At 60.3% G+C, this 57117-nt stretch carries 54 protein-coding genes and 1 pseudogene (1 of these 55 running past the window's edge); 31 read left to right on the top strand and 24 right to left on the bottom strand.

Going from position 1 to position 57117, the window contains the following annotated elements:
* A protein-coding gene (locus HCU66_RS05060; RefSeq protein WP_205887441.1) for a hypothetical protein crosses the window boundary here: on the top strand, positions 1–172 show its 3' end. 2027 nt of this gene lie to the left of the window's left edge; only the last 172 of its 2199 coding nucleotides appear in the window; its start codon lies beyond the left edge, outside the window; the stop codon is at positions 170–172.
* A gap of 218 nt (positions 173–390) precedes the next feature.
* On the opposite strand, the gene HCU66_RS05055 is transcribed toward HCU66_RS05060, so the two are convergent.
* The gene (locus HCU66_RS05055) at positions 391–696 is read right to left on the bottom strand and encodes a DUF2288 domain-containing protein (RefSeq protein ID WP_205887440.1); all 306 of its coding nucleotides are present in this window, start codon (positions 694–696) and stop codon (positions 391–393) included.
* Positions 697–1044: 348 nt separating this feature from the next.
* On the opposite strand from HCU66_RS05055, the gene HCU66_RS05050 reads away from it, so the two are divergent.
* The 5 genes from HCU66_RS05050 (at position 1045) to HCU66_RS05030 (ending at position 6042) form a co-directional block, all read left to right on the top strand.
* Positions 1045–2172: a branched-chain amino acid ABC transporter substrate-binding protein gene (locus HCU66_RS05050; protein WP_205887439.1), complete on the top strand. Its 1128-nt coding sequence runs from the start codon at positions 1045–1047 to the stop codon at positions 2170–2172.
* Between the two features lie 227 nt (positions 2173–2399).
* Positions 2400–3323, top strand: a complete 924-nt coding sequence (livH, locus tag HCU66_RS05045) for a high-affinity branched-chain amino acid ABC transporter permease LivH (protein ID WP_205887438.1) — start codon at positions 2400–2402, stop codon at positions 3321–3323.
* Complete coding sequence (locus tag HCU66_RS05040) at positions 3320–4576, top strand: high-affinity branched-chain amino acid ABC transporter permease LivM (protein ID WP_205887437.1); 1257 nt, start codon at positions 3320–3322, stop codon at positions 4574–4576. The genes livH and HCU66_RS05040 overlap by 4 nt, the downstream gene beginning before the upstream one ends.
* Positions 4573–5340 carry a high-affinity branched-chain amino acid ABC transporter ATP-binding protein LivG gene (livG, locus tag HCU66_RS05035; RefSeq protein WP_205887436.1) on the top strand — a complete coding sequence of 256 codons (768 nt, stop codon included), beginning with the start codon at positions 4573–4575 and terminating at the stop codon, positions 5338–5340. The genes HCU66_RS05040 and livG overlap by 4 nt, the downstream gene beginning before the upstream one ends.
* Entirely contained in the window at positions 5341–6042 is a 702-nt protein-coding gene (locus HCU66_RS05030) for an ABC transporter ATP-binding protein (RefSeq protein WP_095054074.1), read from the top strand.
* A 209-nt stretch (positions 6043–6251) separates the two neighbouring features.
* Here the strand turns inward: HCU66_RS05030 and HCU66_RS05025 are convergent, their stop codons facing one another.
* From HCU66_RS05025 to HCU66_RS05000, 6 genes are all read right to left on the bottom strand, one after another.
* The gene (locus HCU66_RS05025; protein ID WP_205887435.1) at positions 6252–7307 is read right to left on the bottom strand and encodes an ABC transporter ATP-binding protein; all 1056 of its coding nucleotides are present in this window, start codon (positions 7305–7307) and stop codon (positions 6252–6254) included.
* Positions 7308–7322: 15 nt separating this feature from the next.
* The gene (locus HCU66_RS05020; RefSeq protein WP_205887434.1) at positions 7323–8171 is read right to left on the bottom strand and encodes an ABC transporter permease; all 849 of its coding nucleotides are present in this window, start codon (positions 8169–8171) and stop codon (positions 7323–7325) included.
* Positions 8168–9076 (bottom strand): ABC transporter permease, encoded by a 909-nt coding sequence (locus tag HCU66_RS05015; protein WP_205887433.1) that lies wholly within the window; start codon positions 9074–9076, stop codon positions 8168–8170. Before HCU66_RS05015 ends, HCU66_RS05020 begins: the two co-directional genes overlap by 4 nt.
* Positions 9077–9342: 266 nt before the next feature.
* On the bottom strand, positions 9343–10446 hold the full coding sequence (locus tag HCU66_RS05010; RefSeq protein ID WP_205887432.1) for an extracellular solute-binding protein: 1104 nt from the start codon (positions 10444–10446) through the stop codon (positions 9343–9345).
* A gap of 218 nt (positions 10447–10664) precedes the next feature.
* The gene (locus HCU66_RS05005; RefSeq protein ID WP_205887431.1) at positions 10665–12113 is read right to left on the bottom strand and encodes an aldehyde dehydrogenase family protein; all 1449 of its coding nucleotides are present in this window, start codon (positions 12111–12113) and stop codon (positions 10665–10667) included.
* An 8-nt stretch (positions 12114–12121) separates the two neighbouring features.
* Positions 12122–13759 carry a 5-guanidino-2-oxopentanoate decarboxylase gene (locus HCU66_RS05000; RefSeq protein WP_205887430.1) on the bottom strand — a complete coding sequence of 546 codons (1638 nt, stop codon included), beginning with the start codon at positions 13757–13759 and terminating at the stop codon, positions 12122–12124.
* A gap of 160 nt (positions 13760–13919) precedes the next feature.
* Here HCU66_RS05000 and HCU66_RS04995 point away from each other — a divergent pair, with 160 nt between their 5' ends.
* The gene (locus tag HCU66_RS04995) at positions 13920–14801 is read left to right on the top strand and encodes a LysR substrate-binding domain-containing protein (RefSeq protein ID WP_205887429.1); all 882 of its coding nucleotides are present in this window, start codon (positions 13920–13922) and stop codon (positions 14799–14801) included.
* Between the two features lie 113 nt (positions 14802–14914).
* On the opposite strand, the gene HCU66_RS04990 is transcribed toward HCU66_RS04995, so the two are convergent.
* Positions 14915–15529 (bottom strand): NAD(P)-dependent oxidoreductase, encoded by a 615-nt coding sequence (locus HCU66_RS04990; protein WP_205887428.1) that lies wholly within the window; start codon positions 15527–15529, stop codon positions 14915–14917.
* Between the two features lie 166 nt (positions 15530–15695).
* Entirely contained in the window at positions 15696–16583 is an 888-nt protein-coding gene (locus HCU66_RS04985; protein ID WP_205887427.1) for an MBL fold metallo-hydrolase, read from the bottom strand.
* Positions 16584–16697: 114 nt separating this feature from the next.
* Here HCU66_RS04985 and HCU66_RS04980 point away from each other — a divergent pair, with 114 nt between their 5' ends.
* Both HCU66_RS04980 and HCU66_RS04975 read left to right on the top strand, forming a co-directional pair.
* Positions 16698–17603, top strand: a complete 906-nt coding sequence (locus tag HCU66_RS04980; protein WP_205887426.1) for a LysR family transcriptional regulator — start codon at positions 16698–16700, stop codon at positions 17601–17603.
* 211 nt (positions 17604–17814) lie between these two features.
* Positions 17815–17991 carry a hypothetical protein gene (locus HCU66_RS04975; protein WP_205887425.1) on the top strand — a complete coding sequence of 59 codons (177 nt, stop codon included), beginning with the start codon at positions 17815–17817 and terminating at the stop codon, positions 17989–17991.
* Between the two features lie 148 nt (positions 17992–18139).
* Here the strand turns inward: HCU66_RS04975 and HCU66_RS04970 are convergent, their stop codons facing one another.
* Positions 18140–19036: a helix-turn-helix domain-containing protein gene (locus HCU66_RS04970; RefSeq protein ID WP_205887424.1), complete on the bottom strand. Its 897-nt coding sequence runs from the start codon at positions 19034–19036 to the stop codon at positions 18140–18142.
* A gap of 179 nt (positions 19037–19215) precedes the next feature.
* Here HCU66_RS04970 and pobA point away from each other — a divergent pair, with 179 nt between their 5' ends.
* Both pobA and HCU66_RS04960 read left to right on the top strand, forming a co-directional pair.
* Entirely contained in the window at positions 19216–20409 is a 1194-nt protein-coding gene (gene pobA / locus HCU66_RS04965; protein WP_205887423.1) for a 4-hydroxybenzoate 3-monooxygenase, read from the top strand.
* A gap of 77 nt (positions 20410–20486) precedes the next feature.
* Complete coding sequence (locus tag HCU66_RS04960; RefSeq protein ID WP_205887422.1) at positions 20487–22004, top strand: DHA2 family efflux MFS transporter permease subunit; 1518 nt, start codon at positions 20487–20489, stop codon at positions 22002–22004.
* Between the two features lie 148 nt (positions 22005–22152).
* Here the strand turns inward: HCU66_RS04960 and HCU66_RS04955 are convergent, their stop codons facing one another.
* The 3 genes from HCU66_RS04955 to HCU66_RS04945 all read right to left on the bottom strand — a co-directional run bounded on the left by HCU66_RS04955 (position 22153) and on the right by HCU66_RS04945 (position 25102).
* A complete protein-coding gene (locus HCU66_RS04955) occupies positions 22153–23016 on the bottom strand; it encodes a GumC domain-containing protein (RefSeq protein ID WP_205887421.1) in 864 nt (287 codons plus the stop codon).
* A gap of 117 nt (positions 23017–23133) precedes the next feature.
* Complete coding sequence (locus HCU66_RS04950; protein WP_205887420.1) at positions 23134–24126, bottom strand: NAD-dependent epimerase/dehydratase family protein; 993 nt, start codon at positions 24124–24126, stop codon at positions 23134–23136.
* Positions 24127–24208: 82 nt separating this feature from the next.
* Positions 24209–25102, bottom strand: a complete 894-nt coding sequence (locus tag HCU66_RS04945; RefSeq protein WP_205887419.1) for a LysR family transcriptional regulator ArgP — start codon at positions 25100–25102, stop codon at positions 24209–24211.
* A gap of 96 nt (positions 25103–25198) precedes the next feature.
* Here HCU66_RS04945 and HCU66_RS04940 point away from each other — a divergent pair, with 96 nt between their 5' ends.
* The 10 genes from HCU66_RS04940 to HCU66_RS04895 all read left to right on the top strand — a co-directional run bounded on the left by HCU66_RS04940 (position 25199) and on the right by HCU66_RS04895 (position 39222).
* A complete protein-coding gene (locus HCU66_RS04940; protein ID WP_205887418.1) occupies positions 25199–25600 on the top strand; it encodes an ACT domain-containing protein in 402 nt (133 codons plus the stop codon).
* Between the two features lie 7 nt (positions 25601–25607).
* On the top strand, positions 25608–26210 hold the full coding sequence (locus tag HCU66_RS04935; protein WP_205887417.1) for a LysE/ArgO family amino acid transporter: 603 nt from the start codon (positions 25608–25610) through the stop codon (positions 26208–26210).
* A 176-nt stretch (positions 26211–26386) separates the two neighbouring features.
* A complete protein-coding gene (locus HCU66_RS04930) occupies positions 26387–26983 on the top strand; it encodes a superoxide dismutase (protein WP_007938876.1) in 597 nt (198 codons plus the stop codon).
* Positions 26984–27329: 346 nt separating this feature from the next.
* Positions 27330–29381 carry a putative bifunctional diguanylate cyclase/phosphodiesterase gene (locus HCU66_RS04925; protein ID WP_205887416.1) on the top strand — a complete coding sequence of 684 codons (2052 nt, stop codon included), beginning with the start codon at positions 27330–27332 and terminating at the stop codon, positions 29379–29381.
* A 174-nt stretch (positions 29382–29555) separates the two neighbouring features.
* Complete coding sequence (locus HCU66_RS04920) at positions 29556–30899, top strand: imelysin family protein (RefSeq protein WP_205887415.1); 1344 nt, start codon at positions 29556–29558, stop codon at positions 30897–30899.
* Positions 30900–31166: 267 nt separating this feature from the next.
* Positions 31167–32594: a di-heme oxidoreductase family protein gene (locus HCU66_RS04915; RefSeq protein WP_205887414.1), complete on the top strand. Its 1428-nt coding sequence runs from the start codon at positions 31167–31169 to the stop codon at positions 32592–32594.
* Positions 32595–32621: 27 nt separating this feature from the next.
* Positions 32622–33686, top strand: coding sequence for an imelysin family protein (locus HCU66_RS04910; protein ID WP_205887413.1), 1065 nt, complete (start codon positions 32622–32624; stop codon positions 33684–33686).
* Positions 33687–33700: 14 nt separating this feature from the next.
* On the top strand, positions 33701–34801 hold the full coding sequence (locus tag HCU66_RS04905; protein ID WP_205887412.1) for a DUF1513 domain-containing protein: 1101 nt from the start codon (positions 33701–33703) through the stop codon (positions 34799–34801).
* Between the two features lie 220 nt (positions 34802–35021).
* Positions 35022–36170 carry an efflux RND transporter periplasmic adaptor subunit gene (locus HCU66_RS04900; RefSeq protein WP_205887411.1) on the top strand — a complete coding sequence of 383 codons (1149 nt, stop codon included), beginning with the start codon at positions 35022–35024 and terminating at the stop codon, positions 36168–36170.
* Positions 36171–36183: 13 nt separating this feature from the next.
* On the top strand, positions 36184–39222 hold the full coding sequence (locus HCU66_RS04895; protein WP_205887410.1) for a multidrug efflux RND transporter permease subunit: 3039 nt from the start codon (positions 36184–36186) through the stop codon (positions 39220–39222).
* Positions 39223–39445: 223 nt separating this feature from the next.
* Here HCU66_RS04895 and HCU66_RS04890 read toward each other — a convergent pair whose 3' ends face one another.
* The 5 genes from HCU66_RS04890 to colR form a co-directional block, all read right to left on the bottom strand.
* Entirely contained in the window at positions 39446–39673 is a 228-nt protein-coding gene (locus tag HCU66_RS04890) for a hypothetical protein (protein WP_026331876.1), read from the bottom strand.
* Between the two features lie 2 nt (positions 39674–39675).
* Complete coding sequence (locus tag HCU66_RS04885; protein WP_205887409.1) at positions 39676–40386, bottom strand: lipopolysaccharide kinase InaA family protein; 711 nt, start codon at positions 40384–40386, stop codon at positions 39676–39678.
* Positions 40387–40390: 4 nt separating this feature from the next.
* Complete coding sequence (locus HCU66_RS04880; RefSeq protein WP_205887408.1) at positions 40391–41059, bottom strand: class I SAM-dependent methyltransferase; 669 nt, start codon at positions 41057–41059, stop codon at positions 40391–40393.
* Positions 41060–41188: 129 nt separating this feature from the next.
* The gene (locus HCU66_RS04875; RefSeq protein WP_205887407.1) at positions 41189–42469 is read right to left on the bottom strand and encodes a sensor histidine kinase; all 1281 of its coding nucleotides are present in this window, start codon (positions 42467–42469) and stop codon (positions 41189–41191) included.
* Entirely contained in the window at positions 42459–43142 is a 684-nt protein-coding gene (gene colR, locus HCU66_RS04870; protein WP_205887406.1) for a two-component system response regulator ColR, read from the bottom strand. The genes HCU66_RS04875 and colR overlap by 11 nt, the downstream gene beginning before the upstream one ends.
* 217 nt (positions 43143–43359) lie before the next feature.
* Here colR and HCU66_RS04865 point away from each other — a divergent pair, with 217 nt between their 5' ends.
* The gene (locus tag HCU66_RS04865) at positions 43360–44103 is read left to right on the top strand and encodes a phosphatase PAP2 family protein (RefSeq protein WP_205887405.1); all 744 of its coding nucleotides are present in this window, start codon (positions 43360–43362) and stop codon (positions 44101–44103) included.
* Between the two features lie 100 nt (positions 44104–44203).
* On the opposite strand, the gene groL is transcribed toward HCU66_RS04865, so the two are convergent.
* The 4 genes from groL to HCU66_RS04845 all read right to left on the bottom strand — a co-directional run bounded on the left by groL (position 44204) and on the right by HCU66_RS04845 (position 47711).
* Positions 44204–45847: a chaperonin GroEL gene (gene groL / locus HCU66_RS04860; protein WP_105345112.1), complete on the bottom strand. Its 1644-nt coding sequence runs from the start codon at positions 45845–45847 to the stop codon at positions 44204–44206.
* Positions 45848–45896: 49 nt separating this feature from the next.
* Complete coding sequence (locus HCU66_RS04855) at positions 45897–46190, bottom strand: co-chaperone GroES (protein ID WP_007898444.1); 294 nt, start codon at positions 46188–46190, stop codon at positions 45897–45899.
* A gap of 246 nt (positions 46191–46436) precedes the next feature.
* Positions 46437–46913 carry an FxsA family protein gene (locus HCU66_RS04850; RefSeq protein ID WP_205887404.1) on the bottom strand — a complete coding sequence of 159 codons (477 nt, stop codon included), beginning with the start codon at positions 46911–46913 and terminating at the stop codon, positions 46437–46439.
* Between the two features lie 66 nt (positions 46914–46979).
* Positions 46980–47711, bottom strand: a complete 732-nt coding sequence (locus HCU66_RS04845; RefSeq protein ID WP_205887403.1) for a HugZ family pyridoxamine 5'-phosphate oxidase — start codon at positions 47709–47711, stop codon at positions 46980–46982.
* 151 nt (positions 47712–47862) lie between these two features.
* Here HCU66_RS04845 and HCU66_RS04840 point away from each other — a divergent pair, with 151 nt between their 5' ends.
* Entirely contained in the window at positions 47863–48621 is a 759-nt protein-coding gene (locus HCU66_RS04840; protein WP_205887402.1) for an SDR family oxidoreductase, read from the top strand.
* A 105-nt stretch (positions 48622–48726) separates the two neighbouring features.
* On the opposite strand, the gene apbC is transcribed toward HCU66_RS04840, so the two are convergent.
* Positions 48727–49821, bottom strand: a complete 1095-nt coding sequence (gene apbC, locus HCU66_RS04835; protein WP_205887401.1) for an iron-sulfur cluster carrier protein ApbC — start codon at positions 49819–49821, stop codon at positions 48727–48729.
* 227 nt (positions 49822–50048) lie between these two features.
* Between apbC and metG the strand changes: the two genes are divergently transcribed.
* From metG to HCU66_RS04795, 8 genes are all read left to right on the top strand, one after another.
* A complete protein-coding gene (gene metG / locus HCU66_RS04830; protein WP_205887400.1) occupies positions 50049–52103 on the top strand; it encodes a methionine--tRNA ligase in 2055 nt (684 codons plus the stop codon).
* A gap of 159 nt (positions 52104–52262) precedes the next feature.
* The gene (locus HCU66_RS04825; protein ID WP_205887399.1) at positions 52263–52832 is read left to right on the top strand and encodes an electron transport complex protein RnfA; all 570 of its coding nucleotides are present in this window, start codon (positions 52263–52265) and stop codon (positions 52830–52832) included.
* Positions 52829–53836: an electron transport complex subunit RsxB gene (gene rsxB, locus HCU66_RS04820; protein ID WP_205887398.1), complete on the top strand. Its 1008-nt coding sequence runs from the start codon at positions 52829–52831 to the stop codon at positions 53834–53836. The genes HCU66_RS04825 and rsxB overlap by 4 nt, the downstream gene beginning before the upstream one ends.
* Complete coding sequence (locus HCU66_RS04815; protein ID WP_205887397.1) at positions 53823–54815, top strand: RnfABCDGE type electron transport complex subunit D; 993 nt, start codon at positions 53823–53825, stop codon at positions 54813–54815. The genes rsxB and HCU66_RS04815 overlap by 14 nt, the downstream gene beginning before the upstream one ends.
* Positions 54812–55423 (top strand): RnfABCDGE type electron transport complex subunit G, encoded by a 612-nt coding sequence (locus HCU66_RS04810; RefSeq protein ID WP_205887396.1) that lies wholly within the window; start codon positions 54812–54814, stop codon positions 55421–55423. The genes HCU66_RS04815 and HCU66_RS04810 overlap by 4 nt, the downstream gene beginning before the upstream one ends.
* Positions 55416–56030, top strand: a complete 615-nt coding sequence (locus HCU66_RS04805) for an Rnf-Nqr domain containing protein (RefSeq protein ID WP_205887395.1) — start codon at positions 55416–55418, stop codon at positions 56028–56030. Before HCU66_RS04810 ends, HCU66_RS04805 begins: the two co-directional genes overlap by 8 nt.
* Entirely contained in the window at positions 56027–56665 is a 639-nt protein-coding gene (nth, locus tag HCU66_RS04800) for an endonuclease III (protein WP_205887394.1), read from the top strand. The genes HCU66_RS04805 and nth overlap by 4 nt, the downstream gene beginning before the upstream one ends.
* A 107-nt stretch (positions 56666–56772) precedes the next feature.
* Positions 56773–56952 (top strand): PA3496 family putative envelope integrity protein, encoded by a 180-nt coding sequence (locus HCU66_RS04795; RefSeq protein WP_205887393.1) that lies wholly within the window; start codon positions 56773–56775, stop codon positions 56950–56952.
* A 91-nt stretch (positions 56953–57043) separates the two neighbouring features.
* Here the strand turns inward: HCU66_RS04795 and HCU66_RS27050 are convergent.
* Positions 57044–57117: pseudogene (locus HCU66_RS27050) on the bottom strand (DNA-binding response regulator); the annotation flags it as partial.

Raw genomic sequence — 57117 nt, 5'->3', positions numbered from 1 at the left:
GTACCGCGAGCTGATCAATGACAAGGACAAGTTTGTCTCGATCAATGACATTCGTTTGTCGCGCGATTGCGTGAAGAAGGCGATCAAGTACCTGCGCGAGATCTACCGTCACCGGATTGGCAAGACCAAGGTTATTTCGCTGAATAACCATACGGGCAAAACGGCTTATTGAGGTCGNCCGGGCTGCGTTCCCACGCAGAGCGTGGGAACGATCACAAACATCCAGAAACAATTAAGCAGCCCGTCGGCTGCTCACTGAACTGTTCCCGTTACGTTTACGTCACCGTTATGCCGGCCATTCTGTGGCCTTTCTCCACGGCAACCTGCCATCACGCTACTCGGCTACACACTTTTGCCCGACAAAGACCAGCACCAAATCAGCGCAAAACTTCAAGCAGGCGCCCTTTCCTGGATCATTATCCATGGCGACACCACCACGGCCCAGAGCTGCGGATCGCGCTCGAAAATGTCCAGCGCCCGCGTCTCAGACAGCTTGGCGACCTTGTCGGCAGCCAGCCAGGCAGCGACTTTCTCGCCTTCATCGGTCGCTACCGCCTCTGCCGCTGCGATCAAATCCAGCCCAGGGTCGACCCACAATAGGGCACCCTTGGCAAAGAACGGCTCCAACTCTTTCCAGGTAATAGATGCGGTTTCACCAAGCAGCTTGGCATAGAGGGTGCTAGGTTCTTGAGTCATGGGGTTCTGTCCGCAAAAGAAATCGACGTGAATGATAACGTCGCGCTTGCGCCAGAAAAACCCGGATGCAATTGAGTCACCGAATGAAAAACCCAGGAAAGCCAGGGAATGCTGCTGCTTCAAGTATTAGCCAGCTAACGTCCCGCCGCGATTCTGTCTTTTTCTTTCAATAAAGCGACACCCTCAGGTTTTGCCCCCTGGCGCCAGCTTCCCAGGCCAACAATCGGCGCTCTACACTGTACCGGTACAGTTGCCGGGGGCTTTTCCGGAGGATATCGACGATATCTGACCGGTTCTGCTGCTACGGCGCCAGGACTATAAAAACTACAACAGCAAGAGTGGAGCACTATGACTAAGGCTACTAAGCAGATTTCCAAACTGTTTGCCGCTATGGTTCTGGCCGGGGTTGCCAGCCATTCGTTCGCCGCCGACACCATCAAGATCGGCATCGCCGGCCCTAAAACCGGCCCGGTCACTCAATACGGCGACATGCAGTTCATCGGCGCCAAGATGGCCATCGAGCAGATCAACGCCAAAGGCGGCGTCGACGGCAAGATGCTCGAAGCCAAGGAATACGACGACGCGTGCGACCCTAAACAAGCCGTGGCCGTCGCCAACAAAGTGGTCAACGATGGTGTGAAATACGTTGTCGGTCACCTCTGCTCCAGCTCCACCCAGCCAGCTTCGGACATCTACGAAGACGAAGGCGTGATCATGATCACCCCGGCTGCCACCAGCCCGGACATCACCACCCGTGGTTACAAAATGGTGTTCCGCACCATCGGTCTGGACAGTGCCCAGGGTCCGGCCGCCGGCAATTACATCGCCGACCACGTCAAGCCGAAAGTCGTTGCCGTGCTGCACGATAAACAGCAATACGGTGAAGGCATCGCCACCTCCGTGAAACAGACCCTTGAGAAGAAAGGCGTCAAGGTTGCCGTGTTCGAAGGCCTCAACGCCGGTGACAAGGATTTCTCCTCGATCATCCAGAAGCTCAAGCAAGCCAACGTCGACTTCGTCTACTACGGCGGCTACCACCCGGAACTGGGCCTGATCCTGCGCCAGTCCCAGGAAAAAGGCCTGAAAGCCAAGTTCATGGGGCCTGAAGGTGTCGGTAACGACTCCATCTCGCAAATTGCCCAGAACGCTTCCGAAGGCCTGTTGGTGACCTTGCCGAAGTCTTTCGACCAGGACCCGGCCAACAAGGCTCTGGTTGACGCGTTCACCGCCAAGAAACAGGACCCGAGCGGTCCGTTCGTGTTCCCGGCCTATTCGGCCGTCCAGGTAATCGCCGAAGGTATCAAGACCGCCAAGAGCGAAGACACCGCCAAGGTGGCTGAAGCTATCCACAAAGGCACCTTCAAGACCCCTACCGGCGACCTGTCGTTCGACGACAAGGGCGACCTGAAAGACTTCAAGTTCGTGGTCTATCAGTGGCATTTCGGTAAACCAAAGACTGAAGTTTCCCCTCAGTAAGATGGCTCCATGAGTAATAAAGCCCACTGCGCGAGCAGTGGGCTTTGTTTTACGAGATTAATGAGCCAGAGTCCCGTGATCCGGGAGCTGGCTTACCTGAAAATCTTAAAACCGTCACCAGCGGTTCGCTGGCAAATGCTCGAGCAAAAGTGGTTATAGACCACACCGCCCGGGCTGGAACATGACTCCACCAGTGAAATGCGTATCAGGTTTTTAGGAGCGTTGTAATGCCTGAGATCTATCACTTCTTCCAACAGCTGGTTAATGGGATGACCATTGGCAGCACCTATGCCTTGATAGCCATTGGCTACACAATGGTTTACGGCATTATTGGAATGATCAACTTCGCCCATGGCGAGGTCTACATGATCGGTTCCTACGTGGCCTTCATCGTCCTTGCCGGACTGGCCATGCTGGGTTTCGATTCACTGCCGCTGTTGATGACCGCCGCTTTCCTGGCGACCATCGTTGTTACCAGTGCCTATGGCTACAGCATCGAACGGATCGCCTACCGCCCTCTGCGGGGCAGTAACCGCCTGATCCCGTTGATCTCGGCCATCGGCATGTCGATCTTCCTGCAGAACTCCGTACTGCTCTCGCAGGATTCCAAGGACAAATCGATTCCCAACCTGATTCCGGGCAGCTTCAGCTTCGGTCCGGGCGGCGCACAGGAAGTGCTGATCTCCTACATGCAGATCCTGGTGTTCGTGGTGACCCTGGTGGTGATGCTCTGCCTCACCCTGTTCATCTCGCGTTCACGTCTGGGACGCGCCTGCCGGGCCTGTGCCGAAGACATCAAGATGGCCAACCTTTTGGGCATCAACACCAACAACATCATCGCCCTGACCTTCGTCATCGGTGCCGCATTGGCTGCCGTAGCGGCTGTACTGCTGAGCATGCAGTACGGCGTGATCAACCCCAACGCCGGTTTCCTGGTGGGCCTCAAAGCCTTTACCGCGGCGGTTCTGGGTGGCATCGGCAGCATTCCGGGCGCCATGCTCGGCGGGCTGGTGCTCGGGGTGGCAGAAGCCTTTGGCGCCGATATCTTCGGTGACCAGTACAAGGACGTCGTGGCTTTCGGTCTGCTTGTTCTGGTGTTGTTGTTCCGGCCAACCGGCCTGCTTGGCCGTCCGGAGGTTGAGAAAGTATGACTAGGAATCTTAAACAGGCGCTGTTCAGCGCCCTGCTGGTATGGGCCGTGGCCTATCCGGTACTCGGTCTGAAACTGTCCATTGCCGGTATCAGCCTCGAAGTGCAAGGTGCCAGCACCTCCACGCTGTTCATCATCGCCACCTGCTCAGTGCTGATGTTCCTGCGCGTGCTGTTCGACCGCGAATATTCGGCGGCCATGCGCTCCGTGCCCAAGGGCAAACTGATCCCGGCCAGCGCGAGCCACTTCCTGACCCTGCCGACCACCCAGCGCTGGATCATCATGGCGTTGATCGTCGTTGCACTGGTCTGGCCGTTCTTCGGTTCACGCGGTGCGGTGGACATCGCCACGCTGATCCTGATCTACGTGCTGCTCGGCCTGGGCCTGAACATCGTGGTCGGCCTGGCCGGCCTGCTCGACCTCGGTTACGTTGGCTTCTACGCCGTGGGCGCCTACAGCTATGCGCTGCTGTCGCACTACTACGGCCTGAGCTTCTGGATTTGCCTGCCAATCGCCGGGTTGATGGCGGCCACCTTCGGCTTCCTGCTCGGTTTCCCGGTGCTGCGTTTGCGCGGTGACTACCTGGCGATCGTGACCCTGGGCTTCGGTGAAATCATCCGTCTGTTCCTGCGCAACCTGACCGATCTCACCGGTGGACCGAACGGCATCAGCAACATCCCCAAGCCGACCCTGTTCGGCCTGAGCTTCGATAGAACGGCCGCCGAAGGCATGCAGACCTTTCACGAGTACTTCGGCCTGACCTACAACCCCGTCAGCAAGGTGGTTTTCCTCTACCTGGTGGCGTTGCTGCTGGCGCTGTTCGCGCTGTTCGTGATCAACCGCCTGCTGCGCATGCCGATCGGTCGTGCCTGGGAAGCCTTGCGCGAAGACGAAATCGCCTGCCGTGCCTTGGGCCTGAACCCGACCGTGATCAAGCTGTCGGCCTTCACCCTGGGTGCCTGCTTCGCCGGTTTCGCCGGTAGTTTCTTCGCCGCGCGTCAAGGGCTGGTCACGCCGGAGTCGTTCACCTTCATCGAGTCGGCCACCATCCTCGCCATCGTGGTGTTGGGCGGCATGGGGTCGCAGTTGGGCGTGGTTCTGGCGGCTGTCGTGATGATCCTGTTGCCCGAGCTGATGCGTGACTTCAGCGAATACCGCATGTTGATGTTCGGCGCCTTGATGGTGCTGATGATGATCTGGCGTCCTCAAGGTCTGCTGCCGATGCAACGCCCCCACATGGAGCTGCGCAAATGAGCCGTGAGATCCTGAAAGTAGATGGCCTGAGCATGCGCTTCGGCGGCCTGTTGGCGGTCAATGGCGTAGCCTTGAGCGTCAAAGAGAAACAAGTGGTATCGATGATCGGCCCCAACGGCGCCGGCAAGACCACCGTGTTCAACTGCCTGACCGGGTTCTACAAACCCACCGCCGGCAGCATCCTGCTCAACGATGAAGCGATCGAAGGCCTGCCCGGCCACAAGATCGCCGGCAAAGGCGTGGTGCGGACGTTCCAGAACGTGCGGCTGTTCAAGGACATGACCGCCGTGGAAAACCTGCTGATCGCCCAGCACCGCCACCTGAACACCAACTTCCTGGCCGGCCTGTTCAAGACCCCGGCGTTCCGCAGAAGCGAACGCGAGGCCATGGAATACGCCGAGTACTGGCTGGAAAAGGTCAACCTCAAGGAGTTCGCCAACCGTCCGGCCGGTACCCTGGCCTACGGTCAGCAACGTCGTCTGGAAATCGCTCGCTGCATGATGACCCGTCCGCGGATCCTCATGCTCGACGAACCGGCCGCCGGCCTCAACCCACGGGAAACCGAAGACCTCAAGGCACTGATCGGCACCCTGCGCGAAGAGCATGATGTGACCGTGCTGCTGATCGAACACGACATGAAACTGGTCATGAGCATTTCCGACCACATCTTCGTGATCAACCAGGGTACCCCCCTGGCCAACGGCACGCCGGAACAGATCCGCGACAATCCTGAAGTGATCAAAGCCTACCTGGGGGAAGCGTAAATGCTGCAATTCGAAAACGTTTCCACCTTCTACGGCAAGATCCAGGCACTGCACAGCGTCAACGTCGAAGTCCGTCAGGGCGAGATCGTGACCCTGATCGGCGCCAACGGTGCCGGCAAGTCGACCCTGCTGATGACCCTCTGCGGTTCGCCGCAAGCCCATAGCGGCAGCATCCGCTACATGGGCGAAGAGCTCGTCGGCCAGGACTCGTCGCACATCATGCGTAAAAGCATCGCCGTGGTTCCGGAAGGTCGTCGGGTGTTTGCCCGCCTGACCGTGGAAGAAAACCTCGCCATGGGCGGGTTCTTCACCGACAAGGGCGACTATCAGGAACAGATGGACAAGGTTCTGGGACTGTTCCCACGCCTCAAAGAACGTTTCGCTCAACGCGGCGGCACCATGTCCGGCGGCGAACAGCAAATGCTCGCCATCGGCCGTGCGCTGATGAGCAAGCCCAAGCTATTGCTGCTCGACGAGCCGTCGCTGGGCCTGGCACCGATCATCATCCAGCAGATCTTCGACATCATCGAACAGCTGCGCAAGGACGGTGTGACGGTGTTTCTGGTAGAGCAGAACGCCAACCAGGCACTGAAAATCGCTGACCGCGCCTACGTGCTGGAAAACGGCCGGGTGGTGATGCAAGGCACCGGTGAAGCCCTGCTGACCGACCCGAAAGTGCGCGAAGCGTACCTTGGCGGTTAAGCCTGTGCGGTAAACAAAAAAACGGCCTGCGAAGGCCGTTTTTTTGTGCCTGCCACAATCCTCATAACACTGAAGATCCCCTGTAGGAGCGAGCTTGCTCGCGAAGGGGCCGTGTCAGTCGACATCAATGTTGAATGTCACACCGCATTCGCGAGCAAGCTCGCTCCTACAGGGGATCTTCAGTGATTGCAAAATTTGTGTACAAGCCGTCAGGCGCTCAACACCCGGCACGCCTCCGCCGGCAAGGTCACCGACACCGGATGGCCAATCCCCAACCCAACCCCCTGACACGGCGTACTCAACGCAGTAAACGACACGCCGGAACACTCAACGGTGGTTTCAATGGTCGCACCGATATCCCGCACAAAGGTCACCTTCCCGAGCAAGCGATTCCCCGCCGTGGCCTGGGGTGGCGACAGTTGCAGGTCTTCGGGGCGAATCAGCATCTTGACCTTCTCCCCCACCGCAATGCTGCTGCAGATCGGCACTTGCAGCGCATCGCCGCCGGGTAAGCCAATCTTGCCGTTGCCCAACGCCGTGGCCGGGAAAATATTCCCCGAACCGATAAAGTCCGCGACGAATTCATTGGCCGGATGCCGATAGATCTCAATCGGCGTGCCCACCTGCTGCACCCGATGTTCACCCAGCACCACCACGATATCGGCCATGGTCATGGCTTCGCGCTGGTCGTGGGTAACCATGATGGTGGTGATGTTCAAACGCTGTTGCAGTTGACGGATTTCCACCTGCATCGACTCGCGCAGCTTGGCGTCCAGTGCCGACAGCGGTTCGTCGAGCAGGAGGATTTTCGGGTGGCTGGCAATCGCCCGGGCAATCGCCACTCGCTGACGCTGACCGCCAGAGAGTTTTGCCACCGGGCGATCAATCATTTCCTGCAGTTGAATCAGCTCAAGCAACTCCACCACCCGCGCCTGCTGGTCAGCCTTGCTGACCCCACGCAGTTTCAGCGGATAGGCAATGTTCTCCCCCACCGTCATGTGCGGGAACAGCGCCAGGGATTGAAACACCATGCCGAAATTGCGCTGATGCGCCGGCGTATGGCCGATGTCTTCACCGTCCAGGCGAATCTCGCCGCCGGTCAGGGTTTCGAGCCCGGCGATCATTCGCAGCAAGGTGGTTTTACCGCAGCCCGACGGGCCGAGGAAACACACCAGTTTGCCCTCGGGCAAATGCAGGTTTACATCCTTGACCGCGCAGGCCGAGCCGTAATGTTTCTCGACGTTTTCCAGAATCAGACCAGTCATGTTGCACCTCAAGAATCAGAACGAAACGCCACCTTCACCGACCAGCTTCTCCAGCGCCCAGATCAGGACGAAGTCGATCAGCACGATCAGCACGGCGAACGAGAAAACGGTAGGGTCGAGCGATGACACGGTGCGGCTGTACATCCAGATCGGCACGGTCATGACGTCGATGGTGTAAAGGAAATAGGTCACGGTGAATTCATTGAACGAGACGATGAACGCCAGCAGCATGCCCGCCAGAATCCCCGACTTCATCAACGGCACCACCACATCGACAATCGCCCGCAGCGGTGAAGCACCGAGCATTTGCGCGGCTTCTTCGACTTCGCTGCCGATGGAGAGCATCGCCGCGGTGCAGTTTTTCACCACGAACGGCAGCGCCAGAATCACGTGGGCAATCACCAGCCGCGAGGTGGTCATCTGGAACGGCAGGCTGTCGAACACCAGCAGCAAGGCCAGGCCCAATACCACCATCGGGAACACCAAAGGCAAAGACATCAGCTGCAGCGCCACGGCCTTGCCACGGAACTCGCAACGGGTCAGCGCATAAGCGGCCGGCACCGCGATAATCGTGGCGAAAATCATGGTCAGGCAGGCCACCATCAGGCTGGTGCTCATGGCTTTACCGAGACTCAGCACATCGCTTGAATCGGGCGACACAAAGGTGTTCCAGGCAGCCTCGTACCATTGCAGGCTGTAGCTGCTCGGCGGGAAGTCGAGGTTCGACGCGCCGCTGAACGACATGACGATCATGGTCAGGATCGGCAACACCGCCAGCAGCAGAATGAAGCCCGAGAGGATGCCGGCGAACTTGCCGGTATCGCCCGGCAACAGCGACTGGCGCTTCTTGATCATAGAGCTCATTGCGAAGCCTCCAGCATGCGTCGACGACGGCCAGTGATGTATTCGGACAAGGTCATGATGGCGAGCGTGGTGACGATCAGCACCACACCGGCAGCGGACGCGGCGGGCCAGTTCATCAGCGGGGCGATCTGGTCATGGACCATCACCGCCAGCATCGGCACGCGCCGACCGCCAAGCAGCAAAGGCACCACGAAGCTGCTGGCGTTGTAGGCGAACACCAGCGTCGCGCCGGTGATGATCCCCGGCAAACTCATGGGCAACACCACCTGACGGAACACCTGCAAGCGACTGGCGCCAAGGGTGGCGGCGGCCTCTTCGTAAGTGCGGGCGACACCGCGCATGGCGCTGGCAATCGGCAGCACGGCCAGCGGGAACGCGGTTTGCACCAGGCCCATCAGTACGCCGTTCTGGTTGTACAGCAGCATGATCGGCCGCTTGATCAGGCCCAGGCCCATCAACGCCTGATTGAGCATCCCGCCGGGGCCGAGAATCACCAGCCAGCCATAGCTTTGCAGCAGCAGGTTGACCAGCAATGGCAGCAGCACCGCCGCAAGGAAAATCCGCCGCACAAACGGTGAGGTCAGCCGCGACATGGTGTAGGCCACCGGGATCGCCAGCAGCACCGCGATCACCGCGCTGATCAGCGCCAGGCGCAAGGTCAGCAGCAAGGATTTGAGGTAATAGGGTTCCAGCAATTGGGCGTAACTGGCCAGGCTGAAGCCGGACCACTCCGCGCCTTTGGTGCCGACGCTCATGCGCAGCACCAGGAGGCTCGCGGCAATCAGTACGCCGAGAAACAGCATCGACGGCGAGAGGAAAAACCACGCACGCGCCGTCGGTGAGACACCCCGATCGGCGCGCGCCGGCGCGGCGCTTAGCGGATGGGTCAGAGGTTGGTGTTCCATAGCAAGGGTCTCGTCAATGGAAAGCAGCTGGCAAACACAGCCCTCAAAACCGCCGTGACTCCTGTGGGAGCGGGCTTTGTGGCGAGGGGGCTTGCCCCCGTTCGACTGCGAAGCAGTCGTAAACCATCTCATGCGGTACACCTGATGCACCGCGATGATAGGATTTAGGGCCGCTTCGCGCCCCAACGGGGGCAAGCCCCCTCGCCACAAAAACCCGCTCCCACATTTGATTTGCGGTGCTCTCAGGGCTTGTGTTCGCCACTCGATCAGGAAGAAAAGATTTCCGTGTAACGACGAATCCATTGGTCATGCACGCTGGCCAGGAAGGCGTTGTCGTGCATGATCGCCTTCTCGGCAATCTGCTCCGGCGTGAGGATGTACGGGCTCTTGCGGGCTTCGGCGGAGATGATCGCCTTGGCGTTGACCGGGCCGTTGTAGATGTCTTCGGCCATCTTGCCCTGCACCAGCGGGTCCAGAGAGTGGTTGATGAAGGCGTAGGCAAGATCGGTGTCGCCCGGACGATTTTTCGGCATCACCGACAGCATCAGATCGGTGTAGAAACCTTCCTTCATGCCGAACGTGGCCCCCAGACCGTAGGCCGGGTCGCGGATCTGTTTCGGGAAAAACGCCGGTGCGTACAAGCCGCCCATGTCCAGGGAACCAGTGCGGAACAGCTCGGCGATCTGGTTCGGGTTTTCGCCCAAGGTCACCACGCGGCTCTTGAGTTCGGCGAGTTTCTTGAAGCCCGGCTCGATGTTGTGTTCGTCACCACCGGCCAGTTTGGCGGCGATGATGATCAGGTCCATGGCCTCGGTCCAGTTCGGCGGCGGCAGGAAAATGTTTGGCGACAGCTCCGCATCCCACAGGGCGGCGTAGCTGTCCGGCACCTCTTTGATGGTGCGAGTGCTGTAGACCAGGCTGTTGCACCACAGCAAGTAACCGATGCCGTGACCGTTGGCGCCGGTGCGGTATTTCTCCGGTACATCCACCAGGTTGGGGATGCGGTTGAGGTCGGGTTTTTCCAGCAGGTTGGCGGCGGCCAGGCCTTCGGCGCCGACGCCGGCCAGGGTGATGATGTCGTATTGCGGACGATCACCACCGGCCTTGAGTTTGGCGACCATTTCCGAGGTACTGCCGGTGCGGTCAGCGATGACCTTGCAGCCGTATTTATCTTCGAAGGTCGCCGCGATGTTGCGCAGTGCCGCCAGGCCAGTGTCATCGGACCAGGTCAGCAGGCGCAGGGTCTTGCCTTGAAAGCGGGTGTCGCTGGCGTTGGCTTTGATGAACGGCATGCTCATGGCTGCCGCGGCAACCGAAGCCACGCCCACGGTTTTGATGAATTGACGTCTGTTCAGATCGTGCTCGCCCATGAAGGACTCCCTTTGTTTTTTTAAGTATGAGGTTGGTCGCAACCGTTGCATCCGCGCGGCCAGATCGGCTTGAAGTCCCCGGTTTCAAAGGACTTGAGGCGCACCGGCGGGTTCATCCTGAGGTCGTGCAAAACACCTGACTATCGATAAAAACTCATTGAAGCCATGACATAAATGCATGCCTCCTTTCGAGGCATGCGCTCACCTTTTTCGTGCTGTCAGACGGCCCGAATCACATGTTTGATTTCCTGGAACGCCTGCAAACCCCACGGCCCCAATTCGCGGCCGATGCTGCTCTGTTTGTAGCCACCCCAGGCGGTCTGCGGGAAGATCACTTGCGGCGCGTTGATCCACACAAGCCCCGCCTGCAAAGCGTTGGCGACCCGATCGGCGGCCTCGCTGTCGCGCGTGACCACACTGGCGACCAGACCAAACTGACTGTCGTTGGCCAGGGCAATCGCCTCGGCTTCGGAGGTGAAACTGCGTACACAGATCACCGGGCCGAAAATCTCTTCGCACCACAACGCACTGTCGAGGGGCGCGTCGATGAAAAGGGTCGGCTGCAAAAAATAACCGCGGGTCAGGTCCGCCGGACGATGGCCGCCGCAGATCAGCTTCGCGCCAGCGCTCAAACCGCGATCGATGTGACCCAGCACCCGCTGGTATTGCGCCTGATTGACCAGCGCGCCCATTTCCACGCTCGGGTCGAACGGGTCGGCCACGCGAATGGCTTCGGCGCGGGCCTTCAAGCGCGCGACAAATTTATCCGCCAGCTCATCGGCGACCAGCACGCGGCTGGTGGCGGAACACATCTGCCCGGCGTTGAAAAAACCACCGCCACACGCCACTTCCACGGCCAGCTCTACGTCTGCATCTTTGAGCACCAGCAGCGAGGATTTGCCGCCCAGTTCCAGGCTCACGCCTTTCACGGTTTCCGCCGCCCGCTGCATCACCTGCACGCCCACCGCATTGCTGCCGGTGAAGGAAATCTTGGCAATGCGCGGATCAGCCGATAGCGGCGCGCCGACCGCCAGCCCAGTGCCGCACACCAGGTTGAACACACCGTTCGGCAGGCCCGCTTCGGCAATGATGGTCGCCAGTTCCAGCTCCGGCAGCGGCGTCACTTCCGACGGTTTGAGTACCACGCAGCAACCGGCGGCCAGGGCCGGGGCGAGTTTCCAGGCGGTGGTGACCATCGGGAAATTCCACGGCACGATCAGCCCCACCACACCGCACGGTTCGCGGCGCAAACGGGCGCTGAAATCGTCGGTTGGCAGATCCACTTTGCTGTCTTGCCTGGCATCGAGGCCTTCGGCCAGACCGGCGTAATACTCGAAGGTGGCGATCACGTCGTCGACGTCGATGGCCGCTTCGAACAGCGGTTTGCCGTTGTTGCTCGACTGCAACTTCATCAACTGTTCGCGCCCGGCCTGCACGCCTGCGGCGATTGTGCGAAGAATCGCCCCGCGCTCGGCGCCGGTGGTTTTCGACCATTGCTTGAACGCGTGGGTCGCCGCCGTGACGGCCTGATCGACAGCGTGTGCATCGCCGCCGTTAACGGTGGTCAGCAGCGCTTCGGTCGCCGGGTTGATCACGCGCAGATGTTCGTTGCCGGCGGACCATTGGCCGTCGATGAACAGGCCATCGAGGGTCGTTGAGAAAGGCATAGGAAAACTCATTGCGACACCGCCTTCATCCACGAAGTCTGGTCGATTTCAATCAGGGTCGGGCCCTGGCGATCAGTAGCCAGGCGCAGCGCATCACGCAATTCGTCAACACTACTGACCGCCTCGGCCGCGCACCCCAGGGCCTTGGCCACACCGATGAAGTCCGGGCTGTAGATGTCCACGCCCACCGGTTCGATGTCGCGGTTGACCATGTATTTCTTGATCTCTTCGTAGCCCTGGTTATTCCACAGCAGGACGATCACCGGGGTGCGTGCTTCAACCGCACTGGCCAGTTCCGGCAGGGTGAATTGCAGGCCGCCATCGCCGATCAGGCACACCACCGGAGGGCGTACGCCGCCCTCGACGCGGCCACCGAGCCAGGCGCCAATCGCCGCCGGCAAGGCGTAACCGAGGGTGCCGTAACCGGTGGACGAGTTAAACCAGCGACGCGGACGCTCCGGGTTGAAGGTCAGGTTGCCGGTGTACACCGGTTGGGTCGAGTCGCCGACGAATACCGCGTTCGGCAATTCGTGCAGCACGATCTCCAGGAAGCGGGTCTGGGCCAGGGTCGGGGCATCCCAGGTCGCGGCCAGCTCTTCTCGCAAGCGAGCGGCACGCACCTGGCCCCAATCGTTGCGACGCTCGGCCAGCGACTGGTGGGACAGCGCGCTCAGCAGGGCCTGGGCGGCATTGCGCGAGTCGGCCACCAACGCCACCTTCGGCGGGTAATTACGCACGGTCTGGTCTGGGTCGATGTCCACGCGCAGCAGCACGCCAGGGATTTCGAAGCCGCCGGCGAAGGTCACGTCGTAATCGGTTTCGGCCAGTTCGGTGCCGATGGCCAGCACCACGTCGGCCTCGGCCACCAGCGCACGGGTGGCCACCAGGCTTTGGGTCGAACCGATCAGCAGCGGGTGGCTGGATTCGAGCATGCCTTTGGCATTGATGGTCAGGGCTACCGGCGCATCCAGCAGCTCGGCCAGTTCAGTCAGCTCGGCCGCGGCATCGATGGCGCCGCCACCGGCAAGAATCAATGGGCGCTTGGCATCGGCCAGCAGCTCGGTCATGCGGCTGATCGCGCTGGGTGAAGCACCGGCACGGTCGATGTTCACCGGCACGCTGGCGAGCAAGTCATCGGCCTCTTCGACCAGCACGTCCAACGGAATTTCGATATGCACCGGACGCGGACGCCCGGCCTGGAACAGCGCGAAGGCACGCGCCAACACGCCCGGTAATTCCGCCGCCGACATCAGGGTATGGGAGAACGCCGCCACGCCACCGACCAATGCGCCCTGGTTCGGCAGCTCATGCAGCTTGCCGCGCCCGCCGCCCAATTGGCTGCGCGATTGCACACTGGAAATCACTAGCATCGGGATCGAGTCGGCGTAGGCCTGGCCCATGGCGGTGGTGATGTTGGTCATGCCGGGGCCGGTGATGATGAAGCACACGCCCGGTTTGCCGCTGGTGCGGGCATAACCGTCGGCCATGAAACCGGCGCCCTGTTCGTGACGTGGAGTGACGTGGTTGATGCTCGAACGGGCCAGCCCGCGATACAGCTCCACGGTGTGCACCCCGGGAATGCCGAACACCTGCTCGACCCCGTAATCTTCGAGTAACTTGACCAATACTTCGCCGCACGTCGCCATGTGTTTTGCCCTTTTTGTTCGTTTGAGACGCCGGGCCTGCGCAGTGTTTATGATGGCTTGGCAGGTCCAGGGATGGCCTCATTGGAACGGGCGACACATAGCCGCAACAATGGATAAAAAATCATACTAGCCATGTCCTCACGTCATACCTTGGATCCCCATGAAACGACTGCCTCCCCTGCCGGCGCTGCACACTTTTCTGATCACCGCGCAGTGCTGCAACTTCACCCGGGCCGCCGAACAACTGCACATCACCCAAGGCGCGGTGAGCCGGCAGATCGCCGGGCTGGAAGATCATCTGGGTTATGAGCTGTTCATTCGCCAGGCGCGGGGCTTGAGCCTGACCACCGAAGGACAGGAGTGGTTGCCACGGGTGCAGCAGGTTTTCGGCCTGATCGACGAGGCGGTGGAGCAGATCGGCGAGAAGCGCCAAACCCTGCAACTCAAGGCGCCGACCTGCGTGATGCGCTGGCTGTTGCCGCGTCTGTTGCAGTGGCAAAAGGAGCGCCCGGACGTACCGGTGCAATTGACCACCACGGTGAAACACGGTGTGGATTTTCATCGCGAGCAGTTCGATGCGGCAGTCATGTACGGCGCACCGCCGGACAGCGCGCTGGCCTCTCATCATTTGTTCGATGAGCAACTGACGCCCGTGTGTTCCCGACCGATGCTCGAAGGGCCATTGGCTTTGCAGACACCGGCCGATCTGCAACAGCATTTGCTACTGCATCCGACGCGGGATGAGCGGGACTGGAAAGCCTGGTTGAAAGCGGCGGATATTCATCTGAACAATGTCGCCAAGGGGCAGCATTTCGAAACCCTGGACCTGGCCATGTCGATGGCGTCCCAAGGAACGGGCGTGGCGATCGGCGATTGGTCGTTGATCGGCGATGACCTGAGTGCCGGGCGGCTGGTCATGCCCTTTGAACTGAAGGTGAAAACTGGCTTGGCGTATTACCTGGTATTTCCCGAAAAACCGGAGCCATCGTCGAAGTTGCGCGAATTGATGGGGTGGTTGGTGGAGCAGGCGCAGAGCCGCTGAGAGATGATCGTTCCCACGCGCAGCAAAGGAATGCCTCAAGGGACGCTCCGCGTCCAGTGACGCGGAGCGTCACGGGCTGCATTCCCACGCAGAGCGTGGGAACGATCAATCACTCAATACCCAACCGTAAACCGCTGGCGGGAATGCTTCGGGGTTTGCACTTCATCGAGCAGTGCAATCGCGAAGTCGGCAAAGGTAATCCAGCTGCGACCCTGCGCACTCACCAGCAAGTCATCCTTGCCGACTCGAAACGTGCCCGTACGTTCACCTTCGACGAACTCCGCCGACGGCGACAGGAAGGTCCAGTCCAGGTCCTTTTCCTGACGCAAGGTATTGAGGAATTCGGCGCCAGCGCTGGCCTCGGCCTTGTACTCCGACGGAAAGCCCTCGCTGTCGATCACCCGGGTGCCATCCGGCAACAGCAGCGAACCGGCACCGCCCACCACCAGCAGACGCTTGACCCCGGCCTTCTTCACCGGCTCGATGACGGCACTGGCGGGGATGGTGGAGAAATGCGCTGCGCTGATCACCGCCTCATGGCCGGCGACGGCGGCTTGCAATGCAGCGGCATCGAGCACATCGACGTTTTTGCTCACGACGCCGGCACGCGGGCCGATTGTCGAGGTGTCACGGGCGATGGCGGTGACACTGTGACCGCGACGCAGGGCTTCTTCCAACAGCTGGCTACCGGCACGACCGGTGGCACCGATGATTGCGATTTTGCTCATGACGTTTCTCCAGTTGGCTTGGGTGAATCGGTACAGGTGTGACTCAGGGCTTTGATCGTTCCCACGCTCTGCGTGGGAATGCCTCAACGGACGCTCCGCGTTCGGCTTTTGGTGGGACGCGGAGCGTCCCGGGCTGCATTCCCACGCAGAGCATGGGAACGATCACTCATTCACCCCACTTCATCTCGCCCTTGGCGACTTTGGCGCTCAGCTCCAGCGAGCTTTCTTCGCCCAGGGTCGGGTAGCGTTTCTTCATCGCGCCGATCAGTTCGGCAGCGTCTTTCGCCTTGGCGGTTTCTTCGTCGAAAGCCTTGATGTAATCGGCAGTGAACTGCACGGCCGCCAGAGAACGGGCGCTCTCACCGAGGTAGTGACCCGGCACGATGGTGTTCGGCTTTAGCGCTTCAATCACGTGCAACGTGGTCAGCCAATCGGCATGGGACTGCGGGGTCTGGGTGTCGGCCATCCACACGTGAATGTTGTCGGCGACGACCACGCCACCGACCACGGCCTTGATCGACGGGATCCACACAAAGCTGCGATCCGGCTGCTTGCCATCCAGGCCAAGCACCTGCAGTTTCTGCCCTTCCAGCATCAGGCTGTCACCCTTGAGCACATGCGGCACGATGGTTTTGTTCGGCACGTCGGCGCCCATTTTCGGCCCCCAGAACGCCAGTTTGCCGTCGACGGTTTTCTTGATGTGATCAACGGTCGGTTGCGAGGCCAGCACTTTGGCGTTCGGGAACGCCTGGGTGATGGTGTCGAGGCCGAAGTAGTAATCCGGGTCACCGTGGCTGATGTAGATGGTGGTCAGTTGCTTGCCGCTGGCGCGGATTTTTTCCACCACCTGTTCGGCCTGGGATTTGCCGAATTGCGCGTCCACCAGAATCGCGTCCTTCTCGCCGCTGACCAGTACCGAGGTCACCGGAAAAATAGCGTGGGTGCCGGGATTGTAGACATCCAGCTTCAGGGGAGCCGCCGCGGCGGCGTGGGCCGCGAAGCCCAGCGCCGCGGTTGCCAGAAGAATGCGTTTGAGTGAAGTGAAACCGATCATCTGTTGCTCCGTTGTCCGAATGCCGTGCTTGGCGATGGGACAGAGCTTAGTTGCCTGGTTCGATACAAAAAATGCGATGCTTGAACATAGTTTGTTTCTGAAAGCGGGCAAATCATGGATCGTCTACAAGCAATGCGGGTGTTCGTTACGGTGGTGGACCTGGGCAGCCAATCGGCAGCCGCCGATCACCTGGACCTGTCGCGGCCGGTGGTTTCACGGTATCTGGCGGAGCTGGAGGATTGGGTCGGCGCGCGCCTGATGCATCGCACCACGCGAAAATTGAGCCTGACCACTGCCGGCAGCGAAATCCTGCCCCGTTGTCGGCAGATGCTCGAGTTGTCCAGCGACATGCAAGCCGCCGTCAGCGAGCCGGACGACGCACCGCGCGGCCTGCTGCGGATCAGCGTCAGCACCTCGTTCGGCCAGGCGCAACTGGCGGACGCCATGGCGGCTTACGTCAAACGCTACCCGGGGGTGAGCATCGACCTGCAGATGCTCGACCGCACGGTGAACCTGGTGGACGAGCGCATCGACCTGGCCATCCGCACCAGCAACGACCTGGACCCGAACCTGATCGCCCGGCGCCTGACGGTGTGCCGCTCGGTGATCTGCGCCTCCCCTGCCTACCTGCGCGAGCACCCGGCGCCGCAACGGGTCGAGGACCTGAGCCTGCACAATTGCCTGACCCACTCCTACTTCGGCAAAAGCCTCTGGCATTTCGAGCAGGATGGGGAACCGGTCTCGGTGCCGGTGCAGGGCAACATCAGCGCCAACGAAGCCAGCACGCTGTTGCGCGCGGCGATGGCCGGGGCCGGCGTGGCAATGCTGCCCAGCTACCAGGCCGGCGTGCACATCCACAGCGGCGAACTGATCCGCCTGCTGCCCCAGGCCGAGCCCCGGCAGATGAACATCTATGCGGTGTATGCCTCACGCAAGCACATGCCGGTGGCGTTGCGCAGCATGCTGGATTTTCTGGTGCTCAGATTTCCCGAAGAACCGGCGTGGGACATCGGCCTGTGAACACGTCCCCTGTAGGAGCTGGCTTGCCAGCGAAAGCGGTGGACAGTCAGCAAATATGCAGGATGTGATGACGCCTTCGCTGGCAAGCCAGCTCAGGAACATCATCGTTCTGAATGTCGGGTTACATACAAAACCGGTTTTGATGGCAACTCATCCGCGCTGACCTATGCTCAAAGCAGTACCGAAAGGTATTCGTTCAGAGGTCAACGCCATGAACATCAAAACAAGAAGATACCTCGCCATTTTCATCACTTGCACGGCGACGCTGGCGCTGTATGGCACGGCCGCCTGGCGTGTCGAACAGTTGCGACAACAGCCCCGTGACGTCGCGAGTTGCAACTTCGAGCGTTGCATCCCCCACAACGCAAGCCTCAACGCCCTCCGGTGACGAACACCCTGTGGCGAGGGGGCTTGCCCCCGTTGGGTCGCGAAGCGGCCCCAGCATTTCTATGAGAACACCGCATTCACCGAATTACGACTGCTGCGCAGCCGAACGGGGCGGTGCGGCGTTCCGACAAGCCCCCTCGCCACAGGGTTCAGGCCTCGTTGTCCTGATCGGCCTTCAAGCGGTCGCGAAAAGCCTTGGGCGAGATCCCCACCCGACGTCGGAATAGGCGTGTGAAGTTGGTCGGATCGGAAAACCCCAGCACGTCGGACATTTCATAAATGGTCATGCTGGTGTAGGTCAGCAAGCGCTTGGCCTCCAGCAATTGACGCTCATGCATGATCTGCAACGCCGGTTGCCCCGCCAACTCACGGCACGTGCCGTTGAGGTGGGACACGGAAATCCCCAGCCGATGGGCCAGGTCCTCGACCTTGACGTGCTGGCGATAAGTCTCCTCCACCAACTGAATAAAACCGTTGAGGTATTCCCGGGCCCGCTGCGGACGCTGATTGGCAGCGCGGCGCTGAATCACCTGGCGGCTGACCCACACCATGATCACGCTAACCAGCGAATGCATGAGCATTTCCCGCGCCGGTTGATGGCCGGTGTATTCGCTTTGCAGCGCTGAAAACAGGCTGTTGAGGTACTCGCCGTCCTTGCCCGCCGGGTAGCTTTCGGCCTGTGCCAGGGCGTTCACCGAATTGCCCAGTTGCGCCTGAAGATGGGCGACCAGCGGCGCAGCCAGCGTGACGACGAACCCTTCGACGTCCTCGGAAAACCGATACCCATGCACCGATAACGGCGGCAGAATGATGATTGCCGGCTCAGCCAATTGTGAGCGTTTGCCTTCGATCTCAAGCTCTGCCTGACCTTTGAAAACGAAGAGCAACTGACACAAATCGGCGTGGCGATGGGGTTTTATTTCCCATTGATGTTCGCGGCTGCGTTTGGAAATGGTTTCGCAGTGCAACAAGTCCGGGGTCGGCCAGTCGAGGCTTTCACCGTAGAGCTTGAACACGGGAATAGATGGCAGGTCAGGCTTGTTCATCACTTCAATCCAGGCCTCAGGGGTAACGGGGCGATAATCGCACCGATTGGCAGAATGTACAGGTATCGGCTCAGTTTTCACCTTCAATTGACAGACCCGCAAGTGAAAAATGCAAGCACTCGATCCATAAAAATCATTCACCGGCCTTGGTCGTGTGGAGCTTGCGAGTCATAAAAACAATGAAAACACTAAAAACCCAAGTCGCCATCATCGGCGCCGGCCCCTCCGGTTTGCTCCTTGGCCAATTGCTGCACAACGCCGGCATCGACACTCTGATTCTCGAACGCCAGACCCCGGACTACGTGCTCGGACGTATCCGCGCCGGTGTCCTCGAACAAGGCATGGTAGAGCTGTTGCGTCAGGCCGGAGTGGGCCAGCGCATGGACGCCGAAGGGCTGGTCCACACAGGCTTCGAACTGGCCCTCGACGGGCGCCAGGTGCATATCGATCTGCAGGCGCTGACCGGCGGCAAAACCGTGATGGTGTATGGCCAGACCGAGGTCACCCGCGACCTGATGGCCGCCCGTCGGGACGCCGGGGCGCAGACGATTTATGCAGCCAGCAACGTCGTCCCCCACGGCATGAAAACCGCTGAACCCTTTGTCACCTTCGACAAGGACGGCGAAACGTATCGACTCGATTGTGACTACATCGCCGGTTGCGACGGTTTCCACGGCGTAGCGCGGCAGTCGATTCCTGCCGATTGCCTGAAGGTGTTCGAGCGGGTTTATCCGTTCGGCTGGCTGGGGATTCTCGCCGACACCCCACCGGTTCACGAGGAGTTGGTCTACGCGCGGCATGAACGGGGTTTTGCGCTGTGTAGCATGCGTTCGCCGACCCGCACCCGTTATTACCTCCAGGTACCGGCCGAGGATCACGTCGAGGACTGGTCCGACCAACGCTTCTGGGACGAACTCAAATCCCGTCTGCCGGCCGCCCTTGCCGCCTCTCTGGTGACCGGCCCGTCGATCGAAAAAAGCATCGCGCCGCTGCGCAGCTTCGTGGTTGAACCGATGCAGTACGGGCGGATGTTCCTGGTCGGCGACGCCGCGCACATCGTCCCACCCACTGGCGCCAAGGGCCTGAACCTGGCGGCCAGCGACGTCAGTACGCTGTTCAATATTCTGCTGAAGGTTTACCGCGAAGGCCGTGTTGATTTGCTGGAGAAGTATTCCGAAGTCTGCCTGCGGCGGGTGTGGAAAGCCGAGCGGTTTTCCTGGTGGATGACCTCGATGCTGCATCGCTTCGACGAGCATGACGCGTTCAGTCAGCGCATCAGTGAGTCGGAACTGGCCTATTTCGTTGACTCTGAGGCGGGTCGAAAAACCATTGCGGAAAACTACGTCGGCCTTCCGTATGAGGCTATCGAATAGCCTGCTACCGACTTACACTGGCGAGCATTCCCGCTCGCCTTGTCTCTTGCGGGTCCATCACTGCCCGCAGGTTTACCGTGACCCATCTCAACCGGCCTGAAACCTCCAAACCGGCCATCCGCAGCGTGTTGATCGCCCTGATGCTGGCGATCTTTCTGGGCGCGCTGGACCAGACCATCGTTGCCGTGTCGATGCCAGCGATTTCCGCGCAGTTCAAGGACGTCAGCCTGCTGGCCTGGGTGATTTCCGGCTACATGGTGGCGATGACCGTGGCGGTGCCGATCTACGGCAAACTCGGCGACTTGTATGGCCGCCGCAGGTTGATGCTGTTCGGCATGGCGGTGTTCACCTTGGCGTCGTTGTTCTGCGGCATGGCGCAAAGCATGGAGCAATTGGTGCTGGCGCGGATCCTTCAGGGTATCGGCGCCGGCGGGATGATTTCGGTGAGCCAGGCGATCATCGGCGACATTGTTCCGCCCCGGGAGCGCGGTCGCTATCAGGGCTACTTCAGCAGCATGTACGCGGTGGCCAGCGTGGCCGGGCCGGTACTCGGTGGTTACATGACCGAATACCTGTCCTGGCGCTGGGTATTCCTGATCAACCTGCCATTGGGGCTGTGGGCCTGGCTCGTGGCCTACCGTACGCTGGTGGGTTTGCCGGTGCCGCAGCGCCAGCCGATCATCGACTACTTCGGCACGTTGCTGATGATCATCGGCCTGACGGCATTGTTGCTGGGCATCACTGAGGTTGGCCAGGGGCATTCATGGCGCAGCGCCGAGGTCCTGGGGTTGCTCGGTGGCGCGGTGGCGGTACTGGCCGTGTTCGTCTGGCATGAACGTCGGGCACGGGAACCGTTACTGCCGATGCATTTGTTCGCCAACCGCAATGCGATCCTTTGCTGGTGCACGATTTTCTTCACCAGTTTCCAGGCGATTTCCCTGATCGTGCTGATGCCGCTGCGCTTCCAGAGCGTCACCGGCGCCGGGTCCGACAGCGCCGCGCTGCACCTGTTGCCGCTGGCCATGGGCTTGCCGATAGGCGCCTATTTCGCCGGGCGCAGGACTTCCGTGACCGGTCGTTACAAACCGATGATTTTGACCGGAGCGCTGCTCATGCCGCTCTCGATTCTCGGCATGGCGTTCAGTGCGCCGCAGGCGTTTGTGCTCAGCAGCCTGTTCATGTTGCTGTGCGGGATCGCTGGCGGCATGCAGTTCCCGACGTCGTTGGTGGGCACGCAAAACTCGGTGGATCAACGGGACATCGGCGTCGCCACCAGCACCACCAATCTGTTCCGCGCTTTGGGCGGTGCAGTGGGCGTGGCGTTGATGTCGGCGCTGTTGCTGGCGCTGTTACAGGATTCGAGTTTCGCGCACCTGGCCGGCTCGTCGCTGATTGCCGAGGGCCGTTCGGGGAATGTCTTGCTCGATGGTTTGAACGCCGCGCCGGGTGATGCGCAAAACGCCTTGCGCGGCGAGTTGCTGCTGACCTTCCAGCATTTGCTGATGGTCAGCGCGGCGGTATCGCTGCTGGGGCTGGCGGCGGCGATTGCCATGCCGAACAGGGTGTTGCGCGGGCGGGAAGACACGGTTCGCTAACTCCTCCGACCGATCGTTCCTACGCTCTGCGTGGGAATGCAGCCCGGGACGCTCTGCGTCCCATTGGAACGCGGAGCGTCCCTTGAGGCGTTCCCACGCAGAGCGTGGGAACGATCAAGGACGATCAACCACGAGTGTTTGGCTTCGATTAAGGCCGGGTGTGCAGCTGTTGCTGCAGATTCTGGATCTGCGCCTGCAGGGTGTTGATGCTGCGGGTGACCTGGCCGCGGAAGGCGTCGAACTCGGCGGTATTGCCGCCACCTTGTGCGGCGGCCGGGCGGTTGTCCTGTTGGCTTTTGAGCACGATCATGTCCTGCTCCAGGCGCTCGATGGCGGCGCTCGGGTTGCCTTGCCGCTTCAGCGCAGCGATGTCGGCGCCAAGACTTTTGAGTTGGGCGTCAACTTTGCTGGTATCGGCCGGCGCACTCTTCAACGCAGCCAGTTCGCCACTCAAGGCTTTGACCTGAGCCTGCAACTGAACATTGGCGGCTTGTTGTTCGGTGGCTTGAGTGGTCATCTGCGCCAGGCGCTTGTCCAGATCGGAGGTCTGGCCGAGCACGCCTTGCTGCTGTTTGTTCTGGTCCTGAAGTTTGCTTTCCAGCTGTTTGCTCTGATCCTGGAGCTTGCCTTCCAGCTGTTTGATTTGCAGCTTCAACGCTTCACTGCCGGTGTTGACAGTGGACTGGCTGGCCACCACCTTGCCGGAAATGTCCTGCAAGCGCCCCGCCGCTTCCTCACTGATGCGCGCGAAACTTTCCTGGGTCGCCACCAGTTGCTGTTCCATCAGCGATATTTGCTGAAAACTCCACCAGGCAAGGCCGGCGAAGGCAAAGAACAACGCGCCGACCAACGCCCACAGCGGGCCGGTGCTCGGGCCTTTGACCTTGACGACCGGCGCGGTACGCGAATGCACCGAGGTGCGGGCGGTGGTTGGAAAATCGTCGTCATCGAGGCTGTCGGCGCGCAGGCTCGGGACATCGAAGTCGTCGTTGGCATCGTTACGCATGGGCATTAGGGTCAACCTTTGTGGAACACGGTGATGGCTTGATGCGGCGAAGTATAACCCCCGCTGCCGCACCGGTTGACCCTGAACCCCGGACTCGGTTCAGTACCGGTCGGCCCTTGTGTGTCAGCGAATGTCCTGAGCCTTCCACCAGGCGCAAAATTCATCGAGGGCGGTCCAGAGGCTGACTTTCGGATCGTAGTCCAGATAATGTCGGGCGCGGCTGATGTCCAGGGTGAAATTTTTATTCATCACCTGCATGCCCAGCCGCGACAGGGTCGGCTCGGGTCGACCTGGCCACAGCTTGCACACGCCCTCGTTGAGCGCGGCAAGGCTGTAGGCCAAACCGTAGGAGCGATAACGGGTAACCTGTGGGACATCCATTTTGCGCATCACGTAATTGACCACATCCCACAATGGCACCGGCGCCCCATTGCTGATGTTGTAGGCCTTGCCCAGGGCCGAACCGCTGGCCAGCAAGCTGCTGAGCAACGCTTCATTGAGGTTTTGCACGCTGGTGAAGTCGACCTTGTTCAGGCCATTGCCGATGATCGCCAACCGCCCCTTGCGCTGCATCTTCAGCAGCCTGGGAAAAATGCTCATGTCGCCGGCGCCCGTCACGAAACGCGGGCGCAGGGCCAGGGTTTCGAGGCCGAACTCCTGCGCACCGAAGACTTTTTGCTCGGCCAGGTACTTGGTCGCGGCGTAGGGATGCTTGAAGCGCTTGGGCACCTGATCTTCGGTCAACGCCAGATGATCGCGGCCATCGAAGTAAATCGACGGCGACGACAAGTGCACCAGGCGCCGCACCCGTTGTTTCAGGCAGGCCTCGACCACGTTCTCGGTGACCTCGACGTTGCCTTGATGAAAGTCCTGATACCGTCCCCATAAACCGACCGCGCCGGCGCAATGGACCACGGCTTCGACGTCTGAACACAGGTCGCGCGCCAGTTGCGGGTCGCTCAAGTCGCCCTGAATGAACTCGGCGCCACGGCGCACCAAATGCTCGACGCTCTCGGCCCGGCGACCGTTGACCCGTACGTCCAGGCCCTGCTCCAGGGCGAAACGCGCAAAGCGCCCGCCAATGAAGCCGCTTGCGCCGGTGACCAGAATCTTCATGAATTGCTCCGAATATTTCGTTTTACGTTTTGCGCTTTGCATATTGCGTAGGGCGTAGGGCGTGAGGTCTTGACGCTAGCCGTCAGTCCAACGGCACCAGCCATTGTTTCGACGAGCGCACCAATTGATCGGTGAGTAACCCCAACAACTGACCGCCATTGCGCCAATGATGCCAGTACAGCGGCACATCGATCGGTTTATCTGGCAAAAGCTCCACCAACTGGCCGCGTTGCAGTTGCTCGCGCACCTGCAATTCAGGCACCAGGCCCCAACCAAGCCCTGCTTCCGTGAGACGAAGAAATCCTTCGGACGATGGGCATAGATGGTGTTCGAAACCGCCGTCCACACCGAGGGATGCGAGGTAGCGATGCTGTAGGAAATCATCCGGGCCAAACACCAGGGCCGGGGTTTTGGCTAACTGATCGGCGCGCACACCGTCGGGAAAATGCCGGGCAATAAACGCGGGGCTCGCCATCGCTCGGTAACGCATCGCCCCCAACAGAACGCTGCGCGCACCAGCCACCGGTCGCTCACTGGCGCAGACACACGCCGCCACTTCACCTGCGCGCATGCGTTTGAGGCCGACGGTCTGGTCTTCTACCACCAAGTCGAGCAGCAAATGTTGTTCCGCACAAAAGTCCCCCACCGCCTCTGCCCACCAAGTCGCAAGACTGTCGGCATTCAGAGCGATACGCAGGCGTTCCGGCAGGCCTTCTTCGTCCAGCGCCGGGACCAACGTTTGTAGATCGCGCTCAAGCAATCGCACCTGCTGCACATGGTTGAGCAATCGCCGGCCAATCTCCGTCGGCGCCGGGGGGGTGACCCGCACCAGCACCGGTTGGCCGACCCGTGCCTCTAGCAGTTTGATGCGCTGGGAGATGGCCGATTGGGACAAGCCCAGCACCTGCGCGGCGCGTTCGAATCCGGCCTGCTCGATCACGGCGGCGAGCGCGGACAGCAATTTGTAGTCGAACATCAGTTTTCCTAATGAGCGATCAGCACTATTGGTTTTTCTTATACAACTTCCCACCGGAGAATGACCAGCAAGAACTCTTGAACAAGGATCACCGACATGGCTGGCGAAACCTCATTGGCAACCCTGCTGCGCAGCATGAGCCCGCAACTCAACGACGGCGAATACGTGTTCTGCACCTTGCCCGACGGCCAATGGCCCGCGGGCCTGGAGATCGTCGGCAGCTTCCGCGAACAGGAAGGGCTGACGGTGATACTGCAACGTTCCCACGCTGAGAAGGCCGGTTTGACCTTCGACTATGTCGCTGCCTGGATCACCTTGAACGTGCACTCGGCCCTCCAAGCCGTCGGCCTGACCGCCGCATTCGCCACGGCACTGGGCCAGGCCGGCATCAGTTGCAACGTGATTGCCGGGTATTACCACGACCATTTGTTCGTCGGCCAGGCCGATGCCGAACGCGCCCTGCAGGTACTGCGGGATCTGGCGGCCAACGCGGAGTAAGAATCTTATGTGGCAAAGCTATGTGAACGGCCTGTTGGTGGCCGCCGGGCTGATCATGGCGATCGGCACCCAGAATGCGTTTGTGCTGGCGCAGAGCCTGCGACGTGAACATCACCTGCCCGTGGCAGCGCTTTGCGTCACCTGCGATGCGTTGCTGGTGGCCGCCGGAGTGTTCGGCCTGGCGACGTTGCTGGCGCAGAACCCGACCCTGCTGGCCATTGCCCGTTGGGGGGGCGCGGCGTTTCTGCTGTGGTATGGCAGCCTGGCCCTGCGTCGGGCGTGCTCGAAACAGAGCCTGCAACAAGGCGAGAACCCGACCGTGCGCTCGCTACGGGCGGTGCTGCTCAGCGCTTTGGCGGTGACCCTGCTCAACCCGCACGTCTATCTGGACACCGTGTTGCTGATCGGCTCTCTCGGCGCACAGCAAACCGAGCCCGGTGCTTATGTCGTGGGCGCGGCCAGTGCATCGTTGCTGTGGTTTTTTACCCTGGCCCTTGGCGCAGCGTGGTTGGCACCGTGGTTGGCACGGCCAAGTACCTGGCGAATTCTCGACCTTTTGGTGGCCGTAATGATGTTCACCGTAGCGTTCCAGTTGATCATCGCTTCATGATTTATTCCAAAAGGCTCTGGAACCTCTATTCCACACAGTTGTTGCGTGGTTATGCCGCACCCCCGGTGCTATGATCCGATCCCTGCGCCGCAAAGAGTACAAACTCCCCGGCGCATGTCTGGCCGCCCGTGATCGGCCTTGCGCTCACCGCAACTGACCTGATTAGGAGAATTATCATGGCTTTCGAATTGCCGCCGCTGCCTTACGCGCACAATGCTCTGCAGCCGCACATTTCAGAGGAAACTCTGCAATACCACCACGACAAGCACCACAACACCTATGTCGTGAACCTGAACAACCTGGTGCCAGGCACCGAGTTCGAAGGCAAGACCCTGGAAGAAATCGTCAAGACTTCCTCGGGCGGCATCTTCAACAACGCCGCTCAGGTCTGGAACCACACTTTCTACTGGAACTGCCTGGCGCCAAACGCTGGCGGTCAACCAACCGGCGCTCTGGCTGATGCCATCAACGCTGCTTTTGGTTCGTTCGACAAGTTCAAGGAAGAATTCAGCAAAACGTCCATCGGCACCTTCGGTTCCGGTTGGGGCTGGCTGGTGAAAAAGGCTGACGGTTCCCTGGCCCTGGCCAGCACCATCGGCGCCGGCAACCCGCTGACCAGCGGCGACACCCCGCTGCTGACCTGCGACGTCTGGGAACACGCTTACTACATCGACTACCGCAACCTGCGTCCGAAGTACGTCGAAGCGTTCTGGAACCTGGTCAACTGGAAATTCGTGGCTGAGCAGTTCGAAGGCAAAACCTTCACCGCTTAAGCTTCGCGCCAGTCAAGAAACCCGGCTTTTATGCCGGGTTTTTTTATGCCCTGGAAAATCCCTACGTGGGATTTGTGCGCGCTCCCACAACGTGAGCAGCCTTCGTCCCCTTGCCCCCCCAGCACAGCCGTCTAACATCAACACAAGGAAAAATTGTCTCGATCTCCTCAAGTTGAAGGCCTCGACAACCGACACAGTATCAATAGGGCAAATACTCCAAACAGCAGTGTATCGGCCAGGCAACCGGCTAAATCCCCGGGGCTGGATTGTCCCTTTGACTGCTATCACGGGATTGCCAATACTCATGGCAACTTGACGCTACCCGCACGGAACAAGGAATAACCCTTTGAAGCTGGAACTCAAGAACAGCTTGTCGGTGAAGTTGCTCCGGGTCGTGCTCCTGTCGGCATTGATCGTCGGTGTGGTCTTGAGCTGCGCGCAGATCGTTTTCGATGCCTATAAAACACGTCAGGCCGTGGCCAATGACGCCCAGCGCATCCTCGACATGTTCCGCGATCCGTCGACCCAGGCCGTCTACAGCCTGGACCGGGAAATGGGCATGCAGGTAATCGAAGGCCTGTTCCAGGACGCTGCCGTGCGCATGGCCTCCATCGGCCACCCTAACGAAGCGATGCTCGCGCAGAAATCCCGCGAGTTGCAGCAATCCCACAGCCGCTGGCTGACCGACCTGATCCTCGGCCAGGAACGCACCTTCACCACCCAACTGGTGGGCCGCGGTCCCTACAGCGAGTACTACGGCGACCTGAGCATTACCCTCGATACCGCCACCTACGGTCAGAGCTTCATCGTCAGCTCGGTGATCATCTTCATCTCTGGCGTATTGCGCGCCATGGCCATGGCTCTGGTGCTGTATTTGGTCTATCACTGGCTGCTGACCAAACCGCTGTCGCGGATCATCGAGCACCTGACTGAAATCAACCCGGACCGCCCCAGCGCCCACAAGATTCCGCAGCTCAAGGGTCATGAGAGAAACGAGTTGGGGGTCTGGATCAACACCGCCAACCAGTTGCTCGAATCCATCGAACGCAACACGCACCTGCGTCACGAAGCGGAAAACAGCCTGCTGCGCATGGCCCAGTACGACTTCCTCACCGGATTGCCGAACCGTCAGCAATTGCAGCAACAGCTGGACAAGATCCTCGTCGACGCCGGTAAATTGCAGCGTCGGGTCGCGGTGCTGTGTGTCGGGCTCGATGACTTCAAGGGCATCAACGAACAGTTCAGTTATCAAACCGGCGACCAGTTGCTGCTGGCCCTGGCCGATCGCCTGCGGGCCCACAGCGGCCGCCTCGGCGCCCTCGCCCGCTTGGGCGGCGACCAGTTCGCACTGGTCCAGGCCGACATCGAACAACCCTACGAGGCCGCCGAACTGGCCCAAAGCATTCTCGATGATCTGGAAGCGGCGTTCGCCCTCGATCATCAGCAAATCCGCCTGCGCGCCACCATCGGCATCACCTTGTTTCCCGAAGACGGCGACAGCACCGAGAAGCTGCTGCAAAAAGCCGAGCAGACCATGACCCTGGCCAAGACGCGCTCGCGCAACCGCTATCAGTTTTATATCGCCAGCGTCGACACGGAAATGCGTCGGCGCCGCGAACTGGAAAAAGACCTGCGCGATGCCTTGATCCGCGATCAGCTCTACCTCGTCTACCAACCACAGATCAGCTACCGCGATCATCGCGTGGTGGGCGTCGAGGCGTTGATTCGCTGGCAGCATCCCGAACATGGGCTGGTGCCGCCGGACCTGTTCATTCCGCTGGCCGAGCAGAATGGCACCATCATCGCCATTGGCGAATGGGTGCTGGATCAGGCCTGTAAACAACTACGCGAATGGCACGATCAGGGCTTCGTCGACCTGCGCATGGCGGTGAACCTGTCCACCGTGCAATTGCACCACGCCGAGTTGCCGCGGGTGGTCAACAACCTGCTGCAGATGTACCGCCTGCCACCGCGCAGCCTGGAACTGGAAGTCACCGAAACCGGCCTGATGGAAGACATCAGCACCGCCGCCCAGCACCTGCTGAGCCTGCGGCGCTCCGGCGCGCTGATCGCCATCGACGACTTCGGCACCGGGTATTCGTCATTGAGCTATCTGAAAAGCCTGCCGCTGGACAAGATCAAGATCGACAAGAGCTTCGTTCAGGACCTGCTCGATGACGACGACGATGCGACCATCGTTCGGGCCATCATCCAGCTGGGCAAGAGCCTGGGCATGCAGGTGATTGCCGAAGGCGTGGAAACCGCCGAGCAAGAGGCCTACATCATCTCCGAAGGCTGCCACGAAGGTCAGGGCTATCACTACAGCAAGCCGCTGTCGGCGCGGGAACTGAGCGTCTACCTCAAGCAGGCCCAACGCAATAACGCATTCATTTTGTAAGTTCTTCTTCATGGCGACGGCTGCAGATCTTTTGATCTGCGGCATAACTCGCCCGTAAATAAGAAATATTTCCAGCTACAGCCCTTTACACATAATGCGAAAGATTTGCATTATGTCGCAGTTTTGCGCGCCGCCCGTGCGCGCCCAATCCATCACCGAAGCAGGATGTTCGCCATGATTCGTATGCCTCTGGCCACCGCCAGTCTGCTGGCCATCGCTATTTCCCTCGCCGGTTGCGGCGAAGGCAAAGACAAGGCTGCCGCTCCGCAAGCACCGACCCCGGCTGCCAGCACCGCTGCCCCGGCTGCGCCTGCTGCCACCGCCAAAGTCGACGAAGCCGCCGCCAAGGCTGTGGTCGCGCACTACGCCGACATGGTCTTCGCCGTTTACAGCGATGCCGAATCCACCGCGAAAACCCTGCAGACCGCCGTCGACGCCTTCCTCGCCAAGCCGAACGCCGATACCCTCAAAGCCGCCAAGGCTGCCTGGGTCGCGGCCCGCGTGCCTTACCTGCAGAGCGAAGTGTTTCGCTTCGGCAACACCATCATCGACGACTGGGAAGGTCAGGTGAACGCCTGGCCGCTGGATGAAGGCCTGATCGACTACGTCGACAAATCCTACGAACACGCACTGGGTAACCCGGGCGCCACCGCCAACATCATCGCCAACACTCAAGTCCAGGTCGGCGAAGACAAGGTCGACGTGAAAGACATCACCCCGGAAAAACTCGCCAGCCTGAACGAGCTGGGCGGTTCCGAGGCCAACGTCGCCACCGGCTACCACGCCATCGAATTCCTGCTGTGGGGCCAGGACCTGAACGGCACCGGCCCTGGCGCCGGCAACCGCCCGGCTTCCGACTACCTGGAAGGCAAAGGCGCCACCGGCGGTCATAACGATCGTCGTCGCGCTTACCTGAAATCCGTAACCCAACTGCTGGTCAACGACCTGCAAGAAATGGTCGGTAACTGGAAGCCGAACGTGGCCGACAACTACCGCGCCACCCTGGAAGCGGAACCGGCTGAATCCGGCCTGCGCAAAATGCTGTTCGGCATGGGCAGCCTGTCCTTGGGCGAACTGGCGGGCGAGCGCATGAAGGTTTCCCTGGAAGCCAACTCCCCGGAAGACGAACAGGATTGCTTCAGCGACAACACCCACAACTCGCACTTCTACGACGCCAAAGGCGTGCGTAACGTGTACCTGGGCGAATACACCCGTGTCGACGGCACCAAAATGACCGGCGCCAGCCTGTCGTCCCTGGTGGCCAAGGCCGACCCGGCTGCCGACACCGCGCTGAAAGCCGACCTGGCTGCGACCGAAGCCAAGCTCCAGGTCATGGTCGATCACGCCAACAAGGGTGAACACTACGACCAACTGATCGCCGCTGGTAACACCGCTGGCAATCAGATCGTGCGCGACGCCATCGCCTCGCTGGTCAAGCAGACCGGCTCGATCGAAGCCGCCGCGGGCAAACTGGGCATCAGCGACCTGAACCCGGACAACGCTGATCACGAGTTCTGATCAACGCTGGCCGTAGGAGCGAGGCTTGCCCGCGAAGACGGCGTCACATCCAACATCATTGGTGACTGACACACCGCTTTCGCGGGCAAGCCACGCTCCCACAGGTTCAGTGCAAGACCCTGTGGGAGCGGGCTTGCCCGCGATGGCCGCGACGCGGTCTCAAATCAAACCCTGCCCCACATCAACCAAACGATAATTCCTCTTATTCAAACTCCCCTGCCCTGTTAGACTTTGCGCCCTTGTTTTGCTCGTCTTGCAGGATGTCCAATGCCCTCGCTGCCTCTTCGCTTGTCCGCACTGTTGCTGGCCCTGGGCCTGAGTGCCTGCGATGACGCCCCGCGTTTTACCCAGGCCGAACCCGGTGAAGCCCGTTCCGGTGGCAGCGCGACGGTGCGCAAGACCGATCAGAACGCATTCTCCTTGCCGTCGGCCAATCTGCCGCCGTCACGGCGCGTCGATTTCAGCGTCGGCAACAGTTTCTTTCGCAGCCCCTGGGTGATCGCGCCGTCGACCACCACCGCCCGCGATGGCCTCGGCCCATTGTTCAATACCAACGCCTGCCAGAACTGCCACATCAAGGATGGCCGCGGTCATCCACCCGCCCCCGATGCGCCGAACGCGGTGTCGATGCTGGTGCGCCTGTCGATCCCCGATGCGCCGGCCTACGCCAAGGTCATCGAACAACTGGGCGTGGTGCCGGAGCCGGTCTACGGCGGCCAGTTCCAGGACATGGCGGTGCCCGGCGTCGCCCCGGAAGGCAAGGTGCGCGTCGATTACACACCGGTCCCGGTGCGCTTCAAGGACGGCAGCGAAATCGAGTTGCGCAAACCGACCTTGCAGATCACCCAACTCGGCTACGGCCCGATGCACCCCGACACGCGTTTCTCGGCGCGCATCGCACCGCCGATGATTGGCCTGGGCTTGCTTGAAGCGATCCCCGACGAGGCCATCCTGGCCAACGCCGAGGCTCAGGCGCGAGAGAAAAATGGCATCGCCGGACGACCGAACCGGGTCTGGGATGACGCGCAGCAGAAGACTGTTCTCGGACGATTTGGCTGGAAAGCCGGGCAACCGAACCTCAATCAACAAAATGTTCACGCGTTCTCGGGTGATATGGGCCTCACCACCAGCCTGAAGCCCATTGATGACTGCACCGACGCACAAACCGCTTGCAAGCAGGCGCCCAACGGCAATGGCCCGGATGGCGAGCCGGAAGTCAGCGACAACATTCTGCGTCTGGTGCTGTTCTACAGCCGTAACCTCGCCGTACCGGCCCGTCGCGATGTCGGCGCGCCGCAGGTGCTGGCCGGCAAGAATCTGTTTTTCCAGGCCGGATGCCAGTCCTGTCACACCCCTCAATACACCACCGCCGCCATCGCCGCGGAACCTGAATTGGCCAATCAAGTGATTCGCCCCTACAGCGACCTGCTGCTGCACGACATGGGCGACGGACTGGCCGACAACCGCAGCGAATTCCAGGCCAGTGGCCGCGACTGGCGCACACCGCCGTTGTGGGGCATCGGCCTGACACAGACGGTCAATGGTCACACCCAGTTCTTGCATGACGGTCGCGCCCGCAACCTGCTCGAAGCCGTGCTCTGGCATGGCGGCGAGGCAAAAGCGGCGCAGCAACAGGTTTTGTCTTTCAATGCCGAGCAGCGCGCGGCGTTGCTGGCGTTCTTGAATTCCCTTTAATACGTATTCCTTTCGCGGGAGCCCGACATGTTCCGTCCCAAATTGTTGTTCACCAGCCTTGCCGCCCTCGCCCTGGGCGCCTGTTCGCCCCAGGATCCGCAAGCGGTCACGTCGGCGGCCATCGCCAAGCAAGTGATCCTGCCAACCTACAGCCGCTGGGTTGAAGCCGACCGGCAACTGGCGGTCAGCGCCCTGGCGTTCTGCCAGGGCAAGGAAACCCTGGACACGGCCCGCGCCGACTTCCTGCACGCACAAAAAGCCTGGGCCGAGTTGCAACCGCTGCTGATCGGGCCGCTGGCCGAGGGCAACCGTTCGTGGCAGGTGCAGTTCTGGCCGGACAAGAAAAACCTCGTGGGCCGTCAGGTCGAACAACTGGTCACCGCGCAACCACAGATCGATGCCGCCGCCCTGGCCAAGTCCAGTGTCGTGGTGCAAGGCCTTTCGGCCTATGAGTACATCCTGTTCGACAGCAAGATCGACATGGCCGACAGCGCTCAGAAAGCCAAGTACTGCCCACTGCTGACCGCCATTGGCGAACGTCAGAAACAACTGGCCGAGGAGATCCTGTCGCGCTGGAACACCACCGACGGCATGCTCGCGCAGCTGAGCAAATTCCCGAACCAGCGCTACGCAGACTCCCACGAAGCGATTGCCGATCTGCTGCGTGTGCAAGTGACCGCACTGGACACCCTGAAGAAAAAACTCGGCACGCCGATGGGCCGTCAGAGCAAGGGCACGCCACAGCCATTCCAGGCCGATGCCTGGCGCAGCCAATCGTCGCTCAAAGGCCTGGAAGCCAGCCTGAGCGCGGCGCAAACCGTGTGGGTCGGTGTGGACAACAAAGGCCTGCGCGGTCTGTTGTCGAGCGAGCAGAAACCGTTGGCCGACAAGATCGACGCGGCCTACGCAGCGTCCCTGAAACTGCTTGCCGATAACCAGCGCCCGCTGACCGACATGCTCACCGACGACGCCGGTCGCCAGCAGCTCAACGCCATCTATGACAGCCTCAACGTCGTCCACCGCCTGCACGAAGGCGAACTGGCCAAGGCGCTGGGTATCCAACTGGGCTTCAACGCCAACGACGGTGACTGATGAGGGCAAGTGCCATGCTGCGACGCCAGGCTCTGACGTTAGGGAGTTTGCTGCTGGGTGCGGTGACACTGGGCGGCTGGACGCTGTTCAAGCACAAGGACAAAAGCCCGCTGCTGCTCTCGGCGCGAGACGATGCTGACGGCAAGCACTATGCCGTCGGTTATCGGCTGGACGGCACCCGGGTGTTTGCCACCCAGGTCGGCCAGCGCTGCCACGACATCATCAACCACCCGACACTGCCGATGGCGCTGTTCGTCGCCCGGCGGCCGGGCACCGAGAGCTACCTGATCGACCTGCGCGACGGCACGCTGCTGCAAACCGTGGTCTCGCGGCCGAACCGGCATTTCTACGGCCATGCGGTGATTCACCAGAGCGGCGACTGGTTGTACGCCACCGAGAACGACACCTGCGATCCGGGCCGTGGCCTGCTCGGTGTGTACAGGTTCGAAGGTGAACGACTGGTGCACAGCGGCGAGCTTTCCACCCACGGCGTTGGCCCGCATCAGGTGTCGTGGATGCCCGATGGCGAGACGCTGGTGGTGGCCAACGGCGGCATCCGTACCGAAGCCGAAAGCCGGGTCGAGATGAACCTCAATGCCATGGAACCGAGCCTGGTGCTGATGCAACGCGACGGCACTTTGTTGAGCAAGGAAACACTGGCCCAGCAGATGAACAGCGTGCGGCACTTGGGTATCGCCAGCGACGGCACCATCGTCGCCGGTCAGCAATTCATGGGCGCCGCTCACGAGTCATCGGAGCTGCTGGCGATCAAGCGCCCCGGCCAACCGTTCGTGGCCTTCCCGGTGCCCGAGCATCAGTTGCAGGCCATGGGGCATTACACCGCCAGCGTGGCCGTGCACAGCGAACTGCGTTTGGTCGCCCTGACTGCGCCGCGGGGCAACCGCTTTTTTATCTGGGACCTGGACAGCGGTGAAGTACGCCTGGACGCGCCGCTTCCCGATTGCGCCGGTGTCGGGGCCGTGGCCGATGGTTTTGTCGTGACCTCAGGTCAAGGACGATGCCGATTCTACGATTGCCGCCAGACAACCCTTGTCGCAAAACCTCTGGAGTTGCCTGCGGGGCTCTGGGACAACCATCTTCATTTGATGGCGTAACGCTGCGACTCCTGTAGGAGCTGGCTGTAGGCGCTGGCTGTAGGAGCTGGCTTGCCAGCGAAGGCAATATTAAGATCACCGCAATATTCGACGGCCCCTTCGCCAGCAAGCCGGCTCCTACGGGATCAGGGAAACCCGAAAAACATCCATTGGAATCCCCTTCGCAGTGGGAGTAATGTTCCCGCCTGTCTCACCTGATTTTCTCCAAGGAAATGGAAATATGCTGCGTCGCCGCATGCTGATCATGTTGGGTGTTGTCCTGCTGATCGTGCTGGTCCTGGCCGGTTACAAAGCCTTCTCCATCTACACGATGATGCAGGGCTTCTCTGCGCCGAAACCACCGATAAGCGTCGCCGTGGCCACCGCCACTGAACGTCCGTGGCAAAGCCGTTTGCCAACGGTCGGCACCCTCACGGCGCTGCAAGGGGTCGACCTGAGTCTGGAAGTCGACGGCACCGTCAAGGAAGTGCAGTTCGAGTCAGGACAGAAGGTCAAGGCCGGTCAGCCGCTGCTGCAACTCGACAGCGCTGTGGAAACCGCCCTGCTGGCAACCGCCCAGGCTGACCTGGGACTGGCGCAACTGGATTACGGTCGCGGCAGCCAACTGGTGGGCAGCCAGGCTATTTCCAAAGGCGAGTTCGACCGACTCTCGGCGGTGTTGCAAAAGAGCCGGGCCACGGTCAATCAGCTCAAAGCAGCACTGGAGAGAAAACGCATTCTCGCCCCGTTTAGCGGGACCATCGGCATTCGTCAGGTAGACGTCGGCGACTACGTGGCCAGCGGCACGATGATCGCCACCCTGCAAGACCTCAGCAGCCTCTACGTCGACTTCTTTGTGCCCGAGCAGGACGTGCCGAAGATCACCCTCGGCCAATCGGTACAAGTCATTGTCTCGGCCTATCCGACAGAGACGTTCCCCGGCACCGTCAGCGCGATCAACCCGAAGGTCGAGAGCAGCACCCGCAACGTGCTGGTGCGCGCAACCCTGGCCAACCCCGACGGCAAGCTGCTGCCGGGGATGTTCGCCAGCCTGCAGGTGCTGTTGCCCAACCCGCAGCCGCACATCGTTGTGCCGGAAAGCGCGATCGCCTACACCCTTTATGGCAACTCGCTGTACGTCGTCACACAGAAAAAGGCCGAAGACGGCAGCCTCGAAAAAGACGACAAGGGCGAGCCGGTTCTGATCGCCGAACGCCGCTTCGTCGAAACCGGCGAGCGCCGCGACGGGATGGTCATGATCACCAAAGGCGTGCAGAACGGCGAAAAAGTGGTCACGGGGGGTCAGATCAAACTGGACCACGGCGCACACATTGCCATCAGCGACGACAAGACCCTAGCCGAGAAGAGCAGTCAGCCGCGCGCTGACTGATCAAGGAATCCCCATGGCTTTTACCGACCCGTTCATCCGCCGCCCGGTGCTCGCCACCGTGGTCAGCCTGTTGATTGTGCTGCTGGGCTTCCAGGCCTGGAGCAAGTTGCCGCTGCGCCAATACCCGCAAATGGAAAACGCCCTGATCACGGTGACCACCGCTTACCCCGGGGCCAACGCCGAAACCATTCAGGGTTACATCACCCAACCGATGCAGCAGAGCCTGGCCAGTGCCGAGGGCATCGACTACATGACGTCGGTCAGTCGCCAGAACTTCTCGGTGATCTCGATCTACGCGCGCATCGGTTCCAATAGCGACCGCTTGTTCACCGAGCTGCTGGCCAAGGCCAACGAGGTCAAGAACCAGCTGCCCCAGGACGCCGAAGACCCGGTGCTGAGCAAGGAAGCCGCCGACGCCTCGGCGCTGATGTACATCAGTTTCTTCAGCAAGGAGCTGAGCAATCCGCAGATCACCGACTACCTGTCCCGGGTCATCCAGCCGAAACTGGCGACCTTGCCGGGCATGGCCGAAGCCGAGATTCTCGGCAACCAGGTGTTCGCCATGCGTCTGTGGCTGGACCCGGTGAAACTCGCCGGCTTCGGCCTGAGCGCCAGCGACGTGACCAACGCCGTGCGCCAGTACAACTTCCTCTCTGCCGCCGGCGAAGTGAAAGGCGAGTATGTGGTCACCAGCATCAACGCCAACACCGAACTCAAATCCGCCGAGGCCTTTGCCGCGATCCCGCTCAAGGTAGAGGGCGACAGTCGCGTACTGCTGCGAGACGTGGCGCGGGTCGAGATGGGCGCGGAGAACTACAACTCCGTCAGTTCCTTCGGCGGCACGCCCTCGGTGTACATCGGTATCAAGGCCACGCCCGGCGCCAACCCGCTGGACGTGATCAAGGAAGTGCGCAAGATCATGCCGGAGCTGGAAGCGCAACTGCCGCCGAACCTCAAAGGCGAAATCGCCTACGATGCCACGCTGTTCATCCAGGCCTCTATCGACGAAGTGGTGAAGACCCTGTTCGAAGCGGTACTGATCGTGATTGTGGTGGTGTTCCTGTTCCTCGGCGCTTTGCGCTCGGTGGTGATCCCGGTGGTCACCATTCCGCTGTCGATGATCGGTGTGATGTTCTTCATGCAGATGATGGGCTACTCGATCAACCTGCTGACCTTGCTGGCAATGGTATTGGCCATCGGGCTGGTGGTGGACGACGCCATCGTGGTGGTGGAAAACATCCACCGACACATCGAAGAAGGCAAGACGCCGCTGGACGCCGCGATTGAAGGTGCCCGGGAAATCGCCATGCCGGTGGTGTCGATGACCATTACCCTGGCGGCGGTCTATGCGCCGATCGGCTTCCTGACCGGCCTGACGGGGGCGCTGTTCAAGGAGTTCGCCCTGACCCTGGCCGGGGCGGTGGTGATCTCCGGCATCGTCGCCCTGACGCTGTCGCCGATGATGTGTGCCTTTCTGCTGCGCCATGATGAAAACCCCAGCGGTCTGGCCCATCGCCTGGACGTGATCTTCGAAGGCCTCAAGCGCCGCTACCAGAGTGTGCTTCACGGCACCCTCAACACCCGGCCAGTGGTGCTGGTGTTCGCGGTGATCGTGCTGTGCCTGATTCCGGTGCTGCTCAAATTCACCAAGTCGGAACTGGCGCCAGACGAGGACCAGGGCGTCATCTTCATGATGGCCAGCGCCCCGCAGACGGCCAACCTCGACTACCTGAATACTTATACCGACGAGTTCCTCACGATTTTCAAGGCGTTTCCCGAGTACTACTCCTCGTTCCAGATCAACGGCTTCAACGGTGTGCAATCGGGTATCGGCGGCTTCCTGCTCAAACCCTGGAACGAACGCGACCGGACCCAAATGCAGATCCTGCCCGAGGTCCAGAGCAAACTGGAAAGCATCCCCGGGTTGCAAATCTTCGGCTTCAACCTGCCGTCCCTGCCGGGCACCGGCGAAGGCTTGCCATTTCAATTCGTGATCAACTCGGCCAACGCCTACGAATCGCTGCTGGAGGTGACGGACCGGGTGAAAAAAAGGGCAATGGAATCCGGCAAGTTCGCTTTCGTCGACGTCGACCTGGCCTTCGACAAGCCCGAAGTCGTGGTGGATATCGATCGCGCCAAGGCGGCGCAGATGGGTGTGTCGATGCAGGACCTGGGCGGAACCCTGGCGACGTTGCTGGGTGAAGCGGAGATCAACCGTTTCACCATCGAAGGCCGCAGCTACAAAGTCATTGCGCAGGTGGAACGGCCCTTCCGGGATAACCCCGACTGGCTGAACCATTATTACGTCAAGAACACCAAGGGCGAACTGCTGCCCTTGTCGACCCTGATCACTGTAAGCGACCGCGCGCGACCGCGTCAGTTGAACCAGTTCCAGCAACTCAATTCGGCGATTCTTTCCGGGGTCCCGCTGGTCAGCATGGGTGAAGCCATCGACACCGTGCGCCAGATCGCCCGGGAAGAAGCGCCAGCGGGTTACGCCGTCGATTATGCCGGCGCGTCGCGGCAATACGTTCAGGAAGGCAGCGCGCTGTGGGTCACCTTCGCCCTGGCCTTGGCGATCATCTTCCTGGTGCTGGCGGCCCAGTTCGAAAGCTTCCGCGATCCACTGGTGATTCTGGTGACCGTGCCGCTGTCGATCTGTGGCGCGTTGATCCCGTTGTTCCTTGGCTGGTCGAGCATGAACATCTATACCCAAGTGGGGTTGGTGACGTTGATCGGGCTGATCACCAAGCACGGGATCCTGATCGTCGAATTCGCTAACCAGTTACGCAAAGAGAAAGGCCTGACGCCTCGCGAAGCGGTGGAGGAAGCGGCGGCCATTCGCTTGCGTCCGGTATTGATGACCACGGCGGCGATGGTGTTCGGCATGGTGCCGTTGATCATCGCCACGGGTGCCGGTGCCGTCAGCCGGTTCGACATCGGCACGGTGATTGCGACGGGAATGTCGATCGGAACGCTGTTCACATTGTTCGTGTTGCCGTGCATCTACACGTTGCTGGCCAAGCGCGACAAGCCTGAAGAACACCCATAACCCTGTGTGGCGAGGGGGCTTGCCCCCGTTCGGCTGCGTAGCAGTCGTAAAACCATTGCATGCGGTGTACCTGATACACCGCGATTGCAGGTTTTGGGGCCGCTTTGCGACCCAACGGGGGCAAGCCCCCTCGCCACATAGGCCCGCTCCCACATTGGATTTATGTTGAACCAATAAAAAAGGCCTCGCATTGGCGAGGCCTTTTATTTGGGCTTCAATCTGTTCAACTCTGTGGCCTCAGTCCCTGAGAAAGTCCGAACATGAACAGTAACAAGTCATGATCAGGTTGAGTAGCCACGGGGGCTTTGGCAACCCGGGGCAACGGACAATGCGCGTCACCGTGCACTGAACTGAGGACTTGCGTGCGGGGCTGCTCCCAAGCTGCCACCGCCAATGAAGCAACTGCCAAGGCTCCTGCTAAAAACAAACCTCGTGCAATTTCGAGTTTCATCGCTATAAGCCTTTGATAGCGCTGCCAGACGCCGTCTCGTAAAAATAGACGAGTTTTTTCCAGTCCGTTTCGCTGAACGACGAGTGGCGACGCAATTGCTTCAGGTCATGGGCCGCGGCTCGATGGGCGGTCAAACGCTGCCGACATTTCTCCAGGTCAATCAAGGCCACTTCGACCCTGGCCGACTCGCCTTCACCGGTGACCCGCACGAATACGTGCTTGATGTAGAGGCAGCTGTGCTGCCAACGGCCCTTGTGCATGCGGGCCAGGTTGTCGGCCAACTCCTTCAACACGCGATCATGCACTGCCTCACCGTGACGCTCGCGGCCGCCGCCCGCGTACCAGTGTTCGATTTCCTCAAAGCCATCCAGGGACTTGGTGACCAGTAATGCGCGCCATTTATGGACTGGATCGCGCTGTGCCCCGCAGAAAACGATCTCCGGAACGCGAACGTCGAGCAGGCGCAGGCCGATGAGCGCATCGCGCTCACGCAACACCGTCGGCCGACCGAACGGGTGCAGCCAGCTACGATAGATATGCCCGGTTTGACGCTTGGCGTAGAGCAGCTGTCCATCACTGCCCATGACGCGCTGCACGCCACTTTCTCCACCGCGACGGACGTTGGGTTCTTCTACCCATTCACCGCGCAGGTTCCAGAAGTAGTCGAAGCGGTCCTGAGGAGCGACTTCCGTTGCTGCACATTGCACTGCCATCCTGTTACCTCTTGCGTAATACGTAAACCCGCCACATGGCGTAGAGCGGTAAAAAATCCAGTTGTTCCTGGATCCGGAAACCCGCCTGCTCGAATTCCTTTTCAACCGTGGCAGCCGGTAACACAAATCGATTCTGGTAACCCTCCTGCCCACGCCGTTTCTCGGCGCGCTTGCGTTTCCAGGCCTTGAAATTGCCGTCTACCCACAACGAAACAATCACACTGTCGCGGGTAACGCGCTCGAACTCGCGCAAAATGGCCAGTCGATGCTCGGCTTCACCGATGTGATGAAGCAAGCGCATGCAAAAAATGCTGTCGACTGCGTTATCGGGCAAGGCAATGTCGAATGCAGAAGTGTGCAAGGGTTGTACCCGTTTTACCACGTCGGCCGGCTGCGCCTGCAGAGCAGTCTTCAACATGGACTCCGAGTTGTCGGCTCCGATGATGACACGGTTGTGTTTTTCCGCCAGCAGCGGCCAGAAGCGCCCGGCGCCGCAGGGCAAATCGAGAACCAGGCCAGGTTCACCGGCCAGCGTCAGCGCTTTTCGCGCCAGTTGCTCGTCACGCCAGTGGGACAGTCGGCGGCCGAGTCCCTCCTGGTGCTTGCGCAGATATTTGCGGGCGTGTTGATCGTCGTACTTTTCGGAAAAATCGAGTTTGATCGGGCCAGCCATCACTGCAATCTCCTGAACGTCTGATGACAACCACTTTAGGTAGCGCGGTGTCAGCTTCAGGTCATGCCTTTGTGAAAAATTTGTCATGTAAAACCCGGAATCATTTCAAGGTATTACATGACAACCCAATCAGCTCCGAGACGGACCCAACTCCACCTGAAAACGGCAGCCATTGGGTTCCATGTTCGTCAGGTTGACGGTCCAGCCCTGGTTTTCGCAGATCCTCTGCACCAGCGACAGCCCCAATCCCAAGCCCTCGCCACGCTTCTCGTTGCCGCGCACGAAAGGTTCGAACATCGCCTCGCGCTTTTCCTCGGGAATGCCTACACCACTGTCCTCGACCACGAACCCCGTATCTGTCAGGGTCAAGCGGATAAAGCCATGCTCGGTGTAATGCAGCGCATTACGCAACAGGTTGCCCATCACCGCGTGCAGGAGGGTTGCGTTATAGCGAGTGTCCGGCGGATGACCCAACTCGACGTTCAGCGTCAGGCCCTTGGCTTCGATCGGTTCGCGCCATTGGCAAAGCAACCCGTCGGCCACCTGGCTCAGGGTTTGCTGCGGCGCCATGCTGGCGTCTTCATGCTGTGCGCGAGCCAGCATGAGGAAAGTTTGCACCAACTCGCGCATCTCAGCGCAAGCCCGGGCGATTCGTTCGACCTGGGCACGCCCGCGCTGATCGATACCGGGGTTTTCCAGCAATAGCTCACAGGAACTGGCCAACACCATCAACGGCGTACGCAGCTCGTGGCTGACGTCACTGGTGAACAACCGCTCACGGTTCAACGCCTGACGCAAACGCCCCAGGGTGGCATCGAAGGCCACGGCCAGTTCGCCCACTTCGTCGGCGGCATAGTCCGGAGCCAGTGGCGGCGCCAGGCCCAACAACTGATCGCGATGACGCACCTGACGGGCCAGTCGCACCACCGGCGCCATCACCTTGCGCGCCAGCACCCAGCCCAGAAATACCGCCAGCGCCAGGCTCAGCACGAAGCCCACCAGCACCACGGCAAACAGCACCCGCTCACGCTCTTCGAAATCGCTCTGATCCTGCAACAACACGTAACGCCGACCGTCGACGATTTCGACCATCGCGTGATACGACAACTGCTCACGAAAGACTTCATGAAAACCCGAATCCAGGTGCCGTAAATCCTTGGGCAACTCAAAGTCACCCGGCCCGCCGCTGAAATAGAACAATTGGTCCGGCTCGGGGCGGTGGCTCCAGTCCGACACGCTGTCCATCAGCAACAGGCGCTGCAAATCGCCGCCTAAACCTGCCGAAATCAGTTTCTCTTCCACCAGATGCACGGTCGCTACGATGCCCATGGCGAAGGCTCCCGCGACCAATGCGCTCATCAATGCAAAGGCAATGATGATCCGTTGGGCAAGGCTCTGTTTAAACTCCATCACGGCCCTCGGCCAAGCGATAACCGACGCCGTGCACCGTGTGCAGCAAGGGTTTGTCGAACGGCTTGTCGATCACCTGACGCAATTGATGGACGTGGCTGCGCAAGCTGTCGCTGTCCGGGCAGTCATCGCCCCACAGGGCTTCTTCAAGAATTTCCCGGCGCAGCACGTGCGGGCTTTTCTGCATCAACACCGCCAGCAATTTCAGGCCCACCGGGTTGAGTTTCAGCAAGCGGCCCTGGCGTGTCACTTCCAGGGTATCGAGGTCGTAGCTCAGATCGCCGACCTGCAAGGCGCGGCGACCGCCGCCCTGGGTACGGCGCATGACAGCCTCGATCCGCGCTGCCAGTTCGGACAGGGCAAAGGGTTTGATCAAGTAATCGTCAGCACCCGACTTGAAGCCTTGCAGGCGGTCGTCCAGTTGATCGCGCGCGGTGAGCATGATCACTGGCGTGTCGCGGCGGGCGTCTTCGCGCAGGCGTTTGCACAGGGTGTAGCCGTCGATGCCGGGCAGCATGATGTCGAGCACGATCAAGTCGTAATGCTCGGTGGCCGCTAGGTGCAGGCCTGACAAACCGTCCTGCGCGCAATCCACGGTATAACCTTTGAGCCCCAGATAATCGGCCAGGTTGGCCAGGATATCGCGGTTGTCTTCAACCAACAGAATTCGCATCGGCACCTCCTCCGTACACAGTAGCGGCTGTCTTGGCGCGCAGCTTAAGGCCAAGTGTGACTCAGGGATAGGGTGGCGTGCAGTGGTAAATCCGACAAAGAAAGCCCGAGACGGCCTTAACAACTTTTTCACTATCGATTCACGGGCTGACGACAGAACCCTGTTCAGACTCCGCGCGGAGCGCTCTTCAGAACACTTTACTCATCAAGGAATTGCCATGGTTTCGACCGCTGCCCGCCCCGCTTCCAGGCCACTGAATATCTGGCTGTGCCTGGGAGTGCCCGCCATAGCGGCGATCACCCTGCTGCTGCTCGAGCTGACATCCCTGGACATGGACCTTGCCAAGCTGTTCTATGATCCGGTCGCTGGCGAGTTCATCGGGCGGCACAGTTACTTTCTGGAAAACATCCTGCATGACCGGGCCAAGCAAGTGGTCATTGCCTTTTCGGTGTTCTCCATCCTGGGCTTTGTCGGCTCCTTTTTCATTGAAAGGCTCAAACCGTTCAAACGTGAACTGGGTTGCCTGGTGTTGTCTCTGGCGCTGGCAACTTCCTTTGTCACCCCAGTCAAAGCAGTGACGGCGGTGCAATGCCCATGGAGCCTGGAACAATTCGGCGGGCACGAAACCTACAGCGAACTGCTCAGCCCTCGCCCGCACACCGACAAGCCGGGCCGCTGCTGGCCCGGTGGTCATGCGGCGACTGGCTTCACCCTGTTTGCGTTGTTCTTTGTGTTGCGCGACCGGCGCCCGCGGCTGGCACGCAAGGCATTTGTCTTCGCCTTCACGTTGGGCTCGGTGTTTTCCGTCAGCCGGATGATGCAGGGCGCGCACTTCTTCTCCCACAACGTGTGGACGGCGATTTTCTGCTGGCTGATTTGTCTGGGGGCGTATTACTACATCCTGTACCGGCCGGCTACCAAGGCTGAGCTGGTGAACGAGGCAGAACCGGTCCGCGCCTGAACCGACGCCCTCGCGGTCTCCAGACCTACCAAAATGAAGGCCATAAAAAACCCCGCCAGCTCAACGCAGGCGGGGTTTTTATGTACGGGGTAAGGCTGGCTTACATCATGCCGCCCATGCCGCCCATACCGCCCATGTCTGGCATGCCGCCGCCAGCTGGAGCGTCTTCCTTGATCTCGGCGATCATGGCTTCGGTGGTGATCATCAGGCTGGCAATCGACGAAGCCGCTTGCAGAGCCGAACGAGTCACTTTGGCCGGGTCCAGGATACCCATTTCGATCATGTCGCCGTATTCGCCGGTTGCAGCGTTGTAACCGTAGTTACCCGAACCCTGCTTGACTTTATCGACAACCACGCTTGGCTCGTCGCCGGAGTTGGCAACGATCTGACGCAGTGGCGCTTCAACAGCGCGGCGCAGCAACTGGATGCCAACGTTCTGGTCATCGTTGTCGCCTTTCAGCTCGGAGATAGCCTGCAGAGCGCGAACCAGTGCCACGCCACCGCCAGGTACCACGCCTTCTTCAACGGCTGCGCGGGTAGCGTGCAGGGCGTCTTCAACGCGGGCTTTCTTCTCTTTCATTTCAACTTCGGAACCAGCGCCAACCTTGATCACTGCAACGCCGCCGGACAGTTTGGCCAGGCGCTCTTGCAGTTTTTCACGGTCGTAGTCGGACGAAGTGTCGGCCACTTGCTGACGGATCTGGGTCACGCGAGCCTGAATGTCAGCCTCAACGCCGGCGCCGTCGATCACGGTGGTGTTTTCTTTGGACAGGATCACGCGCTTGGCATTACCCAGGTGTTCCAGGGTGGTGCTTTCCAGGCTCAGACCGATCTCTTCGGAGATCACGGTACCGCCAGTCAGAACAGCGATGTCCTGCAGCATGGCCTTGCGACGGTCGCCGAAGCCTGGAGCCTTGACGGCTGCGACTTTAACGATGCCACGCATGTTGTTCACAACCAGCGTCGCCAGGGCTTCGCCTTCAACGTCTTCGGCCACGATCAGCAGTGGACGGCCGGCTTTGGCAACGGCTTCCAGTACTGGCAGCATTTCGCGGATGTTGGAGATCTTTTTGTCGACCAGCAGGATCAGCGGACCATCCAGCTCGGCGGTCATGGTCTCTGGCTTGTTGACGAAGTACGGAGACAGGTAACCACGGTCGAACTGCATGCCTTCAACAACCGACAGTTCGTTTTCCAGGCCCGAGCCTTCTTCAACGGTGATCACGCCTTCTTTACCGACTTTTTCCATGGCTTCGGCAATGATGTCGCCGATGGAGTTGTCGGAGTTGGCCGAGATGGTACCGACCTGAGCGATAGCCTTGGTGTCAGCGCAAGGCTTGGACAGGGCTTTCAGTTCCTTGACGATCGCGATGGTCGCTTTGTCGATACCGCGCTTCAGGTCCATCGGGTTCATGCCGGCAGCGACGGCTTTCAGGCCTTCGTTGACGATCGACTGAGCCAGAACGGTAGCGGTGGTGGTGCCGTCGCCTGCGTCATCGTTGGCACGGGAGGCAACGTCTTTAACCAGCTGCGCGCCCATGTTTTCGAAGCGATCTTTCAGCTCGATTTCTTTGGCAACAGAGACGCCGTCCTTGGTGATGGTCGGAGCGCCGAAGCTCTTCTCGATGATCACGTTACGGCCTTTTGGGCCCAGGGTCGCTTTTACTGCATCAGCCAGGACGTTGACACCGGCGAGCATTTTCTTACGGGCGGAATCGCCGAATTTAACTTCTTTAGCAGCCATGATCGATATTCCTTAAATACTTTGTAGTAACGGGAAAATGAGCGGGGAATCAGCCTTCGATGACAGCGAGGATTTCGCTCTCGCCGATGACCAGCAGGTCTTCGCCGTCAACTTTCACAGTGTTGCTGCCGGAGTAAGGGCCGAACACAACCTTGTCACCCACTTTCACGGCCAGCGCACGCACTTCACCGTTGTCCAGTGCTTTACCTGGGCCTACAGCGAGGACTTCACCCTGGTTTGGCTTTTCAGCAGCCGAACCTGGCAGGACGATACCGCCAGCGGTTTTCTTTTCTTCTTCGCTGCGACGGACGACGACGCGGTCATGCAGAGGACGAAGCTTCATTGTCGATCTCTCCTAATTGTGGTTTTCATCGGCCGGTGTAGTCCCGGCGGGTTTAACAAATCCGGCGGCGCCGGGTGCGGTTCGTCAAGCGAACCGCGGAAGTCTGTCTGGCGCAATTGCCAGAAACCTTGCGGTGACCGTTACATAAGGGCGTACAAGCCTATTTCAAGGGCGGGGGGCGATTTTTTTTACATCGATGCCCTGAAAACCAACACGGCACCCGAAGGTGCCGTGTCGATGGAAGTGTTACTTGGCGTCGCGGTGTTCGAACTCACCCTCGATCACGTTGGGCTCGCGACCCAGCGGCTGCCGCGGAGCAGGACCGCCCCGTGGCTGAAGGTCATCGGCGAACGCACGCTGACGCATCGCTTGTTCCTCAGCGCGCAGACGCATTTTGTTGGCCAGCAGACGACGAGAGATCGGCAGCAACATGATCAGACCCAGCACGTCGGTGACGAAGCCCGGCAGGATCAATAGACCGCCGGCCAGGGCCAGCATCAGGCCTTCGAGCATGGTCTGGGCCGGCAGTTCGCCGCGGGTCAGACTTTCACGGGCACGCAGCGCAGTAGCCAGACCGGCGATGCGCAGCACGAACACGCCGAGCATCGAGCCGAGAATGATCAGCAGCAGGGCCGGGAAAAACCCGATCGCCCCGCTGACCTTGACGAATACGAACAGCTCCAACACCGGGAACAGTACAAAGAGCAACAAAAAAGGGCGCATCAAATGGTTCCTCAACGCAAGAATGCCTTGCCAGTCTTCCTTAGATGACGTCGCCGTTTCGTGAATTCAAGCGTCGGCCACTTCATTTTTCGGCCAATGCTCGGCGTGAGCCAGGAAAACCAAGGCTTCCCGGACTTGTGTCGGCGTATTACAGGGCGCTTGAAACGGCAGCCAGTAGATCCCCTGACCGATGCGCAAGTGCATGCCTTCGGTGTCGATGCCGACCAATTGCGCCGGCACGGTTTTCGGCAGGCCCGCCAGGTCGACGTAGTGGGCGATGGTTTTGGCATGATCGGTATTCATGTGCTCGACCATGCTCACTTCGGCTTTGCCGACGAACGGGTTGGCGAGGGTCAACTGATCGATCCAGTGAATCGCGCCGAAGCCGCCGATGTAACGGTGGCGTACCGGTTTGAGCACCCAGAAATCGAAATCGTGGGCCTTGTGATAGTTCTGCGAATCCGGGAAATAGCGGTAGTAACGCTGGGCTGCCGTTTCAATAGTTTCGGCGTCTTCAAGCTTTTGCGCCTCTGCCAGGTAAGTCAGGCGACCAACGGCTTGTATGTCTTCTGCCCCGCGTTCCCCCACCAGCAGCGAACATTTCGGATCTTTCTGTAGATTGTGAGTGTGCTGAGCGATGCGACTGATAAGGATCAGAGGCCGCCCCTGTTCATCCAGGCAGTAAGGAACCACGGAGCCAAACGGAAAACCGGGCATCGATTTAGAGTGCGTCGACAGCACTCCACGGTATTCCTTGAGAAGCAATTCTCGGGCGTGCTTAGCAACTTTGATGCTCAATTTATGACTCCTTATGTAGAATCCGTCGAGAACGGACGGACAACTGGGCTAAAGTTCTCAGGACGCCATCGGGCAGTTCTCATGTGCGGCCGGCCCGCGCAAGAGAGGCCTACAAGAAATCCACCTCTGACCAGCTAACGGGGGCATGCGAATGCAACTCACTGACAAAGTAATCATAATTACCGGCGGTTGCCAGGGTTTAGGCCGTTCCATGGCCGAGTATCTTGCAGGTCGTGGCGCGAAGCTGGCCCTGGTGGACCTGAACCAGGAAAAACTCGACGCCGCCGTCGCGGCTTGCAAGGCCAAGGGTGTCGAGGCCCGAGCCTACCTGTGCAACGTCGCCGATGAAGAGCAAGTGACCCACATGGCCGCCCAAGTGGCCGATGACTTTGGCGCGATCCATGGCCTGATCAACAACGCCGGTATTCTGCGCGATGGCCTGCTGCTGAAGGTCAAGGACGGCGAAATGACCAAGATGAGCCTGGCCCAATGGCAGGCGGTGATCGACGTCAATCTGACCGGTGTGTTCCTGTGCACCCGTGAAGTCGCGGCGAAAATGGTCGAGCTGAACAACAGCGGCGCGATCATCAATATCTCGTCGATCTCGCGCGCCGGCAACATCGGCCAGACCAACTACTCCGCCGCCAAGGCCGGTGTCGCCGCGGCAACCGTGACCTGGGCCAAGGAACTGGCGCGCTATGGGATTCGCGTGGCGGGCATTGCGCCGGGATTCATCGAAACCGAGATGACCCTGAGCATGAAACCCGAAGCGCTGGAAAAGATGACGTCAGGAATTCCGCTCAAGCGCATGGGCAAACCCGAAGAGATCGCCCAATCGGCGGCCTACATTTTCGAGAACGATTACTACACGGGTCGGATTCTGGAGTTGGATGGCGGGTTGCGTATCTAAGATCAAAAGATCGCAGCCTCGCTTCGCTCGACAGCTCCTACATGGATTGGCTTACACCTGTAGGAGTTGTCGAGCGAAGCGAGGCTGCGATCTCTTTTCAGCGGATCAATCGTCGCTGACGGTGATGTTCGGCATCGCCGGCGTCGCGGCTTCCTGCAGCACAATCCGCGCGCCGACATGGCGGGCCAGTTCCTGGTAAACCATCGCAATCTGGCTGTCAGGCTCGGCGATCACCGTTGGCTTGCCGCCATCGGCCTGTTCGCGAATCAGCATCGACAGCGGCAACGAAGCCAACAGTTCGACACCGTACTGATTGGCCAGCTTCACACCACCGCCCTCACCGAACAGATGCTCGGCATGCCCACAGTTGGAGCAGATGTGCACGGCCATGTTCTCGACCACGCCCAGCACCGGGATATTGACCTTGCGGAACATCTCCACGCCTTTGCGTGCGTCCAGCAATGCCAGATCCTGCGGAGTCGTCACGATCACCGCACCGGCCACCGGGACTTTCTGCGCCAGGGTCAGCTGGATATCGCCGGTGCCTGGCGGCATGTCGATGACCAGGTAATCCAGGTCGCCCCAGGCCGTTTGCGTGACCAGTTGCAACAGCGCACCGGACACCATCGGCCCGCGCCAGACCATCGGTGTATTGTCGTCGGTCAGGAACGCCATGGACATCACTTCGACGCCATGGGACTCGATCGGCACGAACCATTTCTGATCCTTGACCTGAGGGCGGGTGCCTTCGGGGATACCGAACATGATGCCCTGGCTCGGACCGTAGATGTCCGCGTCCAGAATCCCCACGTTGGCGCCTTCACGAGCCAGGGCCAGGGCCAGGTTGGCAGCGGTGGTGGACTTGCCCACGCCGCCCTTGCCGGATGCCACGGCGACCACGTTCTTGACGTTGGCCAGACCCGGAATCTGCGCCTGGGCCTTGTGCGCGGCGATCACGCTGGTGATCTCGACGCGGGCCGTGACCACGCCGTCCAGGCCTTCGATGGCCAGTTGCAGCAACTGCGCCCAGCCACTCTTGAACAGACCGGCGGCATATCCCAGCTCCAGCTGGACGCTGACGCGATCGCCCTGGATATCGATGCTGCGCACGCACCCGGCGCTGACCGGGTCCTGGTTCAGGTAAGGGTCGGTGTATTGGCGAAGGACGGCTTCCACCGCTGCGCGATTGACGGCGCTCATGGGCAACTCCGATAGCAAGACTGGAAAATCAGGGGGGTATCCTAACCGTTCTGTCGTCTGGACGGCATGCTTTCAGAATATGACAAATATCCCATGGCCAGACGCGCCCTGTAGCAGCTGGCGAAGCCTGCTGCTACAAAGGTCCGTGGAGACTGGCCGTGGGGGTGAAAAATATGCGCCGGCGCTTTATAGTGGCCGACCTCCGTTTCATCAAGTAGCCGAGCCCCATGTCCGAGCCACGCAAGATCCTCGTCACCAGCGCCCTGCCCTATGCCAATGGTTCGATCCACCTCGGCCATATGCTGGAATACATCCAGACCGATATGTGGGTGCGCTTTCAGAAGCACCGCGGCAACCAATGCATTTATGTCTGCGCCGACGACGCCCATGGTTCGGCCATCATGTTGCGCGCGGAAAAGGAAGGCATCACTCCGGAACAACTGATCGCCAACGTCCAGGCGGAACACAGCGCCGACTTTGCCGAGTTCCTGGTGGACTTCGACAACTTCCACTCCACTCACGCCGAAGAAAACCGTGAGCTGTCGAGCCAGATCTACCTGAGGCTGCGCGACGCCGGGCACATCGCCACGCGCTCGATCACGCAGTACTTCGACCCGGAAAAGAAAATGTTCCTGGCCGACCGCTTCATCAAGGGCACTTGCCCGAAATGCGGCACCGAAGACCAGTACGGCGACAACTGCGAAAAATGCGGCGCCACCTACGCGCCGACCGACCTGAAGGATCCGAAGTCGGCCATCTCCGGCGCCACCCCGGTGCTCAAGGATTCCCAGCACTTTTTCTTCAAGTTGCCGGACTTCCAGGAAATGCTGCAAGCCTGGACCCGCAGCGGCACTCTGCAAGAGGCCGTGGCCAACAAAATCGCCGAATGGCTGGATGCCGGCCTGCAGCAGTGGGACATCTCCCGCGATGCGCCGTACTTCGGCTTCGAGATTCCCGATGAGCCGGGCAAATACTTCTACGTGTGGCTGGACGCGCCGATCGGCTACATGGCCAGCTTCAAGAACCTGTGCAACCGTACGCCGGAGCTGGACTTCGACGCGTTCTGGGGCAAAGACTCCACCGCCGAGCTGTACCACTTCATCGGCAAGGACATCGTCAACTTCCACGCCCTGTTCTGGCCAGCGATGCTCGAAGGCGCCGGTTTCCGTAAACCGACCGGCATCAACGTGCACGGGTACCTGACCGTCAACGGTCAGAAGATGTCCAAGTCCCGCGGCACCTTCATCAAAGCCCGGACCTATCTGGATCACCTGTCGCCGGAATACCTGCGCTACTACTATGCGGCCAAGCTGAGCCGTGGCGTCGATGACCTGGACCTGAACCTCGAAGACTTCGTGCAGAAGGTCAACTCGGACCTGGTCGGTAAAGTCGTCAACATCGCCAGCCGTTGCGCCGGTTTCATCCACAAAGGCAATGCTGGTGTGCTGGTGGCCGGCAACGCCGCGCCGGAGCTGACCGAAGCGTTCCTGGCCGCAGCGCCGAGCATCGCCGAGGCCTACGAGGCTCGCGACTTTGCCCGGGCCATGCGCGAAATCATGGGCCTGGCCGACCGTGCCAACGCCTGGATCGCCGACAAGGCGCCGTGGTCGCTGAACAAACAGGAAGGCAAGCAGGATGAAGTCCAGGCCATTTGCGCCCTGGGCATCAACCTGTTCCGCCAACTGGTGATTTTCCTCAAGCCGGTGCTGCCGCTGCTGGCCGCCGATGCCGAGGCGTTCCTGAACGTCGCACCGCTGACCTGGAACGACCACGCCACCTTGCTCAGCAACCATCAGCTGAACGAGTTCAAACCGTTGATGACCCGCATCGACCCGGTAAAAGTGCAAGCCATGACCGACGCCTCGAAAGAAGACCTGACCGCCAGCCAGACCGACACCGGCGAAGCCGCCGCGCCTCAAGGCAACGGCGAGCTGGCCAAGGATCCGCTGTCGCCGGAGATCGAGTTCGATACCTTTGCCGCGGTCGACCTGCGCGTCGCGCTGATCCTCAAGGCCGAAGCCGTCGAAGGTGCCGACAAGCTGTTGCGCCTGACCCTGGACATCGGTGACGAGCAACGCAACGTGCTCTCCGGGATCAAGAGCGCCTACCCGGACCCGGCCAAGCTTGAAGGTCGCCTGACCATGATGATCGCCAACCTCAAGCCCCGCAAAATGAAATTCGGGATCTCCGAAGGCATGGTGATGGCGGCCGGTCCTGGCGGTGAAGAAATCTACCTGCTGAGCCCCGACAGCGGCGCCAAGCCAGGTCAGCGCATCAAGTAAGGTTCTGCGCTAAACCGATCCCACAGTCGTGCCCCGTGCGACTGTGGGATTTTCATGTCTGGCCCCCCCTCCTTCCTTGCCGGATAATGCCTAATCTCTTTTTAGAGAGCTCTTTTATAAAGAGCCCCTTTAGAAAGCCCTGTTCTTGCCGGCACGATCATGACCGAGATACTGCTTACGCTTATCAGCGCTGCCCTGATCAACAACCTCGTGTTGCACTGGCCGTTGGGCGTCGATCCGGTACTGGGCAGCGAGCGGCGACAGGTCCATGCATTGGGCATCGCGACGACGTGCCTGATGTTGATCGTCGGCACACTCGGCCATGGTCTCTACCACTGGCTGCTGGTGCCGTTGGGGCTGACATCATTGCGTCTATTCGTGTTCCTGCCGCTGAGCGTTCTGCTGATCAGCCCATTGCTGACGCTGCTTGCACGGTCATTTACAAAGCTTTCATTCGATGGCCTCTGGCCTCTGCTGCTGGGCAATGCCGGCGTGCTTGGGCTGGCCTTGCTCAATGCTCAGGACGACAAGGGATTTTTCCACGCCATCGCCCTGAGCCTTGGCGCCGGGCTGGGATTCTGGCTGGTGCTGGGTCTGTTCAGCGATTTGCGCCAACGCACACTCGATAACGATGTTCCCCTGCCCTTTCGCGGCCTGCCGATCGAATTGATCGGTGCCGGATTGATCGCGGTGGTTTTTCTCGGATTCAGCGGGCTGATCAAAACATGAGTCTGATTCAACGCATCGACGCCCTCCTGCCGCAGACCCAATGCGGCAAGTGTGGCCACCCCGGATGCAAACCCTACGCCGAAGGCATCGCCAGCGGCGAGCCGATCAACAAGTGCCCACCGGGCGGCAGCGAAACCATCGCGGCCCTGGCCGACCTGCTGAAAGTGCCGGTGCTGGAACTGGACGTCAGCCGCGGCTCGGCACCGGCGCAGATCGCGTACATCCGCGAAGCCGAATGCATCGGCTGCACCAAGTGCATCCAGGCCTGCCCGGTCGACGCCATCGTCGGTGCGGCGAAATTCATGCACACGGTCATCGTCGACGAATGCACCGGTTGCGACCTCTGCGTGGCGCCCTGCCCAGTGGATTGCATCGAGATGCATCCGTTACCGCTGGCCACGGTGCTGCCGATTGTCGGTGGGCTGGCGTTCAGCCCGGAGGAACAGCAGGCCCGGGCCGCCAAGCGCAATCGTGCGCGACGTCGCTTCGAACAGCGCAATGCCCGTTTACACCGCGAAGAGGAACAGAAACTTGCCGAACGTCAGGCCCGCGCCCAGCGCGCCGTGCAACACAGTGAAGTGACGCTCGACCCGGTTCAGGCCGCGCTCGAGCGCGTGCGTGCACAGAAGGCTGCCAATGCCGATGCGGCACTGAAAAAGGCCAAGGTCGATCTGGCGATGAGTCGGGCGCAACTGAATAAATCGCTCAAGGCTTTCGGGCATCCGCCGACCTTCGAACAGCAATCGCAACTGATCGTGCTGCAACAGCAATTCGAAGCCGCCGAGCAGGCGCTGGCGCAGCTGGAAAGCAGTGCGCCGCCGGTCTCTGCGCCGCCTGCTCCGGCGAACGATGCCGAGCTGAAACGGGCGAAAATCCAGTTGGCCATGCGCCGCGCCGAACTCAAGAAAGCTCAGACCAGCGAAGCACCGACCGAACAGATCGAAGCGTTGCAACGTGCGCTCAGCGAAGCCGAGCGCCAGGTGGATGCCTATGCCGCCCCTTGAACCGGTGGACGAACGCCTTCAGCAGGCCATGAAGCTGGTGTTGCTGGCCACCGTACCCGGAATGTTGATGTTGTTCTGGCTGTACGGTTGGGGGGTATTGATCAACCTGATCCTGGCGGCGGCTACCGCACTGGCCGTTGAAGCGACGGTGCTGCAACTGCGCAAGCAACCGGTAAAACCGACAGTGAGCGATGGCAGTGCGCTGGTCAGCGCAACCCTGCTGGCATTGGCCTTACCACCTTATTGCCCATGGTGGCTGACAGTCAGCGCAGCGGCATTCGGACTTTTTTTTGGCAAGCAGCTGTACGGCGGCGTCGGCAAGAATCCGTTCAACCCGGCGATGCTCGGTTTCGCGCTGGTCCTGGTGACGTTTCCCCAGCAAATGACCCATTGGCCGACGTCCCATGGCATGGACTTGCTCGGTGGTTTGCAACAGGTGTTCGGCTTCAGTCTCGGCCAGACGCCCGATGCGTGGGCCCAGGCCACGGCGCTGGACAGCCTGCGAATCAACAAAAGCCTGACCATGGACGAACTGTTCGCCGGCAACCCGGCATTCGGCCATTTCGGCGGTCGCGGCGTGGAATGGGTCAACCTGGCCTTTCTGGCCGGCGGTGCGTTTCTGCTGCAACGACGGGTATTCAGCTGGCATGCGCCGGTCGGCATGCTCGCCAGCCTGTTCATCATCAGTCTGTTGTGCTGGAACGGTACGGGCTCTGACTCCCATGGCTCGCCACTGTTTCATCTGCTCACCGGCGCGAGCATGCTGGGTGCCTTCTTCATCGTGACGGAACCGGTATCCGGAGCGAAAAGTCCTACCGCCCGGTTGCTGTTCGGCACAGGCGTGGGATTGCTGACTTACCTGATTCGGACGTGGGGCGGGTATCCGGATGGGGTGGCGTTTGCGGTCCTGCTGATGAACCTCTGTGTACCGGCGCTGGAGCGGTTTGCCGCGTCCAGACAACAGCAGGTTGCCCCATGAACAGAGCGACAAGCGTGGTGATCGTCATGTTGCTGGCAGGCTTGGGAGTGGGCGCGACTTACCTCGCGCAGCACACCAGCGCCGCGCGCATTGCCGCTGAACAACGCCTGATCGACAGCCGCAATTTGCTGGACTTGCTAGCGCCCGACAGCTACGACAATCAGCCACTGAAACAGCCCCTCAGCCTCGAAAGCACTCGCTTGGCCAACAGCACGCTGCTCGGTGGCTATCTGGCCTCCAAGGCGGGCCAGCCGAGCGCTGTATTGTTGCGCAGCCAGACTCTGGGCTACACCGGTTCCATCGACTTGCTGATCGCCATCGACACCCATGGCAAGTTGCTGGGGGTCAAAACCCTCAAGCAATCGGAAACCCCGGGGCTGGGTGGCAAGCTCGCCGAGTGGCCCAATGCCTGGCTTCAGATGTTTACCGGCAAGTCGCTAACCGAACCCGATGACAAGGGCTGGGCCTTGAAAAAGGACCAAGGGCAATTCGATCAGATCGTGGGCGCGACCATCACCTCAAGAGCGGTGATCAACGCCACCCATGACGCGTTGCGCTACTTCGATGAGCACCGGCAACCGCTGATCGGGAGCAGTGCCCATGAATAAGTCATTGTCCCTGCAGAACTCGCTGATGCTAACGCCTTTGATCGGTGGCACTGATTCATTGGTAACGGCCCTGGGCTTGTGGCTGATATTCGTCCTGGTGCTCAGTGCTTATGGTGTGAGCATGGGCGCCTTGCGCTCGCGACTGATTCCGGCAACACATTTGCTGGCCGGTCTCGTGCTGGCTGCCACGCTGAACAGTTGCGCGGAACTCGCCATGCAAGCTTGGTCGCTCCAATGGCACCAGCATCTGGGTTTCTATGCCGGATTGATCGCCTTGCAATGCGTCGTGCTGGAACACAACGGTTTTTTCCAGAGCACAGGGCGTGATCGCCTGCGCCTGTGTGGCCTGTTCGGCGCCTTGATGATCGTCCTGGGTCTGCTGCGCGAGCTCATCGGCAACGGGACACTGGGTAGCCATCTGTCCTGGCTGGCCGGTGCTACGCAACCGGACTGGCAAGGTTGGGTGCTCACCGCCGACGGTGGCCTGCGCCTGGCCACGCTGGCCCCTGGCGGGTTTATTCTGCTGGGACTGCTGATCGCCGCGCGTCAGGCCTGGCCCCTTCCGACGCCCTCATTGACCTCCCTCGAGGAAACGCATCGCCCATGAATGCCGCAAAACGCCTGGAAATTTTCCGCAGGTTTCACGAAGACAATCCTGAACCGAAGACCGAACTGGCCTATTCCTCGCCGTTCGAACTGCTGATCGCCGTGATTCTCTCGGCGCAATCGACCGATGTCGGCGTCAACAAGGCCACCGCCAAACTGTTCCCGGTGGCCAATACGCCGGCGGCGATTTATGCCTTGGGCGTCGAAGGGCTGTCGGAGTACATCAAGACCATCGGCCTGTTCAACAGCAAAGCAAAGAACGTGATCGAAACCTGTCGCTTACTGGTGGAGCGCCATGGAGGTGAAGTGCCGCAGACCCGCGAGGCGCTGGAAGCGTTGCCCGGCGTCGGTCGCAAGACCGCTAACGTGGTGCTCAATACCGCCTTTCGTCAGCTGACCATGGCCGTGGACACCCATATTTTCCGGGTCAGCAACCGTACCGGCATTGCACCGGGCAAGAATGTGGTCGAGGTAGAGCAGAAACTGATGAAATTCGTGCCCAAGGAATATCTGCTCGACGCCCATCACTGGCTGATTCTCCACGGACGCTACGTTTGCCTGGCTCGCAAGCCGCGTTGTGGCAGTTGCCGAATCGAGGACTTGTGCGAATACAAGCAAAAGACCTCGGACGATTGAGGTGCTATTAGTTTTTTTGATTAGCCGATTGAAAAAATCTTTTTTACCCGCCGGGAAATTGTCGATATAAGGGGCGCCAAAGGCAGTCTTAGCCTGGAGTTAACCCTATGAGCACTGGCAAAGAGCAATTGGACGTAGAAGACGATTTCACCCCCGTTGAGGCCGATGACGCGGAAACGGTGGTGGAAGTAGCGAAGACCAACCTGAGCAAACGCCGCACCATCGACAATCTGCTGGAGGAGCGCCGACTGCAAAAGCAATTGGCCGATTACGATTTTGACCTTTGACACTTAAAAGCCTCCCGAAACGGAGGCTTTTTACTAAGTGCCGATCTCCGATAAACGCCCGTTCATCGCGCCTCGTCAAATGCTGGCGTACTCATACCAAGCCATTGCGTTGGGCCAATTCGATGAGATCCACCAGTGAGCGAGCATTGAGTTTCAGCAACAGGC

The sequence above is a fragment of the Pseudomonas frederiksbergensis genome (assembly GCF_017114915.1).
GTDB classification, from domain to species: Bacteria; Pseudomonadota; Gammaproteobacteria; order Pseudomonadales; family Pseudomonadaceae; genus Aquipseudomonas; species Aquipseudomonas frederiksbergensis_I.
This window is presented reverse-complemented; position numbering and strand designations above follow the sequence as displayed.

Coding starts and splice junctions, on each gene's coding strand:
- HCU66_RS04890 (WP_026331876.1), bottom strand. CDS start 39,673: ATGAAACTCGAAATTGCACGAGGTTTGTTTTTAGCAGGAGCCTTGGCA.
- HCU66_RS05000 (WP_205887430.1), bottom strand. CDS start 13,759: ATGGCGACGTGCGGCGAAGTATTGGTCAAGTTACTCGAAGATTACGGG.
- HCU66_RS04955 (WP_205887421.1), bottom strand. CDS start 23,016: ATGCCCATGCGTAACGATGCCAACGACGACTTCGATGTCCCGAGCCTG.
- HCU66_RS05005 (WP_205887431.1), bottom strand. CDS start 12,113: ATGCCTTTCTCAACGACCCTCGATGGCCTGTTCATCGACGGCCAATGG.
- HCU66_RS04915 (WP_205887414.1), top strand. CDS start 31,167: ATGCCCTCGCTGCCTCTTCGCTTGTCCGCACTGTTGCTGGCCCTGGGC.
- HCU66_RS05055 (WP_205887440.1), bottom strand. CDS start 696: ATGACTCAAGAACCTAGCACCCTCTATGCCAAGCTGCTTGGTGAAACC.
- HCU66_RS04935 (WP_205887417.1), top strand. CDS start 25,608: ATGTGGCAAAGCTATGTGAACGGCCTGTTGGTGGCCGCCGGGCTGATC.
- nth (WP_205887394.1), top strand. CDS start 56,027: ATGAATGCCGCAAAACGCCTGGAAATTTTCCGCAGGTTTCACGAAGAC.
- colR (WP_205887406.1), bottom strand. CDS start 43,142: ATGCGAATTCTGTTGGTTGAAGACAACCGCGATATCCTGGCCAACCTG.
- HCU66_RS04950 (WP_205887420.1), bottom strand. CDS start 24,126: ATGAAGATTCTGGTCACCGGCGCAAGCGGCTTCATTGGCGGGCGCTTT.
- HCU66_RS04885 (WP_205887409.1), bottom strand. CDS start 40,386: ATGGCAGTGCAATGTGCAGCAACGGAAGTCGCTCCTCAGGACCGCTTC.
- HCU66_RS04910 (WP_205887413.1), top strand. CDS start 32,622: ATGTTCCGTCCCAAATTGTTGTTCACCAGCCTTGCCGCCCTCGCCCTG.
- rsxB (WP_205887398.1), top strand. CDS start 52,829: ATGAGTCTGATTCAACGCATCGACGCCCTCCTGCCGCAGACCCAATGC.
- metG (WP_205887400.1), top strand. CDS start 50,049: ATGTCCGAGCCACGCAAGATCCTCGTCACCAGCGCCCTGCCCTATGCC.
- HCU66_RS05025 (WP_205887435.1), bottom strand. CDS start 7,307: ATGACTGGTCTGATTCTGGAAAACGTCGAGAAACATTACGGCTCGGCC.
- apbC (WP_205887401.1), bottom strand. CDS start 49,821: ATGAGCGCCGTCAATCGCGCAGCGGTGGAAGCCGTCCTTCGCCAATAC.
- HCU66_RS04920 (WP_205887415.1), top strand. CDS start 29,556: ATGATTCGTATGCCTCTGGCCACCGCCAGTCTGCTGGCCATCGCTATT.
- groL (WP_105345112.1), bottom strand. CDS start 45,847: ATGGCTGCTAAAGAAGTTAAATTCGGCGATTCCGCCCGTAAGAAAATG.
- HCU66_RS04975 (WP_205887425.1), top strand. CDS start 17,815: ATGAACATCAAAACAAGAAGATACCTCGCCATTTTCATCACTTGCACG.
- HCU66_RS04985 (WP_205887427.1), bottom strand. CDS start 16,583: ATGATCGGTTTCACTTCACTCAAACGCATTCTTCTGGCAACCGCGGCG.
- HCU66_RS04895 (WP_205887410.1), top strand. CDS start 36,184: ATGGCTTTTACCGACCCGTTCATCCGCCGCCCGGTGCTCGCCACCGTG.
- HCU66_RS04795 (WP_205887393.1), top strand. CDS start 56,773: ATGAGCACTGGCAAAGAGCAATTGGACGTAGAAGACGATTTCACCCCC.
- HCU66_RS04980 (WP_205887426.1), top strand. CDS start 16,698: ATGGATCGTCTACAAGCAATGCGGGTGTTCGTTACGGTGGTGGACCTG.
- HCU66_RS05030 (WP_095054074.1), top strand. CDS start 5,341: ATGCTGCAATTCGAAAACGTTTCCACCTTCTACGGCAAGATCCAGGCA.
- livH (WP_205887438.1), top strand. CDS start 2,400: ATGCCTGAGATCTATCACTTCTTCCAACAGCTGGTTAATGGGATGACC.
- HCU66_RS05015 (WP_205887433.1), bottom strand. CDS start 9,076: ATGGAACACCAACCTCTGACCCATCCGCTAAGCGCCGCGCCGGCGCGC.
- HCU66_RS04840 (WP_205887402.1), top strand. CDS start 47,863: ATGCAACTCACTGACAAAGTAATCATAATTACCGGCGGTTGCCAGGGT.
- HCU66_RS05010 (WP_205887432.1), bottom strand. CDS start 10,446: ATGGGCGAGCACGATCTGAACAGACGTCAATTCATCAAAACCGTGGGC.
- HCU66_RS04945 (WP_205887419.1), bottom strand. CDS start 25,102: ATGTTCGACTACAAATTGCTGTCCGCGCTCGCCGCCGTGATCGAGCAG.
- HCU66_RS05020 (WP_205887434.1), bottom strand. CDS start 8,171: ATGAGCTCTATGATCAAGAAGCGCCAGTCGCTGTTGCCGGGCGATACC.
- pobA (WP_205887423.1), top strand. CDS start 19,216: ATGAAAACACTAAAAACCCAAGTCGCCATCATCGGCGCCGGCCCCTCC.
- HCU66_RS04900 (WP_205887411.1), top strand. CDS start 35,022: ATGCTGCGTCGCCGCATGCTGATCATGTTGGGTGTTGTCCTGCTGATC.
- HCU66_RS04930 (WP_007938876.1), top strand. CDS start 26,387: ATGGCTTTCGAATTGCCGCCGCTGCCTTACGCGCACAATGCTCTGCAG.
- HCU66_RS05050 (WP_205887439.1), top strand. CDS start 1,045: ATGACTAAGGCTACTAAGCAGATTTCCAAACTGTTTGCCGCTATGGTT.
- HCU66_RS04825 (WP_205887399.1), top strand. CDS start 52,263: ATGACCGAGATACTGCTTACGCTTATCAGCGCTGCCCTGATCAACAAC.
- HCU66_RS04865 (WP_205887405.1), top strand. CDS start 43,360: ATGGTTTCGACCGCTGCCCGCCCCGCTTCCAGGCCACTGAATATCTGG.
- HCU66_RS04850 (WP_205887404.1), bottom strand. CDS start 46,913: ATGCGCCCTTTTTTGTTGCTCTTTGTACTGTTCCCGGTGTTGGAGCTG.
- HCU66_RS04875 (WP_205887407.1), bottom strand. CDS start 42,469: ATGGAGTTTAAACAGAGCCTTGCCCAACGGATCATCATTGCCTTTGCA.
- HCU66_RS04810 (WP_205887396.1), top strand. CDS start 54,812: ATGAACAGAGCGACAAGCGTGGTGATCGTCATGTTGCTGGCAGGCTTG.
- HCU66_RS04815 (WP_205887397.1), top strand. CDS start 53,823: ATGCCGCCCCTTGAACCGGTGGACGAACGCCTTCAGCAGGCCATGAAG.
- HCU66_RS04995 (WP_205887429.1), top strand. CDS start 13,920: ATGAAACGACTGCCTCCCCTGCCGGCGCTGCACACTTTTCTGATCACC.
- HCU66_RS05040 (WP_205887437.1), top strand. CDS start 3,320: ATGACTAGGAATCTTAAACAGGCGCTGTTCAGCGCCCTGCTGGTATGG.
- HCU66_RS04940 (WP_205887418.1), top strand. CDS start 25,199: ATGGCTGGCGAAACCTCATTGGCAACCCTGCTGCGCAGCATGAGCCCG.
- HCU66_RS04805 (WP_205887395.1), top strand. CDS start 55,416: ATGAATAAGTCATTGTCCCTGCAGAACTCGCTGATGCTAACGCCTTTG.
- livG (WP_205887436.1), top strand. CDS start 4,573: ATGAGCCGTGAGATCCTGAAAGTAGATGGCCTGAGCATGCGCTTCGGC.
- HCU66_RS04990 (WP_205887428.1), bottom strand. CDS start 15,529: ATGAGCAAAATCGCAATCATCGGTGCCACCGGTCGTGCCGGTAGCCAG.
- HCU66_RS04970 (WP_205887424.1), bottom strand. CDS start 19,036: ATGAACAAGCCTGACCTGCCATCTATTCCCGTGTTCAAGCTCTACGGT.
- HCU66_RS04855 (WP_007898444.1), bottom strand. CDS start 46,190: ATGAAGCTTCGTCCTCTGCATGACCGCGTCGTCGTCCGTCGCAGCGAA.
- HCU66_RS04905 (WP_205887412.1), top strand. CDS start 33,701: ATGCTGCGACGCCAGGCTCTGACGTTAGGGAGTTTGCTGCTGGGTGCG.
- HCU66_RS04880 (WP_205887408.1), bottom strand. CDS start 41,059: ATGGCTGGCCCGATCAAACTCGATTTTTCCGAAAAGTACGACGATCAA.